The organism is Oceanobacter kriegii DSM 6294 (assembly GCF_000422845.1).
GTDB classification, from domain to species: Bacteria; Pseudomonadota; Gammaproteobacteria; order Pseudomonadales; family Oceanobacteraceae; genus Oceanobacter; species Oceanobacter kriegii.
In genome coordinates, this window is sequence record NZ_AUGV01000008.1 from 115,343 (window position 1) to 172,494 (window position 57,152).

Sequence of the window (57,152 nt, forward strand, 5' to 3'; positions counted from 1 at the left end):
TTTGCGCAAGCAAAACGGCTACTTTACCCACGGGGCAAAACACTACGGCGCTGCTGCGGTGTTTGCCATTGCGGTGGTGGGCGGTTTTTGGGGCATGTTCCTGCCGCATGGTCAGCACAACTTTGTTGCGGATACGGGCTCGGTGAAAGTAACGCCAGCCACCGAACAGAAAAACTGGGACGCTTACGGCGGTACGTCGGAAGGTCAGCGTTTTGCGGCGCTGGACGACATTAACCGCGACACCGTTAAAGACCTGCAGGTGGCCTGGACCTACCGCACCGGTGACATCGCCGAGAGCACTGGCAACGGTTCTGAAGATCAGGAGACCCCGCTGCAAGTGGGCAATACCCTGTTCGTTTGTACTCCGCACAACAACGTCATTGCGTTGAACGCCGCCACCGGTGAAGAGAAGTGGAAAACCATCATCGATGCTCGCACCAAGGTGTGGATGCGTTGCCGTGGTTTGGCCTATTTCGATGCCGACCAGGCCGTTCAGCAGCCATCTACCGACAACAGCACTCCGGTCGATCTGACCAGTGTTCAGGCCTTCCTGCAGTCGGATAACAATCAGCAGTGTCGTCAGCGTGTGTACACCAACACCAATACCGGTGAGCTGATTGCACTGGACGCCAATACCGGTGAATTCTGTGAAGATTTTGGCTCCAACCCGGCCAAACCCGGCCGTGTTGATCTGAAAGCAGGCATTGGTGAAGGGGCGGATAACCTCTATTCCCTGACCTCTGCGCCTACCTTGGCGGGCACCACCATCGTTGTCGGCGGCCGTGTCGCGGATAACGTTGCGCTGGATATGCCGGGCGGCGTGGTGCGCGGTTTTGATGTCATTACCGGTGAGCTGAAATGGGCGTTTGATCCGGGGAATCCGGACGACCGTCAGGCTCCAACCGATGGCCAGACGTACACCCGTTCGACTCCGAACGTGTGGGCGGGCATGACGTATGACCCGGATTCCAACACCGTCTTTATGCCAGTGGGCAGTGCGGCGGTGGATCTGTGGGGTGTGGATCGCACCAAACTGGATGAAAAATACGGTGCCTCCGTACTGGCGGTTGACGCCACCACCGGTGATGAAAAGTGGGTGTATCAGACCGTTCATCACGACCTGTGGGACTTTGACGTGCCGATGCAGCCAACCCTGATCGACTTCCCGACAGCGAATGGAAAAGTGCCTGCCGTGGTGGTGGGTACCAAGGCGGGTCAGATTTTTGTACTGGATCGCGCCACTGGCAAGCCACTGACCGAAGTGAAAGAAATGCCGGTGAAAACCGCCACCATTCCGGGCGAAAAATACGCCACCACTCAGCCGGTGTCTGTGGGCATGCCGCAAATCGGTACCCAGCATCTGACCGAAGCGGATATGTGGGGCGCGACCGTTTTCGACCAGATGATGTGTCGTATCTCTTTCCAAAGCATGCGTTACGACGGCTTGTTTACCGCACCGGATACCGATGTATCCCTCAGCTTCCCGGGCTCGTTGGGTGGCATGAACTGGGGCGGTTTGTCGTATGACCCGGTATCTGACCTGCTGGTGGTGAACGACATGCGCCTGGGCCTGTGGGTGCAGATGGTGCAACAGCAGAAAGATGCCAAGGCGTCTGACGGCGGTGAAGCGGTGAACACAGGTATGGGTGCGGTGCCGTTGAAAGGCACGCCGTATTCCGTGAATAAAAACCGCTTCCTGTCGGCATTGGGCATTCCGTGTCAGGAGCCACCATTCGGTACTCTCACCGCCATTGATATGAAGACCCAGAAAGTGGCCTGGGAAGCGCCATTGGGCACAGTACAGGATACCGGTCCGTTTGGTATCAAGATGAAAATGCCAATCCCGATTGGCATGCCGACCATTGGTGGTTCGCTGACCACGCAAAGTGGCCTGATCTTCTTCGCTGCGACCCAGGATTACTACCTGCGTGCGTTCGACAGCGCCACTGGCGAGGAAGTATGGAAAGCCCGTTTGCCTGTGGGTAGCCAGGGCACGCCAATGACCTATCGCTCTCCTGAAGACGGCAAGCAGTATCTGGTGATTTCTGCCGGTGGTGCGCGTCAGTCGCCAGATCGTGGTGATTACGTGATTGCTTATGCTTTACCGAATTGATTGCCTAATTGATCGCCGAATTGATCGGTAACTGGAGTAATTAAACAAAGGGCGACCAGTGCAAGCGGGTCGCCCTTTTTTGAGCGTTTTGTTGTTTGTTCGTATGGCTGCACCAATCTGTTTTGCCTTATTAGGTTGTGCGCAATACAAATGACGGCGTACAGTGAACCTAACCTGTTCACCACGAGCCGTTCATGTCTCACCCAGCCCCCTCTGATACGCCAGCCCCCTCTGCTACGCCAGCCGATAGGGCTGCCAATCTGCAAACCCTTGCGCAACATGGCTTGTTGCTGGACCAGCAGATTTGCTTTCCCCTCTACGCCGCGTCCAATCTGGTGATTAAAGCCTATGGCCCGTTGTTGAAGCCGTTGGGGCTGACCTATCCGCAGTATCTGGTGATGCTGGCCCTGTGGCAGCATCAGAAAATGAACGTGGGTGAACTGGGCAAACAATTGCATCTGGATTCCGGCACCCTGACGCCGCTGCTGAAACGCATGGAAGCCAACGGACTGGTGTTGCGCCAGCGTTGTGCCACCGATGAGCGGCGGGTTAATGTGAGCCTCACCGATGCCGGTAAGGAACTTCAGCAGGCTGCTGCGGCCGTACCCCAGGCGATGGCTTGCCGCATGGCAGGAGACAGCCACTGGTTGCGGCAATTGCAAACCGATCTGAATTTATTGATTGAGCGGGTCGAGCAGTCGAACGCTTGATCGTCGATTTCGGAACCGCGAGCGGTTTCATAAACATAACAACAGGAGAGCCTGTTATGAGCATTCACGATATCGCAGTAACCACCATCGAAGGCAAAACCCAGCAGCTGGCGGACTTCAAAGGCAAAACCCTGCTGATTGTTAACGTTGCGTCCAAATGCGGCCTGACCCCGCAGTACGAAGCACTGGAAGCTCTGTACAAAGAGAAGAAAGACGCCGGTCTGGAAATTCTGGGCTTCCCTTGCAACCAGTTCCTGGGTCAGGAGCCGGGCACTGACGCTGAAGTAGCCGAGTTCTGCTCGCTGACTTACAACGTCACCTTCCCGATGTTCTCCAAGATTGAAGTGAACGGCGAAGGTCGCCACCCACTGTATCAATCCCTGATTGCCGCCCAGCCAAAACGCACGACTGCTGAAGGCTCTGGCTTCAAGGACAAGCTGGCTGGCATGAACCTGCTGTCTGACGACGAAACCGACGTGATGTGGAACTTCGAGAAGTTTCTGGTCGACGCCAATGGTCAGGTTGTCGGTCGTTTTGCACCGGATATGTCACCTGCTGACGCGGAACTGAAAGACGCGATCGAAGCTCAGCTGGCCAAGTAAGCCCAGTCTGGCGTCTGAAGTCTGAAGTAAAGCCCGATTGCTGTAAGGTGATCGGGCTTTTTGTTTTTTCATCGCGCGCATACCTTGCAAGAGCAGGTGGGAGCGAGCTTGCTCGCGATGTTTGTCACTCCTGTTTTAAATTTGCTCCCACTTTTCCCAGCAGGCTCAACAGGGTCTGGCATTCGTCGTCGGTTAATCCTGCTACCGCCTGTTCGGCCATTTGCCGGTTGAGCTGTTCAAACCCTGCTAACAAGGGGGCGCATTGGTCGGTGACCTGCAAGCGGGTAATACGACGGTCTTTTTCATCCGCTATACCCACAACCAATCCCTGTTTTTTCAAATTGCTGATGATGCGGGCGATCTGCCCCTTGTCGCGTCCGGAGCGTTCTACCAGATCTTTTTGGGTGGCACCGGGTGTCGCCGCAATAAAGCGCAGCGCCTTGAATTCCATGCCGGCGATGCCGTCGGAGTGCTCGCGGCTGAGCTGATGGTGGCGGCTACGGATGCTGCGTTGGATGTCGCCGATGGCGTCGAAGATGTGTTCCGGGAACGATCTGTTCATAAATGCGACCAATGGTTGACCTTGTCAACCTAATCTCTTGGGTGTTTAATGGATGACATTATCAACCATCTGAGGAAAACTCAATGAACAGATTACAAAGCAAGCTGGCATTGAGAGCCCGTAAAGCCGATGCCCTGCAAGCACGTTCCGGTGCTGTTACCACGCCTTCCAAACCCGCTGCCAGCCGTTCTATCCGTCGGGTACGCCATGACATCAAGGTGCGTCACGTAGCCGTGGCCAGTGTGCAGCATCCGTCGCCGGGTTTTGTGTCGATCCTTTTGCAGGGGGACGACCTGATCGATTTTCCCTCACAGTCGTTCGATGACCACATCAAGGTATTTGTGCCACAAGATGGCGCGGAAGCCATTCGACGGGATTACACCCCGCGTTGTTTTGATGCTGCAACCGGCGACCTGACCATCGAGTTTGCCTTGCACGAGGGCGGCGCTGCCAGCGACTGGGCCAGCCGTTTGCAGGCCGGCGACCGGGTTCAGGTAGCCGGGCCAAAAGGTTCGATGGTGATTCCGATGGATTACCCGTGGTACTGGCTGATTGGCGACCCAACCTCGTTGCCTGCCATCAGCCGCTTTCTGGAAGAAGCGCCTGCCGGCTGCAAGGTGACGGTGGTGTGCCAGATTGCCAACGAAGGTGATCAACGCGAATTCGCGACAGCTGCCAACGCCGATGTGCATTGGGTCAGCGATTATCAGCAGCTGCTGGCCACCGTACATGAGCTTGAATTGCCAGCGGGCGAAGGCTTTGTATGGGGTGGTCTGGAAGGTCATACCGTGGCTCGTTTGCGCACCATGGTGCTGGAGCAAAAAGGCCACCCGCGTGAGCACAGCAAGTTGTCGGCTTATTGGAAACAGGGGCTGGCGGATTTCAGTGAGAAGGGCTGAGCGATTCAGCCCCGCCGTTTTGATGATCGATCGATGCAGGTTGTGCTGGGCAGGGCCCAGCCTACGGTCCCGGGTTGATCGATCGAGAGCAAGCTCTCTCCCACAATAGTGTTCGACACCCGACACCCGACACCCGACACCCGACACCCGACACCCGACACCCGACACCCGCCCAAAAACTGTACTGATCGAATCGATCGTTTCTGTATCTGTTGCAGTACAGTTGCCTGAGTAAACTATCGTCTTTATCACCTCACTGTTTCCTCGTTCGCTGGAGCTTCCGTGTCGCTTCCTTCCCGTTTTGTACGCCAGGTATTACCTGCCCTGGCGCAAGAAATCTGGTCTGTTTACTGGACCCTGTTCAAATTGATGGTGCCTGTGATTCTGGTGGTCAAGGTGCTGGAAGAGCTGGGGGCTATTCCGGTGATCAGTCAGGTATTGGCGCCGATTATGGGGCTGGTTGGCTTGCCTGAAAGCACCGGTCTGGTGTGGGCGACGACGCTGCTGACCAATATCTACGGCGGCATGATTGTGTTCTTCGAGCTGGCGTTGCAAAACCAGCTGACGGTGGCGCAAGTGACGGTGTTGGGCGGTATGTTGCTGGTGGCGCATGGCTTGCCGGTTGAGGTGCGCATTGTGCAGAAATCTGGCGTGCGCTGGTTGGTGGCATTGGCCATCCGCATGCTCGGGGCGCTGTTGTACGGCGCTATTCTGAATCTGGTGTATGCCTCGGGCGACTGGTTGCAGCAGCCTCTGACGCTGATGTGGCAGCCGGAGCTGCATGACCCCACCCTGTTGGAGTGGGGCGTTCAGCAAATCCAGAGTTTGTTGGTGATTCTGGCGGTGGTGTCGGTCTTGATCAGCCTGTTGAAATTTTTGCGCTGGATTCATGTCGAGCGGGCGATGATCTGGCTGTTGCAGCCAGTGTTGCGACTGTTGGGCATCAGTAAACAGGCCGCCAGCCTGACCATTGTTGGTATGACGTTGGGGCTTTCGTTTGGCGGTGGCCTGCTGATTCAGGAAGCCAAAACCGGACATATCCACAAGCGCGATATTTTTGCGGCGATGTTTTTGCTGTCGCTGTGTCACAGTCTGATCGAAGACACCTTGCTGATTTTGCTGTTGGGTGCGGATATTTCCGGGGTGCTGTGGTTCCGTCTGGTGTTCTCACTGTTGGCGGTGGCGCTGGTGACTCGTTTGTTGGCGCGCTGCAGTGATGCTTTCTGGCAACGTTGGTTGGTGTATCCGGAGTCATTGTCGAATCCGGTTGCAGCGCAGGAGGCCAAGGCCAATGTCTGAAGTACGTTCTTCTGCTCCTCAGAGCAATCCGGCACAAAACCCGGCCCAGAATACGGTACAGAGCAGCAATGCCGGTATCTGGTTTGCCCTGTCGGCCTATGGCTTGTGGGGACTGTTTCCGGTCTATTTCAAATGGCTGGAAGACGTACCGGCGTTTGAAGTGCTGCTGCACCGGGTAGTGTGGTCGGTCGGCTTTTTGTTGGTATTGGTGCTGGTCACCAAGCGCTGGAAGGCGTTTGTGACTGTGATCAAACAGCCGAAGATGCTGCGTTGGCTGACACTGAGTGCGGTCACCATGGCGATCAACTGGCTGGTGTTTATCTGGGCGGTGGCCAACGAGCGGATTCTGGAAACCAGTCTGGGGTATTTCCTCAACCCGTTGATCAGTATTTTCCTCGGCATGGTGTTTTTGTCTGAGCGTTTGCGGCGAGGCCAGTGGATTGCCCTGTCGCTGGCGGCGGCGGGTGTGCTGGCTCAGGTGGTGATTTATGGCAGCTTGCCGTGGGTCGCCTTGGGGGTGTCGATCAGCTTTGGCCTGTATGGCTTGTTGCGTAAGCAGATTCCGGTGGAGTCGATTCTGGGGCTGTTTGTGGAAACCCTGATTTTGCTGCCGTTTGCCTTGGGCTACATGGTTTGGCTGGAGCAACAGGGCACCCTGACGTTTGGTCATGGTGACTGGCACACCAACGGGCTGCTGCTGGTGTCCGGCGTGGTAACCAGCATTCCGCTGCTGTTGTTTGCCGCCGGTGCTCGTCGATTACCACTGATGATGATGGGTTTCCTGCAATATCTGGTGCCGACCATTTCGTTCTCGCTGGCGGTGCTGGTGTACAACGAGCCGGTCGACGATGCCAAACTGATGACGTTTATGGCGATTTGGGTCGCGCTGGTGATTTTTACGTTGGAAGGCCTGCGTAACCGAAGAAAATCGCTTTTGAAGCCGGTGGCCTGATCGTTTATTTGGCGATGGCCTGTTTGGCGTCTATTCGACTGTTGATCTTGCGGTTTGGTGGTCGAAAGGGGCGCTGTATCTGCAATCTGGTGGGTGATTCTTGCTGGTGTTTTAGGTCAATACAGGCCATTGGGGCGGGCGATAAAATGGCTCAGGGATTTTCCCCACAAAAACTATCAAATTGGTTTAAAAAACCATGAATTTGTCGTTATTTGTGCAAATCATTTGGGTGGGTTTGAGTATGATTTGTACAGATATCGCGGTACACCTTCGACGATGTTAGCCGGGTTGGAATTGCCGCTAACCGCTCATCGAACGGACTTTCGCGATTCTTGTTCTGACACTCTGTGTCCTCGTCCTTCGATCCTGCTGATCGAATCCTGCGTCGGTCCCTTCATCCCGGCGCAGGGCTCCGTGTGTAGACACGGTACCTCTAGTCTCTTAATCGAGGTTTTTTTAGCGCAGCCATTGGCTGCGCTTTTTTTTTGCCTGCGATTTATTGCCTGTGATTTATTGCCTGTGATTGAACCGTACCATTTAACCCCGGCATTGAGCCGTGCTGTCTAGAGGGGGCGTTGAGCGGTGCTGTTGAGAGGGGCTTTTTAGAGGGGCTCGGCATGGACTGAGCAGACCTGGCCCCTTGGTAATGGTGACGGCGGCGGTGAGGTTTATTCCGTAGGCACCGCGATGAGGTGCTGGATGCCCTGATAAATCATGGCGCTGACCTGTTCTGCCAGAGTGGCCGGGTCATATGGCAGCCGCTTGTTCAGTATCTCAACAATCACCCCCATGGTGGCGCTGCTGTAGAACGTGGTGATCAGGTGCAGCTGCTCCGGGGTAACCGGTTTGGTTAGCCCTTGCTCGGCACGGCGGCGGAAAAAGTCGGTGTGCTGGTTGCGCACCATTTGCAGGGCAACGTCACCTGCACGGCCGCTCAGCGCCAGGCGCAAAATCAGATCGTTGGGGTCGATGGTCAGCAGCATGTGCTCGATCAGCGAGCGCAAACGCTCGTGGCCCGGTGGTTGGGCATCGGCCAGGTAGTCGTCAAACAGGCTCTGACGTTTGTCGATCCACTGTTTCACGTGTTCATTGATGATGTCTTGCCGGCTTTCGTAGTTGGAATAGAAAGTCGGTCGGGTTACGCCAGCTCGTTCAGTGATCTGTTCGATGCTGATTTCTTCCAGCGGCTGGTTTTGCAGCAGCTCTGACAGTGCCTCACGCAGTTTGGCGCGGCTTTTCAGGCGTCGGGCGTCCATTGAGGGTCCTGAGTTAACGGTTAACGTTCTTCGATGGGGAGCAGTGCGCTCTCTTTGACTTCTTCCATCACGATGTAGCTTTTCGAGTTTTTCACCCCTGGCAAGGTAAGCAGCAGCTCGCCCAGCAAGGCTCGGTATTCTGACATGTCGTTGATACGTGCTTTCAGCAGGTAGTCAGCGTCGCCGGATACCAGATGGCATTCGAGTACATAGGGCAGTGTAGTGACGGCCTGGTTAAAACGCTGGAAAGCATCGGGAGATTGGTAAGACAACGAAATCTCGACGAATACCAGCATGCTGTACTCCAGCATTTGTGGATTCAGGCGGGCGTAGTAGCCTTCAATGTACCCTTCTTTCTCGAGTCGCTTGACCCGTTCAATACAGGGGGTGGAGCTAAGGCCAATCCGGTCTGCAAGGTCTACATAGCTGACCCGACCATCCCGTTGCAGTTCATTCAGGATGCGTTTGTCGAGCCTGTCCAATGGACGCTTTTTTCCAGAAGTCTTCATCTTGATAATCCAGAAGTTATTCTATTTTTGGTGGAATATACCGGTTGTACAGATTTTTGCAGAAAATCCAGCCAATTAAGATGCTACTTGCGTGCAAATTCTTAATTTTTTGGACATTTTCGAGGAATTGGCGCTTTGTCGGCCAGTTTTCCGGGGTTTTTCAGGATTATTGATCTCCCGTGGCTCGTTTTGTCATGTATTAATGGCAAAATAGTTGAATTTTCACTGATTTGACGATGGCTGTTGGATATGTCCGTGGTCGCTGCCGGGTGCTTTGCGTTGGCAGGGAAAACCGGCGTTTACAAAAACCGCCATTTGCAAACAGTTTGTTGCCCGGGCTGAGCTAATAACGCGAGAACTTGCGAACCCAGTCCGGTTTCCTAGATAGCTTTATGATGGAGTTGCAGGTTTATGCGGGGCAGGCTGCTGTTGGCTGTATTGGCAGGTATGACGTTATTGGTTCAGGGCTGTACAACCTGGCCAGGCAAGGCACACCGGGACGTGACGATGGACAAGATCGAAACCGTGGTGGCTCGTCACAGCCCGCGCATTGAATTGCACTGCCCGGATATTGATACCGTCAGCGAGCAGCTGGAAGAGCAGCGCCAGATGCTGGAGCACATGAATCGCGCCATGGTGCGGCTGGAAGACCAGCATCAGCAGGAACTTGCGGCGGAGTGCGGCGTGCCTCAGCAGCAACCCCAGAACGTCTGGAACGACAAGGTGATTGTTGGCGAAACCGAATGGATTTACCTGGCACCTCCGGGCCATTTGTACCGCGCCCGGGTCGACAGTGGTGCCACCACGTCGTCGCTCAGCGCCCAGGACGTTACCCGTTTTGAACGCAATGGCGACAAGTGGGTTCGATTCAAACTGCAGCACGACGATGAAGAAGTGCCGATTGAGGTCGAACGACCGATTGTACGTAACGTGCTGATTCGTCAAGCCAGTAGCGAAGATGTGGAACGCCGCCCGGTGATTGAGCTGAATATCCACATGGGCAACGAACTGCAACAGGTGACCGAATTTACCCTCGCCGACCGTTCTCATATGGAATTCCCGATCCTGCTGGGCCGTTCATTCTTGCAAGACGTCACCCTGATCGACGTTGGCAAACAATACCTGCACGACAAGTATCAGCCTCAAACCAGTATGGTGGATGACGAGTCATCAGCCAAAGAACAGGCCGCGAAAGAGAAAGCTGCCAAAGAGAAAGCCGCGAAAGAGAAAGCCGCGAAAGAGAAAGCCGCGAAAGAGAAAGCCGCGAAAGAGAAAGCCGCGAAAGAGCAAGCTGCCAAAGAGAAAGCTTTGAAAGAGCAAGCTGCGAAAGAGAAAGCCGCAAAAGAACAAGCTGCAAAAGAGCAAGCTGCAAAAGAACAAGCTGCAAAAGAGCAAGCTGCAAAAGAACAAGCGGCCGAACAGGCAAGCGAGCAAGCCGAAAACGTTCCATCGGAGCCCACGACAGCAGAGCCCGAAACATCCCAGCCGGTGAAACCCGCTGACACTAAAGAATCCACTCCTGCGGATAGCAGCGCACAGCCGAATACGAGTACCGATAAATGATCAAACGGAATTTGCCCTACGCACTGCTGGTAGGGCTGTTGTTGTTGGCCGGGATTGCTCAAATCCTCCATCGCCACTGGGTTTACGACGTGCCACTGCTGCCTGGCGATGCCCAAACCATTTGGTCGGTGGAAGCCAAGGTCGAGTTTGATGCCAACGGTGAACCGGTCAAGGTACGACTGGCCACGCCAGACAGTCAGCCGGGCTTTATGGTACTGCGCGACAGCGGTGCATCGCCGGGTTATGGCCTGAGCTTTGTACCGGATGATCATCCGGGTGCCGAGTGGACCAAACGCTCCGCCGAAGGCAAGCAGTCGCTGTTTTACCGGGTCGATGTGCTGGAATCCGATGCCCACGACCTGATGGACGAATCGGCTCCGCCAATCATCACCTCCAGTTGGCCAGAACCCTATGCCAGTGCGGTTACCCAGGTGGTGCAACAAGCTTATTCCACTTCCGCCGATCATTTCAGCCTGACCCGTGAACTGCTCAAGGCCTTTAATTCCGACCCTCGTGATCAACACGTGCAACTGCTGGTGAGCCAGTATCGCCAGCGTTTGCCACAGTTGATTGTCGATATGCTCAACATGGCGGGTGTGCCATCGCGGGTGGTGTACGGACTGCGCTTGCAGGATGGCCGTCGTCAGCAAACCCTGCTGCCGTATATTCGGGTATGGCAGGGCGATAACAGCCAGGTGTTTGATGTGCCATTGCAGGAGCGCAACCCAACGCTGTTCGACCCAACGGCCCCGCTGTTGCTGTGGGAGCAACGCGGCGAGCCGGTGATTGAGGTGATGGGTGGCGAGAACTCGCAAGTGCGATTCTCCATGATCAAGCGTGAGGAGTCGGCCTTTGGCAATGTCGCCAACCGCTTGTCGGATGAGCATGACCTGCTGAATTTCTCGATCCACAGCTTGCCGATTGAAGAGCAGGCGATGTTCAAAACCATTCTGCTGATTCCGATCGGCGCGCTGATTGTGTGCCTGCTGCGGGTGCTGATTGGCCTGAAAACCTCGGGCACCTTTATGCCGGTGCTGATTGCTCTGGCGTTTATCCAGACCTCGCTGGTGACAGGTTTGGTGGGCTTCCTGATTATTGTCGCCACCGGGTTGGTGATTCGGGGCTATTTGTCGCACCTGAACTTGCTATTGGTGTCGCGAATATCGGCCACCATTATCACGGTGATCGCCATCATCGGGGTGTTCAGTGTGGCGTCGTACAAATTTGGCCTGACCGAAGGCCTGAAGATTACCTTCTTCCCGATGATCATTCTGTCGTGGACCATCGAACGCATGTCCATCCTGTGGGAAGAAGAGGGCTGGCGTGAGGTGATGACCCAGGGGGGCGGTTCGCTGCTGACGGCGGTCATTGCCTTCTGGGCCATGAGCAACCCGCTGGTACGCCACCTGACGTTCAATTTCATTGGCGTACAGCTGGTGATCATGGCGGTGGTGTTAATGCTGGGTACCTACACTGGCTATCGCTTGCTGGAGCTGAAACGCTTTGTGAAACTGGGTAAACACTGATGCCGTCGTTGTCTGAATCGCTCGCTGGCATCGGCGAAATGTTCGGTGCCTACCGCTCCATGAGTCGGCAAGGGGTGCTGGGTATGAATGCCCGCAATCGCCTCTATATCGGCCGTTATAATCAGCGCCGCTTGTTTCCTCTGGTTGATAACAAGCTGAAGACCAAACAGCTGGCCCAGCAATACGAAATTGCGGTGCCGGAATTGATCGGCGTGATCGACTCCCAGCATCAGGTATCGATGCTCAGCAAGCACCTGCTAGGACTCGAGTCCTTTGTGATCAAGCCGGCCAAGGGCTCAGGTGGTAAGGGCATTCTGGTGATTCAGGGACATGACGGCGATGGCTGGATCAAGGCCAGTGGCGACCGTGTAACCTTGCAGGATGTTCAGCGTCATGTGTCGAATATTCTGGCCGGGCTCTACAGTCTGGGCGGTGCCCAGGACGTTGCCATTATTGAACACTGCATCCGCTTTGATGACTCGCTGGCCAACTATTCCTTCGAGGGGGTGCCGGATATCCGGGTGATTGTGTGCCGGGGATTTCCGGTAATGGCGATGACCCGACTGGCGACTCGGGAGTCAGACGGTAAGGCCAACCTGCATCAGGGCGCGGTTGGGGTTGGGCTGTCGTTGAAAACCGGGCGGGCAATCAATGGCGTGATGCACGGTAAATTGGTGCAGGCTCACCCGGATACGCTTGAACGCCTGTCCGAACTGGTGATTCCGCAATGGGATGAACTGCTCAACCTGGCGGCGGGCTGTTACGAAATGACGGGGTTGGGGTATATCGGCACCGATGTGGTCATCGACCGCGACAAAGGCCCCATGTTGCTGGAACTGAACGCTCGTCCGGGACTGGCCATTCAAATGGCCAATGGCAAAGGGCTGTTACCGGGTTTGCGTAAAATCGATGCATTAACCGACGCCGAATTGAGGCGTCCGGCTGCGCAGCGGGTCGCACTCAGTCAGCAGTGGTTTGCTGACTAAGTGTGGATATAAATTGAGTGATAACGCCGGCAGCCTCGCCATGTGCTGCCGGATAAGACGCTCGATGTGACGTATCAGTCGCCCAGAATTTCTTCAAAGCCGGACTCCAGGTCCCGGCATTCTTCCAGTGCATTGCGAATTTCACGCAGATCCAGACCAATCTGACGGGCCGTGCGAACCGGGAATTTCTTCACCAGTTCTTCTTCGCTCATATCGGCTTCATGGGCACAGTGGAGGAATTTGGCAATGTGCAGCAAACCGCCCAGATTCGAGAATGGCTGTTCCAGCTCCGGGTTGCATTGGTCGTGAATGGCTTGTTGGATTTCGCTGGGGAATTTCCAGCGCTTGGCCAGTTCAGCACCAACTTCGGCCGAAGTGAAACCCAGTTGAGCCTGTTCGGCGGTGTGGCGTTGGCTGCCCAGTCGAACGGCGTCTTCAATGCGGCTGGCTTCTTCCGGCATCACCACATGAATCAGCATTGAGCCGATGGAATGTAACATTCCGCAGGTAAAAGCCGTCTCCTTGTCGCAGTCGGGCATGTACTTGGCCAACCATTTGGCCAGCGACGCGACGGAAAAGGAATCCCTCCAAAACGCCTTTGGATCAACACCGGCAGGCATTTTTATTGCCGATGTGACGCCAGAAGCGAGTACCATGGTGCGCAAGGTGCTAAGGCCGAGCAGTACAATCGCGTCTTGTGGAGAAGAAACCTGTCGTGATAAACCGTAATGAGCCGAGTTGGCCAACCGCAGTACTTTGGCGGTCAGCGCCTGATCCATTGCCACTTTGCGGCTGATTTCATCGGCGTTGGCGTTTTCGTCACGGAATGACTCAATCAGTTCCTGTACAACTTTCGGAATATGAGGCAGCTGTCGGGACTCAGCGAAAATAGTAGCCATGCTCATAACTGTTACTTCCTATCGGCGAGGGGGTTTTGGGAGCATCTGTTTAAGCCCGCGACCAGCGGCGCGGGCTTAAACAGATGCTTCACTAAGCATAGGTCAGCTATCCGCAAACGTCGGACAAACTTGGTTTAAAGTCAGTAACTCTTTGATATTATTGACACTTAATTCAGAACGGAGTGTTTTACACGTGAACATTGGCTTTATCGGCATGGGATTAATGGGGGTCCCGATGACCCAGCGTCTGCTGGCTGCCGGCCATTGTGTTCGTGTGTGGAATCGATCGGCCAACAAACTGGCTGCGGTGGTCGCCAACGGCGCGATTGCCTCAGACTCCATTGCCGAGCTGGTCAGCAACAGCGACGTGGTGATGCTGTGCGTGACCGACACCGTGGCGGTAGAGGCGGTGGTTTTTGCCGAACACGGGGTGGCCGCGTCGATGACCGACCGACACACTCTGGTCGACTTCTCCAGTATTGATCCCCAGGCCACCCGCGTAATGGCCGCACGCCTTAAACAGCAAACCGGTGCTGACTGGGTTGATGCGCCGGTATCTGGCGGTGTCGCCGGTGCTGAGCAAGGCACATTGGCGATCATGGTCGGCGCAGATGCCGAGGCGCTTGAGCGTGTTGCGCCTTTATTGGCGGTACTGGGCCAGCGTCATACCCATATGGGGCCGGTGGGTTCAGGGCAAGTGACCAAGGTCTGCAATCAGATGCTGGTCAGTTGCAATGTGCTGGTGATGGCGGAAGTCATGGCGTTGGCTGAAAAGTCCGGTGTGCGTGCAGATATGATTCCGACGGCTCTGCAAGGTGGCTTTGCCGACAGCATTCCGTTGCAGCTTACTGGCCCGAAAATGGCCAATCGCGAATTTGACGAGATCAAATGGCACGTGAAAACCCTGCTGAAGGACCTGGATCTGGCGCGCACATTGGCGCATGCCTCTCACAGTGCGACGCCGATGGCGGGGTTGGGTGCGGAGCTGATGCGACAACATGCCAGCCGGGGTTTTGCCGATCAGGACCCGGCCACGCTGGTGCAGCTGTACGCGGAGGCCAAGCATGAAGGCGAGCGCTAATCTGTCGCTGTTATACAGCGAATTGCCCTTTCTGAAACGCTTTACCGCAGCCCGTCGCGACGGCTTTCGGGCGGTTGAAATTCAATTCCCGTATCAATACCCCATTGCCGATATCAAGCGCCAGTTGATGGACAACGACCTCAAACTGGTGCTGATTAACCTGCCGGCCGGTGACCTGATGGAAGGCGGCGAAGGCATTGCCAGTGTGCCGGGCAAGGCAGCGGAATACGCTGCGGCTGTGGTGGAGTGCCTGTCATACGCCCGTGCCTTGAAGGTTCCTACGGTGAACGTATTGCCGGGCCGTTGTCAGCAACCGGAGCGTCGCGAGGAATACCTGCAAACCTTTCTTCGCAACCTGAAAATTACCGCCGACAGTTTTGCCCCGTTCGGGATTACTACCACGTTTGAGGCCATCAACCGGTTTGATATGCCGGATTTCATGATCTGCACCGGACGTGAAATGCTGGCCATTATGGCGCAGCTGCAACACCCGAATATCAAAGCCCAGTTCGATGTCTACCATATGGCGCGCATGGGGGTGGATGTCACCGGGTTTCTGAAACGTCATGCGACGCGGATTGGCCATATCCAGTTTGCCGATATGCCCGGGCGGCATGAGCCGGGCACTGGACGGATTGATTTCGAACAGGTGTTCAAAACCATTCAACACAGTGATTATCAGGGCTGGGTTGGCGCTGAATATCATCCTTCGATGGCGACGCCACGTACGTTGGAGTGGCTCCGTTATTTTCAGTCAGAATCGCAGGCGGCTGTTTAATCAGAACAGTCCCATCTGGCCTTGATCGTTGACGACGACAGGGCTGTCTTGAGGCTCAGCAGGTCTGGTTTTCTGGGGCTTTGATATTTGCTCTGTGTTGTTCTGAGCGGTGTTTTCCCGAGTCTTGTTTTCTTGAGCTGCTTTTTCTGGCGTTGCTTTTTCTGGCTCTGGGCCGACCGTGTTGTGGGCGTCTGGGTTTTCGGTATCGGCATCGACGACAGGGGCATCAGCGGCAAACAGTTCGGCTTGCGGTGACACTTCGTATTCCGCTTCCGGTTCCTCAATCAGGGCAGCTACCCGGCCAGCAAGAATCTTCTGGCGGCGCTTGTCGCACAAATTGATGATCAACTGCTTCTGAAACGGCGAAAACTCATACCAATGCTGGCGTTCCTTGCGATTGCGTAAACAGCCTTTGCAGTACCCTTTGTTGTTAACGGTACAAATGCCGATGCAAGGATTGGGGATATCAAACAGTTCGCCTTGATCTATCATGCCTGAAGCCCGAAAGATGGATGCGTGACTGGAAAGAAGAGGTGCAGCAGGGCTGCGAAGGGAAAAGAATCAGAGAGTGGGAACCCACCCCCTGATTGCTGAAACTGATTACAGCGGAGTAACGTTTTCAGCTTGAGGACCTTTCTGGCCCTGGCTCACTTCCATGGTCACTTTCTGACCTTCTTGCAGGGAGCGACGGCCATTGCCGTTGATGGCGCTGTAGTGTACGAAAACGTCTTTACCGGATTCCTGCTCAATGAAGCCGAAACCTTTTTCATCGTTGAACCACTTTACAGTGCCCTGAACTTGATCTGCCATTGGTATTTCCTTGGGTAGTGCTGGCCGAAGCCGATTAATGCGTTAGTGGCACTGTGGTACTGGCTTGAACCGGTAAGCAATGCCGTTATCGACCAGTTCCTGCTTACTCTGTGAGTGGTACGGTACTCGCCAATAGCGCTTACATGAAGCGCTTAGGCATAGTAGCCTACCCGCGTGGTCGTACCAAGGCTTCTTGAGCAATAGTTGCCCGCTTTGTTCAATTTGTGCGTTATGGCGCTGTATTTTGTTTTTCTCAGGCACATACACGCTAATTTTCATGGTACGCCGGAATTTTTCTTGTCTCAGCCGTATTGGCTGGTGAGTATATGTGCAGCAAATCTGATATCCCCTACGTATTACCTGTCTCAAATCAAGCCGCGCGACTGTTCCACGGCCGTGGCCATGCCTGGCCGGGACTGCATCACATCAACATCGACTGGTACGCGCCGGTGGTGTTTATCACCCTCTACGAAGCCGAAGATGCCGAGCGTTTACAGGCGTTAGCCAATGAGCTGTTCGCTGCCATTGATGAGTGCGACACCGTGATCGCCCAGTATCGCCACGAATCCATGGCACCAATGGAAGCACTGGTGGGACAATTACCGGACGCCCTTACGGTGGAAGAACATGGCCTGAAATACGGCCTGAACTTTGGCAAATTCCAGAATATTGGCTTGTTTCCCGACATGGCCAATGGCCGCTTGTGGGTGAAACAACAGGCGCAGGGCAAACGGGTATTGAACCTGTTTTCCTACACCTGTGGGTTCTCGGTTGCGGCACTGGCCGGTGGTGCCGACAAGGTGGTCAATTTCGATATGAGCAAGCGGGCACTGTCGATTGGCCGCGACAATCATCGTCTGAACGACCATGACCTGAGTCGGGTGGTGTTTGAAGGTGTGGATATTTTCCGTTCGTTCGGACGCCTTAAAAAGCACGGCCCGTACGATTTGGTGATTTCCGATCCGCCAACCTTCCAGAAGGGCAGTGTCGATATTCGCAAGGACTACCCGAGGCTGGTACGTCGACTGCGTGACTATCTGGCACCGCAGGCAGAGCTGCTGTTGTGCCTGAACGCCCCCGAACTGGGCGCCGACTTCCTGTTGGATGTGGTTGCGCAAGAGTGCCCGGACTGGCAGTTCATTGAGCGCATTGCCAACCCGGACGCCTTCGTAGAAGCCACAGAAACCAGTGGCCTGAAGGTGCTCAGGTTTCGTGCTCCCTGATGGCAGAAGCATCGCTGCTGCAGCCGGATATGAAGCTGTTGCGGTGACGGCCTTGCGGGTTGGCGGTAGCATGACCGTGATTCAGAGGTTTCTTTTCAGCTCAGGGAGTTCTTTATGCTTTACGATTTTTCAGACACATCCGCCGGACAACGCTACTTTCTGATGACGCAGTCGATCATGCCTCGGCCTATTGCCTGGATTCTGACTGAAAACCCGGATGGCTCTCACAACCTGGCGCCGTTTTCCTTCTTTACGCCGGTTTGCTCCAATCCGCCGACGCTGGTGGTGTCAGTAGGTAACAAGGAAGCGGGTATTCCGAAGGATACCTGGGCCAATATTCAGCGCACGGGTCATGCGGTTGTTCATGTGCCATCGCTGCGTCATATCGATTCGGTGAACTGTTCAGCCGCAACGCTGGATGCCGGTGTCAGTGAGGTTGTAGAGGCAGGCCTGACCACGGTGCCTTTACAGACGGTCGCCGGGGACGAATACCCGCTGCCACGCATTGATGGGGTGGATGTTGCCTACGGCTGCCGCTATCAACAGCATGTGGATTTAGGTGAAGCACCGCAGCACATTGTGTTTCTGGAAGTCGAACACCTGTACGTTGCCGATGAGGTGTTGGTTGAGGTGAAAGACCGCAAACAGATTGGCGCGGATGAGCTGAACCCGCTGTCGCGCCTGGGCGGCGCGGACTATGCCGTCATCGGTGACAAGCACAGCCGCGCCAGACCTGACTAGGTTCCCTAGCCGACGCTGGTCAGCGGAATCAGTGCAGCATCGCGTTTTTGGGCATGGCGGCGTATTTGCCATAAACAGCCGCCAATAAAGAAGCCACAGGCGAGTACCCAGATCACCGAGCTGACCGGGTGCACGCCGAGGCTGCCAATCTGATACACAATCACCGCGGTGGTGTAAGCCAAGCCGGTACTCCAGCCCGCCACAAATAACATCCAGCGCATACCGGCTTCTCGTACCATGGCTCCCAGGGTTGCCACACACGGCGTGTACAGCAGCACAAAGACCAGATAAGAGAACGCTGCCAGTTGGCTACCGAACAACTGCTCCATGGCCGTAAAGGTGCCGTTGTGAACGCCTTGCTCAACGGTCTGGTCAGCACCAACAAGGCCAAGGCCCAGCGGGTCGAGCAGGTTGTTGGAAACGTCGATCAGGTTGGCCGGAATGGTTAGTACAGCCTCTTGCAGTGAGCCCCACAAATCGTACTCACCGCCTGCTTCTGCATCTTCCGGGTTATAAAGCGCATCCAGCGTACCGACCACGGCCTCCTTGGCGAAGATACCGGTAATGATGCCCACAGTGGCAGGCCAGTTGTCTTCTTCTACGCCCAGTGGCGCCAGTACCGGGGTGGCGACACGAGCGATTTCAGACAGTACCGACTTCTCGTTGTTTTCGTTGCCAAAGCTGCCGTCGGTACCGATGGAGTTCAGGAACGACAGAATGGTCACCACCATGATGATGGTCTTACCGGCGCGGCGGATAAACGAGCGCAGGCGCTCCCAGGTTTTCAGCAGTACGCCTCGTACGGTCGGAATGTGGTAAGCCGGCAGCTCCATCACAAACGGCGTCAGTTCCGGTTTGAACAGGGTGTGCTTCAACGCCAGACCGGTGAGCAGCGCCATGGCGATGCCCAGAACATAGAGGCTGAATACCATGGTGGCACCGCTGTCCGAGAAGAAGGCGGCGGCAAACAGGGCGAATACCGACAGCCGGGCACCACAGGACATAAAAGGCGCCATGGCAATGGTCAGCAGACGATCCTTGTGGGTGTCCATGGTGCGGGCGGCCATCACCGACGGGACGTTGCAGCCGAAGCCGACGATCAAGGGCACAAAGGATTTACCGGGTAAGCCAACCGCGCGCATCAGCCGGTCCATCACAAACGCAGCGCGGGCCATATAACCGGAATCTTCGATAATGGATAAGAACAGATACAGACCACCAATAATCGGAATAAAGGTGGCGACCAGCTGAATACCACCGCCAAAACCATCGGCCAACAAGATCACCAGCCAGGCGGGCAGGGATATGGCTTCCAGCAGGTAACGGAAACCATCAACAAATATCGCCGCAGAGGCGATGTCGAAGAAATCAATAAAGGCGCCGCCAATGTTGATGGCGAAGGTGAACATCAGGTACATCACGGCAAAAAAGAACGGGATACCGATGTATCGATTGATCACAATACTATCAATCTTCTCGGTAATGGTTTTCTTGTGTTCTGTGCGATGACTGATTTGACGGGTAATACCTTGCAGGGTCTGGTAACGGGAGTTGGCCAAAATAACGTCTATCGGCTGTTCGTATTCCGCTTCCAGTGTTAATCGCCATTGCTCACCAGCCTGATGCAAATCGGCATTACCGTATTCCTGACTTTCCAATGCACTGACGGCGTGCCAGCGTGGAGAATCATCATTTGGTATTAATGCGGATAATTCATTCAGGGCTTGTTGTAGTAATCCGCTGGCCTGCCAAACAGGCGTCGGCGCAGTGGCATGTTGCAACGTGTTGCCGATAACCTGGCGTAATTCATCAATACCTTCGCCTTGCGCTGCAACAATAGGAACAACCGGTACGCCCAGCAACTTCGACATTTTGGTGGTATCGATATGCAGGCCTTCCCGCTCGGCGACATCCAGCATATTGACGGCGATAATCATGGGTACACCCATATCCAGCAACTGACTGCTGAGATACAGATTGCGCTCCAGATTACTGCCATCAACAATATTGATCACCAGATCCGATTCTTGCGACAACACAAACTCGCGGGCGATACGTTCATCCAGCGACAATTCGTGGTCATTGCTGTCGAGGGCATAGGTACCCGGCAAATCCACCAATATATGACGCTGCTGCTGAATGGATATGGCGCCTTCCTTCTTTTCCACGGTGACGCCTGGCCAGTTACCGACTTTCTGGCGGGCGCCGGTCAGCTGGTTAAAGAGGGTGGTCTTGCCGCAGTTGGGGTTGCCGATCAGGCCAATGGTTGCAGGCTTCATGCAATGCCCTCCACTAGCAGAATGGCGGCTTCTGTTTTACGCAGGCTGACAGAGCGACCTTTTAATACCAGTTGAATAGGGTCGCCCAGCGGGGCCACTCGTTTTATTTCGACTTCCGTTCCGGGAACAATACCCAGAGCCAGTAATTTGCGGCGGAATTGCGCGTCCGTATGGGTAAACCCGGTTACCGTTACGGATGAGCCTATCGCGGCTTGATCCAGAGTCTTGGTCATGAGGGGGCGCCTGTGTAGACGGGAGGGGTAATTTTGGCGATGGTAATGTGTATCATTTTGACGAACAAGGAGACCTGTCAGGATTTGGGTCTTTGCAACAATGCGTTGCTGAAAGGTTAATCTCACGGCGGTTTTTTCTGACGTGCAAGTCAGGAAACATCTGGGATTGAAAAGGCCTTGATTACAAACCACTGATTTCATGGCTGTTTTTTTCGGTGGCCCGGGATGTCTGAATCGACCACTTTGTGAACTCTTATATGCGGTTTGGGTAATTGTGTTTATTTTATGGATATCGCCTTGACGCCAACGAATCATTGTATAAATTTATATTATCAGTTTATTATATGCGGAAATTTCAGGTAGGCTTCTCCTGAAAGCATGATTTGATAATAATACCTGTTGCATCTGGCCCATGGATTGGTCTGCACAGGAAACTATGGCTTAAAACTGAAAGTTGTAGAGGTGAATATGAGCATCCTGGATACCGATATTGAAAAGCAAATTCAGCAGCACCAGCAGAAGATTATGGAGCTGGAGCAGCTGAAAAAAGATCACGAGAAAAAACTCGAAGGCCTGAAGCAGTTCGACGCTGAAATCAAACGCCTGTGTGAAGAGCGTTCTCTGACTGAAGACGAGCTGTATGTATCCCGCTCCGAGCAAATCGAGAAGTGGATTACCGATATGGCCAAGCAGGAAGCTCCTTCTGCTATTTATAACAGCCTGCGCAAGCATTTCGAAAAAGCAGCTAACCGTGCAGCCAAAGGCGGCAAGAAAGCGGTTGCGGCTAACAAGCCAAAACTGGAAGTGGGTGAATACACCAACCCAAATACCGGTGAAACGGTTGAGAAGATCAAGCGTAACCCACGTCAATTGGATCAGTGGATTGCAGAACACGGTATTGAAACCGTAAAAGGCTGGAAATCCTGATCGTCGGAATATCCGAATCTCTGTTCACTCGCCTGATCAGCAAAAAAGCCCGCACTGTTTAACAGAGCGGGCTTTTTTTGTGGTTTGCGTTTGGGCGCTATCTTGCGGTGGACGCAGAATATCAGACGAACATTACCATAGGGCTATACAGGGCTTTTACAAAGCCTGTGTAGCCCATGGCAATTTATACTTACTTAACTAACGCCAGTTTCAATTCGCGGTTTTGCGGATTCAGGCTTTCCACTTTCACCCGAACCATCTGGCCGATATCAAAACGCTCTTCGCCTTTAACGTGGCTGAGGGTTTTGCTCTGGAAGCTCCAGTCCTTGGCTTTGCGGCGATCAATCTGACCATCAATACCAAAGTCTTCCAGCCGCACGGTAATGCTGCTCTGATTGGCGTAGTGGATGGTGGCGTCGAATTCCGCTTCCGCTGGCAGGGTTTGCAACCATTGCAGCTTGAGCCATTGCTCAGACTGATTGGCGGCGACGCGGGCACGGGTCTGCTTGTCCTGAATATCAGTGAGGACTTCCTGCGCTGGCGCGTCAGCGGCTTGTTCCTGCAGCAGGGTGGCAATCAGGCGGTGCACCAGCAGGTCGTTGTACTTGCGCAGTGGCGACGTCATGGTGGTGTATCGCTGGAAGCCCAGACCCATGTGCGGGGTACGCTCAGTGGTCAGGGTGCTGCGGTCAAGCTGGCGGCTGATGATGTCACGCAGCGCCAGTGGGCCTTCGTGAGCGTTGGCTTGTTGCATATAGCCAACATAATCTTCCAGCGTCTTGAACTTTGGCTTGCTCTCCAGCGCCAGTGATTCTTTCAGCATGCTGGCAACGTCGCCGATGCGTTCGGTGCGAATGCCGTTGTGCTGTACAAAGATGCCTGTCTCACGGGCGTCCAGCCACTCGGCGCAGAGGCGGTTGCAGACCAGCATGCACTCTTCCACCAGCTTTTGGGCATCGTTGCGATCCTGACGCAGGATCTCCTGCACCTTGCCGTGTTCGTCCATCACCAGACGGTAGTCCGGACGGTCGTCCATGGTCAGTGCCGTTTGATGACGGTGGCTGGCCAGGGCCTTGAAGCAGTCGCCCAGCGCTTGCAGGGAGTCGGTGACATTGGCAGGGATCTGGCCGTTGCTGTTGTCGGCCAGGAACTCCGCGACCTGAACGTAGCTCAGCTTGGCTTTGTTGGTGATCACGGCCTGACGCAATTGCAGCAGCTCGCTGGCACCGTCGTTGGAAACCTGAATATCCGCTACCAACGCCATGCGTGGCTGATCCTGTTGCAGCGAGCACAGCTGTTCAGACAGCACGGCTGGCAGCATTGGCAACACCTGACCCGGGAAGTAGGCAGAAGTCGCACGAGCTTGAGCGGCCAGGTCGAGTTCCGAACCCGGTGCAATCACAGCAGCCGGATCGGCGATGGCCACTTGCAGCAGCCAGCCGCTGTCGTTGGCGGTTGCACTCAGGGCGTCATCCAGATCACGGGTCGAAGCGGAATCGATGGTTACGAAGGCAACGTCATTGAGGTCGGCGCGGCCAGCCTGGGCAGCTTCCAGCCCCTGTTCAACCAGAGCGTTGGCAGCGTTCAATTCGGCTTCGCTGAACTCACCCTGCAGTTCCCACTTGGCTTGCATAAAACGATTTTCGATGCCGCTTTCGTCGGCCTTGCCAATCAGTTCGGTAACCTGAGCCTGGGCCTTGCCGCTTGGGTACGGGTGTTGGCTCAGTTTGCCGGACACCAGCATGCCGTCTTCGGCCTTATTGCGCAGCTTGGGCGGCACAAAGATCCAGCGATTCAGAGCCGGGTGGTCTGGCTGAATAAAATGGCCTTTGCCTTTGACGATGTACTGGCCACAGAAACGGTCAAGCTCGGTGGAAATCAGCTTTTCGATCAGCGCCTGGGATTTCTTTTCATCCACTTGCTCAACGCGGAACGCGACGCGGTCGCCGGGCAGCACTTTTTCCATCTCTTCAGGAGACAGGTAGTACTGTTGGTTATCGTCTGTCACTACAAAACCAAAGCGTCCGGCCGTCGAGCGAACCTTGCCTTCGAATCGAGGAATGCTGTTATGAATTTCTTGCTTGAGGTTTTTCAGTTGTGACAGTGCGCTTTGATCTAGCATTCCACCGGTCCTGGCCGTTCTAAAAAGGCCGTAGAGTGTAAAGTAGCGGCCCGCTTCAGGCTAGTGCGCGAATTCAAACGACTGTCTTAAATTCTTAACAGTGATTCCACACTATGGCCCCTCCAATAAAGGGGCATGGTCCAGGAGCATTGTCGCGCCGCCGGTTCCCTTGGGACCCTCTGAATAACTCTGCACAGCTCTGCGCGAGTCCTGCAGGGTGTCAGAACAAGGCGGCGAATGCAGCGTAATGGCTGGCCCTTTCCAAATTCGCCAACGCTGTTCTGGCGGCATGCAGGCCGCGCCCTACGGGGATGGCAGGGCATTGCTGACTCTATGTCGCTGATTTTTGACTTGATCCGTCAGGCCTGCAAATCAGCTTCGTGATTCAGCTTCGCCCTGTCATCCAGAGCGGGCACCGAGTTATTCAGAGGGTCCCTTGTCTGTAATAAGATGAGAGAGACATCACTATGTCAGGTAAACCTGAATTCAGCCGTCGTCGTTTTCTGAAAGCCTCTGCCGGAACCGCCGGTGCCATTACCGTTCCTGCGGTGCTCAGTGGTTGTTTTGGTGACGATGACAACGACGACCGCAGTACCGACACCCTGGAGCCGATTACCCGTTACGCCTCGTTTGTATTTGGTCACGGTGTTGCCTCTGGTGACCCGTTGGCCGATGCGGTGATTCTCTGGACCCGGGTAACCCCTTATGACGACGGCAGTGGCACAAGCCTTGATCAGGCGGAAGTGTTTTACGAAGTGGCGACCGACGCAGCCATGACCAATGTGGTGTCGGCGGGCTCTGTAGTCACTGATGCAGAACGCGACTACACGGTCAAAATCGATGTCACCGGTTTGGCCGCCAACACCACCTACTATTACCGGTTCAACGGCAGCGATGGCGAAGCCTCCGTGGTTGGCACCACTAAAACCCTGCCGGAAGGTTCGGTAGACAGCGTTGCTCTGGCGGTGTGCTCCTGCGCCAACTTTGCCGCTGGCCGGTTCAACGTGTATCAGGAAATTGCCAACAGCGCCGCCGATGCGGTGATTCATCTTGGCGATTACATTTACGAATACGGCTCCAATGAATACCCGACCGAAGACGCCGAAGGGCGTCAGCCAGAACCGACGGCGGAAATCCTGACCCTGAGCCAATACCGCCACCGTTACGCGCAATACCGCACCGATGCCCAGTTGCAGGCGGCCCATGCCGCGAAGCCATTTATTTGTGTCTGGGATGACCATGAGCTGGCCAATGACACCTGGCTGAATGGTGCCGAAAACCACGATGACACTACCGAAGGCAGTTTTTCCGAGCGTCGTGCGGCGGCTTTGCAGGCCTATCATGAATGGCTGCCGATTCGTACCGGGGCGGATAACTCGATCATTTACCGGAACTTCGACTTCGGTGAATTGGTGCGCTTGCACATGCTGGACACCCGTATCGTTGCTCGTAGCGAACAACTCAGCTACAACGATTACGTCACCGCAGAAGGCATTGATAGCGCGGCGTTTACCGCTGCCATGTCGGACACCTCCCGTACTTTGCTGGGCAGTGCCCAGTCGGCCTGGCTTAATAACAGCCTGGCATCTTCCGGTGCCCGTTGGGATGTTTTGGGGCAGCAGGTTTTGATGGGCCGCATGTACATTCCACAGGAATTACTGCTGTTGTTGGGGCAGCTGCAAGCCACCAGCGACAGCGCCACCGCAGCGGCATTGCAGCAACAGCTGCTGACTTCCCTGAGTGAGCTGGCAACCATCAAGGGCACTATTGCTGCGGGTTACGAAGCGACGTTAACGGCCGAACAGATTGCTCGGGTAACCACGGTTGCACCATATAACCTGGACGCCTGGGATGGCTACGAAGTGGCCCGGACCGCGATGTTCAGTCTGATCAAGGCCGCTGCTGCCAGCCGGGGTGATGTCAATCTGGTATCGCTGGCGGGAGATACCCACAACGCCTGGTCGAGCTACTTGTACCCGGTGAATTTGCTTATAGGGGAAACCGATGCCAGCCCATTGGGGGTTGAGTTTGCGACGCCTTCGGTGACGTCGCCGGGGCTGGAGGTGTACGCCGGTTTTGGCGCTGATACCACCGGTACGCTGCAAGCCAGCTTTGAGCAAGTGATTTCACTGCTGGTGGATCACCTTGAATACCTCAATGCCGGTAATCGCGGTTATATGCTGGTGACCTTCACTCAGGAAAGCGCCACCTGTGAATGGAACTTCGTCGACACCATTTCCAGCACCGACTACGGAGTCTTGTCGGCGCAAGCCAAAACCTTGCAGGTGATGGCCGGTAGCGTGACCTTGAGCGAGCCCAACCTTCGATAACGCATCTTATAAGGTGCTCTAAAAAGTATCTTAAAAGATGCTAACCGACCCGGCGGTGATAAAGCTGTACCCGCTGATAAAAGTCGGTTTGTTGAATGTCTGGTTCGGTGGGGAAGTCGGCGCTGGCTAACAGCGAATAGTCGGCATGCTGAATGTCCCCGGCGCGGGACTCGGCCAGCCAAATGTCCTTGGCCTGACGTTGAAAGGCGTCCAGCAAGGCTTGATTACTGTCGTCGTACAGCAGGTCGGCGGCGGTGATCAAATCCACCTCGCCCGCTTGTTGAAAGTCTTGCAGTAACTCCAGCTCGATACCGTTCAAGGCCGCATTGGCAGCACAAGCATGCAGAGCGATGGGGTCGAGATCGCAGGCAATCACTCGTCGGGCGCCCGCCAGTGCGGCGGCGATGGCGACAATGCCGGAGCCCGCGCCAATATCCATCACCGACTTGCCAGCGACACGAGTCGGGTTATCCAGCAGATAGCGCGCCAGCGCCAGACCGCCGGGCCAACACACGCTCCAATAGGCCGGATCGTTGGCAATCGCCAGTTGTTCGGCCTCGCTGAAACGGCGGCTCAGGCAGTCGGGGGCCGCCAGCCACAGACGGATTTCCGGGCAGGCGCGGGAGTGTGTGACGGTCACATTGGCACCGGCAAACAGCTGAGCAAAGTGGTGTTGCAAGGTAGCCAAATGCTCGCCGGGGTTGCTGTCCTGCTGTGTGTCTGATGTGTGCTCAGCCTGATTGGTCATTGCCTTCAGCCTGGAATATCGAAACGCTGTTGTGGCGAGGCTACCTGATAGCCGGCGTCACGCAGGGCGTCGCCAGCTTGCTGGTTGGCGTAGTGGTACAGCACCAGTCGCTGACGCAAGGCGGGTGGGTATTCCCGTTGCAGGTCGTCGAGGCCGGTATGGGACGGGTTGGCCATCAGGCCGCAGTCATGAAACACCACCTCGTTGCCAGTCAGGCAATGATTCAACACCTCCGGGATGGGTCGAGTGTCGCCACTATAAAAGAAGCGGCCGGGCAAATGCAGGCTCCAGGCCGAGCCGGGCGCATGATGGCGGGCAGCATAGAGCGAGAAATTCAAACCTGCCCAATGAAAGCTGTCGGTCACCGGAATCAACTGGAAGGACTGCCAGAAGTTGTGGTCACCCTCCGCCATGCTGCCGGGGTAGGTCGCCAGTCGCTGGTGCAGGGTCGCAATGATTTCCAGCGGCACAAAGATCGGAATGGGAACCTGATTTTGCAGTCTGGCGCGCACCGTCAGAATTTCCAGATCGGCAATGTGATCCATGTGAGCGTGGGTCATGAAGATGGCGTGGGGCAGTTTGCCATGGGCCTGTTGATAACTGGCCAGCGTTCCCGGGCCACAGTCGATCAGCAGCGCCGCGTCGCCATCGATTTCCAGCGTCGCCGCCGCACTGCCAAGAGCCAGATGGCCACCGCTGCCAGTGCCATGAAAGTACAGGGATAGTCGGGAGGCGTTTAATGTCATAACCTGCTCATAATGAATCCGTGATCCCTCACTATACCCGACCCGGCAGGAGAACCCGACCATGTGGCGTCCCAAGTTAATGGCCATCCCATCCGCTGACGAAGCCTTGCCTGGCCGCAGCGAACCGCTGCAAACGTCGACGCACCACTTTGTATCGGGACATCGTATTGCCGGAGCTTGCCCCAGTGGCATGCGCGAACTGACGGTGGGGATGGGCTGTTTCTGGGGTGCCGAACGGGCCTTCTGGAATCTGGATGGCGTGTATTCCACCTCGGTTGGCTATGGCGCTGGCCATACCCCCAACCCGACATACGATGAAGTGTGCACCGGCATGACCGGCCACAATGAGCTGGTTCGGATCTGGTATGACCCGCGTCAGGTATCGCTGGAAGCTTTGTTGGGCGTTTTCTGGGAGCGTCATGATCCGACTCAGGGCATGCGTCAGGGCAATGATATTGGTACCCAGTATCGCAGTGGTATCTACCTGTCGGACGAGCAGGAACTGGACGCGGTGATGGCCAGCAAAGCGGCCTACCAGCGGGCACTGACCGCGGCCGGACAGCCCGACATTACCACCGAAATTCTCACCGGCATCACCTACTACATGGCCGAGTCTTATCATCAGCAATATTTGGCCAAGAACCCCAACGGTTATTGCGGCCTGGGTGGTTGTGGCATCCGTTTTCCGGCTCAGGATTAACAGGCGGGGCTGGGATTGCTCTATAAAACAGGTGATTTATTGACCGGATTGACAGTAAGACGCTTGTAAAATTTCGATGATAGACTGATCGATTAAACAGAAAAGGATGACCAGATTGAGAGCGTTAGCGGTATTCCAGTTGAAGGGTGGGGTTGGTAAAACCACCACTGCCGTCAACCTTGCAGCCATGGCCGCCAGAAGCTCTGTTCGTACCCTGGTTTGGGATCTTGACCCTCAAGGCGCAGCCACCTGGTTGCTGGGTGTGGAGTCGGATCGTAAACAGGACAAGGTCTGGAGCGAAGGAAAGCCAATAGGACGATTTATTCATAAAACGCCCTACGACAAACTCGACGTTTTGGCAGCGGATATCTCGCTGCGCAAGTTTCATCAAAGCGTCGCCGACAAGAAAACCGCGCGGGATTCTGCCGCCAGTGCCATTGATCGGCTGGGCGAGGATTACGAGCTGGTGATCTTTGATTGCCCGCCCATTCTCAGCCCCCAGATAGAAGGCATTTTGCAGGCTTGCGATCGCATACTGGTGCCCATTGAGCCGTCGGTGTTGTCGATTCGTGCCTACGAGCAAAGCAAGGAGCATCTGGACTGGGTGAAGAAAAAGCAGTGGTTGCCATTTGTTACCCAGATCGATCGCCGTAAAGCGGCCCATGTGCAATGGGCCAAAGAACAAGCGCCAAAACTGGACGAGCTGCTGCCGATTTATATTGGCCACTCAGCCAGTGCCGAGCGCATGCTGGAGATGCAGGCTCCGATTGTGGAATGTTTGCCGCACGTACCGTTTGCGAAAAACTACAGCGCGCTTTGGGAGGCGGTAAAAGACCACTTGAAGCTATGACCTGAAACACGTGCCGGGTTATTCACAGGATCATTAAGTGCCCGGCACGGTTTGGCGGGAATTCGGATAGGCAACGTAGGAAGCCCAGGCGATGGCGGTTGCATAAGCCAGGTTGGTGGTCAGCTCGGTGTCCGGGTCGACCAGAAACTGGCGCTGCGATGCCAGTCCACGAATCAGGCTGGCACGGTCCGGGTCGTAGGCCAGATGCTGATCCCACACCACCCGGTGCATGGCACTGTCGATGGGGTACAACGGGCACACGTTGTCGTCGGTGTGCTGCTGTTGTCGCATTTGTGCGAGGGCCATCAGAAAGTTTTCGACGCCAACGGATTCTGAATCCAGATACTTCAAGGTTGGGCGAATGATGGTGTCTCTCAGCTCTTGAGGTGTGAGTTTCATCACATACCTCCTGTAATCATCGTGTTGATAGGAATAGCACACTGGCAGCAAATGACTAGTTTTTTCTGTTAATACCCAGAGGCTCCCTGAGCCATTCCTAATCCTGATACTAGTCGATTCTTACCTTGCCATGGATGTTCCCTGCGTGCTCCTGCTCCCTTGGTCTTAGCTAGCAATGGCTTTGCCAAATCCGCATTTTGTCGGTTTTGGCAAACTGCAGTGGCCAATCTCAGACAATTAAAGCTCTTTTCTGAGCTTTTATTGATTGATGACAGTATTCGGTTCGAATATGACCAAATAAGCCACCAATAAATTGACGCCTGAAATCCGTTATCGGCGACAAGCCTTGCCGCTGGCGGTCAGAATAGAGCACGTTGATGGCCATTTTTTATAACCCAATGCACTGTAAGCGAGTTGCGAAATGAAGAAAAAATCCAAGGCAGTGCTGGAATCCGCTGGCTGGATCGATTCGCACTGCCATTTTGACTTCCCGGACTTTGACCTAGACCGCGATCAGGAGTGGCAACTGGCTCAGCAACAGGGCATTTGCGGCTTAATCATTCCCGGAATTAGCCGCCAGCAAGGGCAGGGTTTGGCCGCTCTGTGTCAGCCGCGGCCCTGGCTATATGCCTTGGGATTACACCCGTATTTTCTGTCGCAGCACCAGCAAACCGATCTCGACTGGTTGGATGCGGCGCTCCATCAAGCTCGCGGCAGCGATGACGGGCTGGTGGCGGTGGGGGAGTTTGGGCTGGATTTTCGCAAGCACACCAGCGATGCCGAACGGCGTGCGCAGTTAGAGCTGTTCGATGCACAACTGCAGCTGGCCAAACAGCACCGCTTGCCGGTGATTCTGCACGGCGTGGGAGCCCATGATCAGATTGCCGCGGCGATTCGACGTACAGGCTTTGCCCATGGTGGGGTGGTGCATGCGTTCAATGGCAGTGAACAGCAAGCCCGGCGCTATCTGGATTTGGGGTTCAAACTGGGGCTGGGCGGTTTGTATCTGTCTGATCGAGCACTCAAGTTACAGCGTACGGTGGATGCGTTGCCTGTCGACAGTTGGCTACTGGAAACCGACGCGCCCGATATGACGCCACGGATGTGGCCGCAGCGGCGCAATTCACCCAGGCTGATTCCTCTACTGGCCGACCATCTGGCGCAGGCGAAAGGTATCTCTACCGCCGAACTGCAATCCCTACAACGGGATTCGCTGACTTCGCTATTGATACTTTGATGCAAAAAGATTGTTTTTTCTGGCAGTTTTTCGGTAGTTTCGGCCTCTTTTATGTACTGATCACTCGAAAGTATGAGTTGGCTCCATCGGTTCGATCAGCCTCAGGATTGAGTTGTTATCTTTGTGTAACATCAAATTGATTGGGGTTGAGGCTCTGTTTAATCTCGTTGTTCTGATAACAACAATAACAAGCACGGCAGCCACTCTCTTGCGAGGGATGCGAGACCGGGCACCAGAGTAGGCTGAACCATGAGAACACTCCCAAACCATCGTCATGGCCGAATATCGCGGCCTGCTTCCCGCGCCACGTTGGCGTCATTCGTGACTGCGCCGATATTCGCAACGGCGGCCCTGTGGCTGTCGCTGGTGGCCCCATCGCAGGCGCAAATCGCTGACATTGACCGCTTGCAGCAAGACCTGACCCCGGTTGGCGCTGAACGAGCCGGTAACGGCAGTGATATCCCTGCCTGGAATGGCGGTCTGGCGGAAGACAGTGGCCCTTGGCCAACGCCGTATCATCCCGATCCGTTCGCCAACGAAACGCCAGTGCTGCTGATTAATTCAGGCAACATGGCTGACCACCTTGAGCGTTTGACGGCGGGGCAGCAAAAAATGCTGCAGCGATTCCCGGACTACCAGATGCAGGTGTATCCGTCGCACCGAACGGCGTCTTATCCACAATACGTTTACGACGCCATTGCCACCAATGCGCAGCGTGCCACGCTGCTGGAATATGGCTCGGGGGTATCCGGGGCGACCATGAGTTCGCCGTTTCCGATTCCGGAAAATGGCCTTGAAGTTCTGTGGAACCACACCCTGCGCTTTCGTGGCCACACCGTCTCTTACGAAGCCGCCAGCTCGCTGATTACCGAAAACGGTGGCCGCATGGATACCGTGCGGGAATACAACTACTTCTTTAAATACAGCCAGCCTGGCCTCGAGCCGCAAGACCTGGACAACAAGGTGTTCTTGCTGACGCGGGAGACCATTTCGCCGTCCCATCAGGCAGGCTCATTGACCTTGGTGCACGAAACGCTGGATCAGGTGCGTTCGCCGCGTAAGTCGTGGATTTACACCGCCGGTTCCCGCCGCTTGCGTCGAACGCCGGATTTGGCCTACGACACCCCGGACCCCAACACCCAGTCGCTGCGTACCATTGATCAGGTCGATATGTTCAACGGCGCGCCGGACTATTACGACTGGACCCTGATCGGCAAACAGGAAGTCTATATTCCTTACAACGCTTATCGGGTGCATCAGGGCGACCTGACACTGGACCAGATTCTGGGCGAGCATCACGTTAACTCGTCGTTGTTGCGCTACGAGCCGCACCGGGTGTGGGTGATCGAAGCCAACTTGCGGGTGGGCTTCAACCACAAGTACACCAAGCGCCGCTACTATCTGGATGAAGACTCCTGGTCGATTGTGTACGCCGAAGAATACGACCGCCACGGCGAGCTGGTGCAGGTAACCGAAGGCCATCTGATTAACTATTATGATCAGCAAATGGTGTTCACCACTCTTGAGGTAACCTATGACTTCCCGTCGCGCCGTTACTACGTTGAAGGCATGGATAACGAACGCGGTGAGACCTTCCGCTTCTTTGATACCGGACTGGGTGAGAAAGACTTTTCGACCAGTGCGGTACGCCGCAAAGCGCGTCGTTGATCTGTCGTTTGGTCAGAAACAGGCAACAGATCGCCAGAAAAAAGCTGAGCTTGCCTGACCACTGACAAGCCCACAACAGGCCGCTACACTGCGGCCTGTTGTGTTAATGGCGAATGATGGCTGAATGGTTGTGCGGTTACTGTCTCTACTGAAAAATCGATACCGGGCCAGCCAGTCTGTGGCGAACGTCAGTCTGTGGCGAAGTGCTATGGTTTGTGCTGCGTTTTGCTCTGCGGTTTGTATTAGCGCCCTGTGGACAAACGCGGCGGTAGCCAATAACAACGGCCCCGAGTTGCCGGAAAACTTCGCCGAACTGTCGAGCGATGTGCAGTCGGTCATTCTGGAATTCATGTTCTTCCCGGAACAAGCCAACCGCATGTGGGGCGACGACCTCGCGGTTTCCAGCGTGTACTCGCTGGTGAAATACCTCGACGATTACCACACTCAGGTACAAATCAATTTCGACCGCGGTAACATCCGGGTAGAAACCCGTGCCAGCCAAACCCCACTGCAAACCCTCAAACACGCCATCGAAGCCACCTTGCTGACCCCGGCCGATCCTAATGCGGTCGACCTGTTTACGGCAGCGGATTTTGGCCTGACGGGCAAACCTTTTCTGGCAGGCAAGGTGACCGACCACGAGGGCAAGGCGATTGAATTCCCCTGGCGAGCCAAACGCTATGCTGAGTATCTGGTGCGTCATCAACTGCATCGTTCCGGCAATCGCTACTGGGTCGACTTCAACATGGTGCAGCAATTCAAGCGCATCAGTGCGCGCCAATACAGCGACCTGATCAACCGGGCGGCCAACAAGTACCGGGTTGAACCAACCTTGATTCTGGCGGTGATTGAAACCGAAAGCAGCTTTAACCCCTTTGCGGTGTCCCCGGTGGGAGCGTTCGGCTTGATGCAGGTAATGCGTAATACGGCGGGCCGCGATGTGTATGAAAAAGTGTACCAGCGCGCCGGTAAACCGAGCCGCGATGAACTGTTCCGACCGGCCAATAACATCGACATTGGCACCGCTTACCTGTCGATTCTGCGGGATCGCTATTTGCGCGATGTTCGAGACCCGCTGACGCGACTCTACTGTGTGATTGCTTCCTACAATGGTGGTGCTGGCAACCTGTTCAAAACGTTCGACAGCAATCGTAAACGGGCCCTGCAACGCATTAATGCCTTGTCAGCCGAGCAGGTGTACCGCCGCATTGTGTCGTCGCACCCGAGTCAGGAATCCCGCAATTATCTGAAAAAGGTACACGCCGCCAAACAGCGTTACGAGGCGGGGTTATGAGTCTGCAGCGGCTGCAAGGTCATTTGAGCCACAACCCCGGCTGGCATCACGCCGAATTGGCAATCACCCTGCTGCAGCCTGAGCAGCTGCGGTTGGCACTGTTGCAAGTGGACGACCAGCAATGCTTTGCCGCTGACCAGATTGCCGATATCTGGCAACGGCTGCCGTTCTGGGCGTTTGCCTGGGCTGGTGGTCGGGCCATGAGCCAATGGCTGGCGGCCAATCCACAGCCGGTACAGGGCAAGCAGGTGCTGGACTTCGGCTGCGGCTCTGGCATGGCTGCGGTGCAGGCGTTAAAAGCAGGGGCTGAACGCGTTTGGGTGATGGATATTGATCCTCATGCGCTGGAGGCGGCGCAATACAATGCGCAATTGAACGGCGTCACGATCGATGTGTGGCAGCAGGACAGCTTTCCTCCGGCGGATGTGTTTCTGGCGGGGGATATTCTTTACGACCCCGGTTGTCGCCCGCTGCTGCGGCAGCTGTTGGACGCCATTCCCGCGGGGTATCTGGCAGAGCCCACTGAAGCCTTACGGCTTTATGCGGGAGCGTCGCCAGAGAACGGTGGTCAGAAGGCGGCTTTTAATAATGCGACGTTTAACAATGACGTTGCCGCAGTAATCCGGCATATTGCCTCTTTTGACAGTTCGACCCTACCGGTTATCGGCGATTTTGACGAGCACGTCGGGATCGACATTGTCGGCGTCGAACCGGGCGCTGCAGAGTGAATCAAAGGCGTTGATATTGAACAGACATCCTGGTCTGCCCGCTCAGGCCAGCTTAACCTCATGGAGACAGAATATGCGCGCTATCCTGGCAATGGCAGCCTTGCTGACCACTACGTCGGCCATGGCACTGACCCAGCAAGAACTGGACAACTGGATTGAGGTAATGCCTCACGTCAACCAGTGGATGGATGAGCACGATGATGCCATGCCTGAAGAGCAGCCGTCGCCGCAAGCCAGTATGGAAGAGGTGTTTGCCCAGGGCATTCAGAACCTCAAGGACGCCAACCTGTACGATGATTTTGGCGGCGTTGTAGCGCAGTCCGGTTTTTCATCCGTGGAAGCCTGGAGCGAGGCGACTGCTGATATCTCATTGGCCATGATGGCGATTCAGGTGCGCGGAGAAGGTGGCATTCGTGCCCAGCTGGAAAAGCAACTGGCGCAGCTGCAACAAATGCGTGAAACCAGCTCCATGTCGGACGAGCGTATCGATTCCATGGAATCCATGCTGCAAGCCAGCCTGAAAATGATTCAGCAAGCCGATGAGGTAGACGACGCCACCATCGAACTGGTGAAAAGCCGTCAGAACACACTGGAAAAACTGATGCAGTAATCTGATGCATCTGTGTGACAACCAAAAACGGCGCGCTGTGATATATAGCGCGCCGTTTTTATTTGAGCCTGAATAAACGCAGGCTCACATAAAGGCAGGTTCAGTAGTAACTCATATTGGCTTCCAGCGCATGGCTGGTCACCGCAGAACCCTGATTGCGCCACTGGCGACGGAAGGCGGCTGGGGTCTGGCCGGTCCACTGCTTAAAGGCACGTTCAAACCCGCGACGATCCGAAAAGCCCAGCTCATTGGCCAGCTGTTGTACGTCCTTACTGGTGCGCTTCAGCGCAGCGGCCGCACGAACCAGACGGCAATGCTTGCTCAGTTCAGAAAACTGACTGCCTTCTTCCTGCAAGCGGCGGGTCAGCGTACGGGCACTGGTGCCCAGCAAATCGGCCACTGCCTCTTTGGTCATTGGCAAACAGGTTGGCCAGTAATAAAGAATATGACGCAGCTTACGGCTGAATGGACGCTCAGTGTCTTCCGTTTTCCACGGCACTTCGGCACCTTCCAGCATGCTTTCCAGGAACGGCGCAGCCTTCTTCATCGATTTGTCGAGGTGCTCGCTGGAGAAACTGATCCAGTTACACGCTTCGCCAAACCGAACCGGCACACCAAAGTAACGATCCAGCTGATCCCGGTAGGCCGGTGCACTCTGCTGAAAACCGATACCGGTAATCTTGTAAAAACTGTCACCCAAACGGGAACCCACATCATGAATGCCGGCGGCTACTAACTCGGCACGCGTCTGACGGTTCTGCAAACTGCCATCGCTGACGTAAAACACCACCTTCACCGACTGCTGGCCGATAAACACATCCGGTGGATTACTTTCACTGATCAGCGGGTAGTAGCGGCGCAACTGCGACAAGGCATCCCGACCTGTACGGCATTCGCTGAGCAAATACGCCAGCAAACGAAAACGACGCCAGTCAAGATGGCTACCCAGTTGCACGCCAATGGCCGGCAACTTGAGTGCGCTAGCCGCTTGCTCAAGAATTCGATCAAAAACAGGAACCGGAAATTGCAGTTGGTTATTGCCCCAGTCGCTGGCCAATTCAGGCAGCTCGTCCGGGTTGAGACCGCGATCGCGCATCAGCGAAAACAAAGGATGCAAGGCGGCCGACGTCAGAGTCGGAGTAAGATAAGTGCTCATAGGCATTGTCATGTTGTTATTTTTGTTTGACTAAACCTAACATCATGGTCAAACACAGGCCACCCCCAAAGACGAGTTTTTGAGAGCTGGCACCTGTCAGACCCATTAATTTCAAAGTGATGACAAATAAAGGTTGACGCTGTCTCGGAAAGCCGTATTATACGCAGCCTCTGACGCGGGATGGAGCAGCCTGGTAGCTCGTCGGGCTCATAACCCGAAGGTCGTCGGTTCGAATCCGGCTCCCGCAACCACTTCAGTTTCCTCTTTAAAAGACGAAACTTCGAACGTAAAAATAAGGTCAGAGATTACGATGTCGCGGGATGGAGCAGCCTGGTAGCTCGTCGGGCTCATAACCCGAAGGTCGTCGGTTCGAATCCGGCTCCCGCAACCATTTATAAGAACATCGTACGTAGTGAATCAAAGAAACCAGCCATCGAGCTGGTTTTTTTGTGCCTGAAATTTGTGGGACATTAATCTTCCACCCGCCGACCTACGGCCGTCGAGCTGGACGCCCCCGTTGAATCCGGCTCCCGTAACCATTTATAAGCACATCGTACGTAGTGAATCAAAAGAACCAGCCACCGAGCTGGTTTTTTTGTGCCTGAAATTCAGGAAGCGGTCTTTATGAACAAACCGCCGACCTACGGCCGTCGAGCTGGGCGCCCCGTTGAATCCGGCTCCCGCAACCATTTATAAGAACATCATACGTAGTGAATCAAAGAAACCAGCCATCGAGCTGGTTTTTTGTGCCTGAAATTCAGGAAGCGGTCTTTATCAGATTCGTAGGATGTATTAGCCGCAGGCGTAATACATCAGATGGCACTGTGCAGTCACATAAAAGGCCAGATTACTTCCTTTGCCTCACATACCCCCATTGATTGTTTCTTAGAAATCACCAGTCACCAGCGTTATACGCACTATAAACCGCATCGGCTTTTTATTTGAAAACGCTCTGGTACCCTGTCGCGGTTCACTTTGGAGAGGTCCGTTCATGTCGCGCAGAATTCTGATTACCGGTGGTGCTCGTCGTCTTGGTAAAACCCTGACGGAACATTATCTGGAGCAAGGTTGTGAGGTGGTTGCTCACTACAACACTCGCAATGAGTTGGCGCCGCATCCGTCTTTGAAGGTAATTCAGGGCAATCTGGGCGATAACGCCGATACCTTGCGTTTGTGTCAGGAGCTGGCGAAAGAGCAGCCGTTCGATGTGGTTATCCACAATGCTTCCTGTTTTGCTCCGGACGCTTCCGCCGGTTTTACGCCAGCTGAGCAGGCGGCGCACATTAACAAGCATTTGAATGTGCATGTGACGGCACCCATGCTGATTACCCAGGCGTTGGCGAACAGCTGGAACGAAGATGCCTCGATGGTGGTTATTTCAGATATTTACGTGGATATCCCCAACCACCGCTTTGCAGCCTACTGTGCCAGTAAGGCGGCGTTGCATAACTGGGCCTTGAGCATGGCTCAGCGTTTGGCCGGTAAGGTGCGGGTGAATATCTTGCAGCCGGGTCCGATTCAGTTCTTGCCGGATCATACCGAGGAATACCGCAATCAGGTGTTGTCGCAGTCGTTGATTCGTCGTGAGCTGGGTTACGGCGCGATCGTGAAGGCGTGTGATTACCTGATTGATAACGACGCGGTGACGGGGTCTACCATGCGGGTAGACGGCGGCCGTTTTGTGGCCAACCGCTACGATCAAACCTTTGCTGATTGATCTTCAAGGCCTGAAATCAGCCCTGTGATGACTAATGCCCATTCATCCTGAGTGGGCGTTTGCTGGTTTTTGCTAGTTTAGATACGTGTTCGCTATTTGAAATTCTTCAACAGGCCGTTAGCCAGGCCCGTTGCACGCTGGCGTAGTAACTCTCTTCCAGTTCTTCTTTTAAACACTGTCGCTCATCGATGCCACTGGCCAGAATGTCGATGTCGATGTCGATGGGCCGGTCGCGGTACTGGCGCGATGGTGTTTTCGGTTCCCTTCCCATGTGTTCTTCCAACGCCAGCAGTTGCTGTTTGAGCGCCTGATCGTCCAGTTCGGTACGGATGATCACCAACTGGTTTTTAAACGGGTAATTAAAGGTGTCTCCCACCGGCGTGGTGTCGACCATCGGGGACACATCCAGCACATCGAACATATGCTGTAGCAGGCGCGCGGCCTTTGGCAGGTTGTTGTCCGGTTCCAGATTGCTCCCCAGACCCAGCAGATAAGTTGGCATACAGGCTCCGGTCAGAAAACCAAAATCTTATACAAGCATGAAAAACTTATACGCGAAGGTCAAGGATGTCCACTTTTTAAGCGCGTAGGTGAATCGCTACGCCGCCATCCATGCCAAATTGGAACGAATGTGTGATTTGTCGCAGTAAAAGTTGAATTTTGCTCTTTAAACAGCAGACATTCTGGTTACAGTAGCTGTGGTGAACCGGAGTTGTTCGCATTTCTTGTCTTGGCATGGAGAAGGCTAATGGATCTGGCGTTCGTAATTGCACTCTTTTTGTTGTTGGGCTCTCTGTCGATGCCAATTTGGGCTGTCGGCACCACAGAACCTCCCATCATGCTGGCGAAAAGCTGGCAAACTTCTCTTGATCCAACGGGCTTTCTGGTCAGTGAAAAGCTGGACGGCGTTCGCGCCTATTGGGATGGCAAACATCTGTATAGCCGTGGCGGTCTGGTCATTAATGCTCCGGCATGGTTTACCGGCCAATTGCCGGACACTCCTCTGGATGGCGAATTGTGGGCGGGCTATGGCTCGTTTGCTCGCATCAGTGGGCTGGTGCGCAAGATCGATCTTCCCAATGACGAGGACTGGCAAGGGGTGAAATTCATGGTGTTCGACCTGCCTCACAGCCCGGCCATGTTTGAAGACCGTTACTGGGTGCTGAAAACCCTGGTCGCCGAGCTGCGTTCCGATGTGGTGGATGTGGTGCGCCAGCGCAGTGTTGATGGCAATGCCGCGCTCGATGCGATGCTGGCGGATGTGGTTGGCCGCGGTGGTGAAGGGTTGATCCTGAAGCAACGTCGCTCGGTGTATCAGGCGTCGCGCAGCAACGACATGTTGAAGTACAAGATGGCGGACGATGCCGAGGCCGTGGTGATTGGCCATTTGCCAGGCAAGGGTAAATATCAGGGCATGGTCGGAGCATTGCGGGTGGCGCTGGCGGATGGCCGGGAAATCAGTCTGGGGTCTGGTCTTAGTGACGCCGAGCGCCGGAACCCGCCGGCTGAAGGTACGGTCGTGACCTACTCCTACAATGGCTATACCTCCACTGGGCTGCCGCGTTTTGCCCGGTTTTTACGCGTCCGTGATGTCGAATAATGTAGGCGTCCCTTGCCTGCAGTTAACGGGCCTGAATCTGAAGGGCGGTAACGGTACACTAACGGTTCTCACAGGAGGCCGACTTTGACTATTTCCGCCAGCCCAGCCAGTCCCAATATCGTACAACGCCCGTTACCCGCCGAATGGCAGCTCAGTGGTATTCCTGCCACCTTGCAGCGTATTTATGCAGCCCGTGGTGTGACCCGTGACGACGAATTGCAACTGACGCTGAAATCGCTGCTGCCGTATCACGCCATGAAAGGGTTGGATGCCGCGCTTACGTTGCTGGTGGATGCGATGCAGCAACAGCAGCGGGTGCTGGTGGTGGGGGATTTTGACGCCGATGGCGCAACCAGCACTGCCGTGGCCATTCGTGCCCTACGCATGATGGGGCTGCAACAGATCGATTATCTGGTGCCCAACCGCTTCGATTTTGGCTATGGCCTGACGCCGGAGCTGGTGGACGTTGCCGTGCAGCAGCGGCCCGACCTGATTCTGACGGTCGATAACGGCATTGCTGCCAACGCTGGCGTTGCCGCAGCGCAGGCTCATGGCATCAAGGTACTGGTGACGGACCATCACTTGCCGGGCGACGAGTTGCCTGACGCCGAAGCCATTGTGAACCCCAATCAGCCGGGCTGTGCGTTTGAGAGCAAGGCCGCCTGTGGCTGTGCGGTGGTGTTCTATCTGATGCTGGCATTAAAAACCCGACTGGCGAGCATTGGCTTTTTTGCCAAACAACAAATAAGCGAGCCAAACCTGCTCGACTTGCTGGATCTGGTGGCGTTGGCCACCGTTGCCGACGTGGTACCGCTGGATTACAACAACCGGATTCTGGTTGAACAGGGCTTGCGCCGCATTCGCGCTGGTCGCTGTCAGCCTGGTATTCGGGCGTTGCTGGAAGTGGCTGGCCGTGATCCACTGCGAGTCGTCTCTACCGATTTTGGTTTTGTAGTCGGTCCTCGTCTGAACGCGGCGGGACGACTCGACGATATGTCGATGGGTATTGAGTGTTTGTTAACCGACAACCCGTCCATTGCCGTACAAATTGCCACCGAACTGGATGGCATGAACCGCGACCGACGTCAGATTGAAGCCGGCATGGCCCAGGACGCTGAACGTACCCTGAAGTCGCTGACCAGTGCTCTTGATCAAACCACCGATTACCCGGCCGGGGTGTGTTTGTATCAGGCCGACTGGCATCAGGGAGTGATTGGCATTCTGGCGTCCCGGGTGAAAGAGAAAATTTATCGGCCGGTGATCGCTTTTGCACAGGCCGATAACGGTGAATTAAAAGGCTCTGCCCGTTCCATTCCCGGTTTGCACATGCGCGATGCGCTGGATCTGGTGTTCAAGCGCCAGCCGGGGCTGATCAAAAAGTTCGGTGGCCATGCGATGGCGGCGGGACTAACGCTGGTTGAAGACGGTTTTGACACCTTCCGTCAGGCCTTTGCGGAAGTGTGCGAAGAATTGCTGGAGCCGGGCAGCCTGCAAGAGCAAATCGAAGTGGACGGCGAGTTGGCGAGCGAGGATTACACCCTCGAATTGGCTGAAACGCTGCGCTGGGCCAGCCCCTGGGGGCAAGGCTTTCCGGAGCCTTGCTTCAGCGGGGAATTCGAGCTGGTGCAGCAACGCATTGTTGGCGAGAAACACCTGAAGCTGGTGGTGCAACCGAAAGGCACCGGGCTATTGCTGGATGCAATTTGCTTTAACGTCGACCCGGCGTTGTGGCCGTCGCCAAAAACCGCGGCGCAATTGGTATTCCAGTTGGATGTGAATGAGTTTCGGGGCAATCGCTCGGTGCAATTGCTGGTAAGGAAGATTTTCATCATGGGTTGATGTCGTCAGCCCACCGACTCGCTGGACGGAGGAAACCATGGATGGTGCTCTGACTTTTATAAACGATCACGGCTCGGCTGACGGTGCTGTTTTTTATGACCAGCAAGGCTACAAGCAGCAAGGTTATGAACCGCAAAGCGCACGGAAGTACTCGCATAACAGGTCGCAGAGCAAGGTACACAAAACAGGCGGCTTGCTGAGCTGTGGGCGGCGCTTCTGTTATCCGGTGTTGTTATGGTTGTTGGCACCGGTGGTGTTTGGCGAGATTTACCAGTGGCGGGATGCCGAGGGGAATCTTCACTTTTCGGATCGCCCGCCAGCGGCGTTGGCTGGTTCTTCTTCTACTCCTGCTCCTACTTCTTCTGTTTCTGCCTCTTCTGTTTCTGCTTCCACTAACTCTACTGCCTCGAACTCTGACTCTTCTGAGAATCTGGATCAAACCGACAATGGCAGGGTGAAAGACGCCAGGGTTCAAACCGTGCAATTGACGCCAATGTCCTTCTACGAGGTGCCTTCGGCCCACAAGCAGCCGTTGCCGCTTCGCTACAGCACCGACGAAGCCATCGAGCAACGGCGTCAGGCCAATCGACAAAAAGCCACCGCACGGATAGCCGCCAAGGCCCAGCGAGACAAACAGCAGCAACGTTGTCAGGCCCTGCGTAGCCGCTATCGCAAGGCCAGCCAGTCGTTGGCGGGCAGCATCGATTCGGCGCTACGGGCAAGGGATCGCAAGAACCAGCTTCGTAAGCAAATCGATGCAACATGCAAGTGAACTGATCGATCCACTTATGGAACGGGGAAGGTGGTATTTTCTCAGTTATGCCAACAATTCATTCCGCTGGTGCGACCTAGTTTTCACTGCATGGCTGCACCAGAATTGCTCCCCAATAAAAGAAATATGAATGAATCTGCGTACGGTTTCGGCGGTGCGCGGGTTCATGGCACATCAACTGCCATGTCGGAACTGCGTAAGTCGGCTTCTGCCTGGCTGTTGTTGGTGCCCCTGAATTTAATTTATCAGCTGCGTTCAGCAGCGATTTAACGTCTTGTGAAAGAGGAAGGTATGGCGAATAAGCTCGCAGGTTCGGGTTACCTCAAACTCCCGCTTTTGGCTGCTCTGGTTGTGGCGCTGAGCGCCTGTCAGGAAGAGCAGGCACAACAGGCTGCTGCTGCCCCGCAGATGCCGCCTGCTGCTGTGGATGTGGTGGAGGTCACGCCGCAGTCCTATCAGGTTACCGAAACCCTGTCAGGCCGAGTGTCGGCTTACCGGGTGGCTGAGATTCGTCCGCAGGTCAGCGGCATCATTCTCAAGCGTTATTTCGAGGAAGGCACCCGGGTGAAAGCGGGCGACAAGCTGTACCAGATTGATCCGACCCTGTATCAGGCCAACCTGGAAAGCGCCAAAGCCAATCTGGCGGTTGCCGAAGCCAATGCCTACAGCGCTCGTTTGCGTGCCGACCGTTACGCCGAACTGTCGAAGAAATCGGCCATCAGCCGTCAGGACGTAGACGACTCTGCAGCACAGGCCAAGCAGGCCGAAGCGCAGATCAAGGCTGCTCGCGCGGCGGTACAAACGGCGCAGGTCAACCTGGGTTACACCGAAATCACCGCGCCAATTTCCGGCGTGATCTCTCGCTCCAATATTACCGAAGGTGCGCTGGTATCGGCCCAACAGGCCACGCCACTGACTGTGATCCGTCAGGTATCACCGGTATATGTCGACGTGCAGGCTCCGGCCATCAAGGTCATGGGCATGAAGAAAGACGATGTCTCGCCTGACGTAACGCTGGAGCTGCAAGACGGCAGCAAGTTTGACGAAACCGGCACCATTCAGTTTGCCGATGTGGGCGTCGACGAAGGCACCGGTACCGTCAACGTCCGTAGCCTGTTTGCCAATCAGGACGGCCTGCTGCTGCCGGGTATGTTTGTCCGTGCTCGTATTGCCAGCGACCAGATCGATGACGCCATTCTGATTCCACAAAAAGCCGTGACCCGTAACCCGGATGGTAGCACCACGGTATTGGTCGTAGATGACACCGACACCGTGCAACTGCGTCCGGTGGTCGTGACCCGTGCGGTTGATAACCAGTGGGTAGTGACGTCTGGCCTCAGTGAAGGTCAGCGGGTGATTGTTGCAGGCCTGCAAAAGGTTCAGCCAGGTGCCAAGGCAGCACCTAATACGGTTGCTGCCCACAGCGAAGCCCAGCACTAAGGAGTCGCGTTTCAATGGCCAAGTTTTTTATTGATCGACCCATTTTTGCGTGGGTCATCGCCATCATGATCATGGTGGCGGGCGGTCTGAGTCTGCTGAGCCTGCCGGTGCAGCAGTATCCGACCATTGCGCCGCCCAGCGTGCAAATTCAGGCGACTTACCCGGGTGCATCGGCGCAAACACTGCAAGACAGTGTGACCCAGGTTATCGAGCAGAACATGACGGGTCTGGATGGCATGTTGTACATGTCGTCGAACAGCTCCAGTTCTGGTCGCGCCAGCATCACGGTGACCTTTGCTGCGGGCACCGACCCGGACATTGCCCAGGTGCAGGTTCAGAATAAACTGGCGCAGGCGGAAGCCTTGTTGCCAGAAGAAGTGCAGCGTCAGGGTATCTCGGTCAGCAAGGGCCGTGATGGCTTCCTGATGGTGATTGGTCTGGTTTCCGGCGACGGCTCGCTGTCCAAAGGCGACCTGGCCGACTTTGGTATCAGTCAGCTGAAAGAGCCGCTGTCGCGGGTTCCGGGTGTGGGTAACATCACGGTGTTTGGTGCTCAGTACGCCATGCGCATCTGGTTGCAGCCTGAAAAACTGGCAGCTTATAACCTCACGCCACTGGAAGTCAGTCAGGCGGTATCCGAGCAGAACACCCAGTTCCCGGCTGGTGAGCTGGGCGGTCTGCCAGCGATTTCTGGCCAGCAGATGAACGCGACGATTATGGCGCAAACTCGGATGTCGAACGTTGATGAGTTCGAGAACATCCTGCTGACGGTAAACCCGGACGGCTCCCAGGTGCGTCTGAAGGACGTTGCCCGTATTGAGCTGGGCGCTGAAAGCTACGCCATCGACAGTAAGTACAACGGCAAACCGGCTACCGGTCTGGGCATTCAGCTGGCATCCGGTGCCAACGCGCTGGATACCTCGGAAGCGGTGCGCAAGCGTCTGGATGAACTGAAGAGCTTCTTCCCGTCGGGCGTTGAGATTGTTTACCCGTACGACACCACGCCGTTTGTTGAAATCTCCATTGCCGAAGTAGAGCACACCCTGATCGAAGCCATTGTGTTGGTGTTCCTGGTGATGTTCCTGTTCCTTGGCAAATTCCGCGCGACCCTGATTCCGACCCTGGCCGTGCCTGTGGTACTGCTGGGTACCTTCGGCATCATGGCCTCGTTTGGTTATTCCATTAACACCCTGACCATGTTCGGTCTGGTGCTGGCCATTGGTCTGCTGGTGGATGACGCCATCGTGGTGGTGGAAAACGTTGAGCGGGTAATGGAAGAAGAAGGCTTGCCGCCGAAAGAAGCGACCAAGCGTTCGATGGAACAAATCACCAGCGCCCTGATTGGTATTGCGTTGGTGCTGTCGGCGGTATTTGTACCGATGGCCTTTATGTCTGGCTCGACCGGTGCCATTTACCGTCAGTTCTCGTTGACCATTGTGTCGGCGATGGCGCTGTCGGTACTGGTGGCTCTGACCCTGACGCCAGCGCTGTGTGCCACCTTGCTGCGTCCGCACAAGGATGATCATGGCGACAAGGGCCTGTTTGGCCTGTTCAACCGTCTGTTCGGCAAAGCCACTGACAAGTATCAGGGCGGCGTTAGTCGTACCCTGCGTGCGCCCATCCGTATGGTGCTGGTGTACGCCGGTTTGCTGGCGATTCTGGCGGTGGTGTATGTGCGTCTGCCAGCGTCGTTCCTGCCGGAAGAAGATCAGGGTGTATTCCTGAACCTGGTGATGCTGCCAGCGGGATCAACCATGGAGCAGAACCACGAGGTGATGGATCGGGTAACCGATTACTTCCTCAGTGATCCGGCGGTTGAATCCGTGTTCACCGTGTCCGGCTTCAGTTTTGCCGGTCAGGGCCAGAACCAGGCGATGGCGTTTGTGAAGCTGAAGCACTGGGACGAGCGGGGGCCGCAGGACGCGGTTGGCGCTGTGATTGGTCGGGCTTGGGGTGCACTCAGCCAGATCAAGGAAGCGGTGATCTACCCGATCAACCTGCCACCAATTGTGTCGCTGGGTACCGCCACCGGTTTCGACATGATGCTGCAGGACCGTGCCAACATCGGCCACGACAAGCTGATTCAGGCGCGTAACATGATGCTGGGCATGGCGGCACAAGACCCTCGTCTGGTGCGGGTGCGTCCAAACGGCATGGAAGACGTACCGCTGTTCCGTCTCGACATCGACTACGAAAAAGTGAAGTCACTGGGCCTGGATATCGCCACCGTAAACAGCACCATCAGCACCGCCTGGGGTTCTGCCTACGTTAACGACTTCATCGACCGTGGTCGGGTGAAGAAGGTGTACATTCAGGCGGACTCTCCAGCGCGGATGCTGCCGGAAGACTTCAACAAATGGTATGTGCGTAACAATCAGGGCGAAATGGTGCCGTTCAGCTCCTTTGCCACGACTCACTGGGATTACGGCTCGCCGCGTCTGGAGCGTTACAACGGCGTCCCATCCGTGAACATTCAGGGTGAAGCTGCGCCGGGTCTGAGTACCGGTGATGCCATGGCCGCGATGGAAGAAATTGTTGCCAAGCTGCCGCCGGGTGTGGGCATTGAGTGGACTGGTATGTCCTATCAGGAACGTATGGCTGGCTCGCAAGCGCCGCTGCTGTATGCGCTGTCGTTGCTGGTGGTCTTCCTCTGTCTGGCCGCCCTGTACGAGAGCTGGTCGGTACCGTTTGCGGTCATTCTGGTGGTACCGCTGGGTATTCTGGGCGCACTGCTGGCGACCTACGGTCGTGGTCTGGCCAACGACGTGTACTTCCAGGTGGGTCTGTTGACGACGATTGGTTTGTCGGCCAAGAACGCCATCCTGATCGTTGAATTTGCCAAGGCCGAGTACGAAGCCGGCAAGAGTCTGGTTGATGCTGCGGTGGAAGCTGCGCGACTGCGTTTGCGTCCGATCATCATGACCTCCATGGCCTTTATGCTGGGCGTACTGCCACTGGCTCTGAGCTCCGGTGCTGGCGCTGGCAGCCGTCATGCCATTGGTACGGGTGTGATCGGCGGTATGCTGAGTGCAACCTTCCTGGCCATTTTCTTCGTACCAGTGTTCTATCTGCTGGTGATGAAGCTGGCGCACCTGATCTCAGGTGACAAGCGTCAGACCAACTGACCCATTCAGGCTGAACTCATTCGAATTCAGCCGCTCCCATGAATGAGTACCGATACGCCGGGCGGTGGATTTATCCACCGCCCGGTTTTATATTGGCGTCCATTCAGCTCTTGTTTGCAGCCGCTGCTCAGCGGCCAGTGCAAACGTCCGATGCGCCCAACGAAACAGCCATAGTTCAAGGACCCAACCTATGCTCAGCTCGCTGGCCAAGTTACTCAACGCCCTTAATTCCGAAGTCGCCCCCTGGCAAATTGCGCTGGCCCTGTGCTTTGCCTTGCCGGTTGCCCTGACGCCTTTCTGGGGCTTGCACAACCTGCTGATCTTGCTGGTGGTGCTGCTGGTGCGCTGCAACATCAGCGCGTTTCTGTTTGGTCTGGCGGTGTTTTCGCTATTGGCGATGCTGATTGATCCGGTATCGGTGCGACTGGGCGAATCGCTGCTGAGCAACCCCGGGTTGCAGGACTTCTGGACGGGTCTGTACCAGAACGATTTCTGGCGTCTGATGGGCTTTAACCACACCCTGACACTGGGTGGATTTGTGATTGCAGCGATGGCGTTTGCGCCCCTGTTTGTGTTGTTGCGGGTGCTGATTCTGCAATACCGCGTCAAGGTCATGGCGTGGGTAAACAAGCTGAAAATTGTGCAGGCCCTGAAAGCCAGCAAGTTTTACAACATCTATCAGTCGCTGGCGGGGTAAGGGATTATGTTCAAGTGGATTCGCTGGTCTGGACTGATTGGCTTTGTGGTTGTTGTGGGGCTGCTGGCCGCCTTTCTGATATTTGCCGCCGGGCCACTGGCACGAATGGCCATCGAAAGCGTCGGCAGCTCCGTTGCCGGGGCCAAGGTGGAAGTCGACGATGTCGATTTCACCCTGTCGCCAGTGGGTTTTGAACTGGGTCGATTGACCGTCGCCAACTCCGATAAACCGATGGAAAACCTGCTCGAATTTGAATCGGCAGCGGCCACGGTGGATCTGGCGCCGTTGTTGATGGGCAAGGGCATCATCCGTGATCTCAGCATCAATGGCCTGCAGTTCAGCACCGCCCGCACCGAATCCGGTGCGCTGGCCTCAGACAGCGGCAACGATCAGCAAGATGCTGCTGACGACGCCACGGAAGAGAACTCACTGGCCGACCAACTGAGCGGTAACCTGCCATCGGCAGAAGAGATTCTGGCCCGTGAGAACCTCTATACCCAGGCCGCTGGCGAAGCCTTCAAGGAAACCTTCGACCGTCGCCAGCAGCAACTGGATGACGCGCTGGCCGCGGTGCCGGATCAGCAACGTCTGGATGAGTACCAGCAGCAGGTGAAGGCGATTACGTCTGGCAAAATCACCTCGCTGGAAGACTTCAATCAGCGCAAACAGCAGTTGCAGGCCCTGCGCGACCAGTTCAAGGCCGACAAGAAAGCCGTCAATACCGCCAAGGATTTGATTGGCGAAACCCGCGTGGAAGTCACCGGCCGTTTGCAGGATCTCAAGGATGCACCGGCCAAGGACATTGCCAGCATCAAGGACAAATACCAGCTCAACGCCACAGGTGCGGCGAATCTGTCCGGTCTGCTGTTTGGCGACGAAGCCGGTGAATGGGCAACCCAGGCGCTGTTCTGGTACGAAAAGATCAAACCTTATCTGGCTTCCGGTAGCGATGAGGCGGAAGAAGAGGAATACCTGCGCCCTGACGGCCGTTATGTGCATTTCCCGACCGACGACCCATGGCCTGAATTCCTGATTCGCCATACCGCCATGAGCGCCTCAACCAGCGCCGGTGATCTGGCCATTACCGGCACCGACCTGACCCATCAGCAACGGGTGTTGGGCCGTCCGGCACGCATTGATATTGATGGACAGGGTCTGCGCACCGTCGATGCCCTGAACGCCAACATCACCCTTGACCACACCCGCTCACCGAGCCGCGATACCATGACTCTGGATGCCACCGGCTGGCAGCTCGACAGCGTTAATCTGGGATTGGGCGATACCCAGCTGGAGCGCGCCAGTGCCGATATGCAAGGCATGGCACAAGTGGTGACCAACAGTGACGGTGACCAGCTGACAGCACGACTGGAAGGCCAGTTTGGCAACACCGAATTCAGCAGCACAGGCAACACCACCTTTGCCAAAGAGCTGACGGCAGCGCTGCAAACCATTAACAGCTTTGATATTGATGCCCGCGCCAACGGCGCACTGCAAAGCCCATCGATTGAATTCGGCTCCAACCTCGACAGCCAACTCAGCAGTGCCTTCAACCAGCGCCTGAAAGCCCAGCAAGACAAGCTGGAAGCGCGTCTGCAAGGCAAACTGGACGACAAGATCAATGAGTTTGCAGGCCCTTACGCCGATCAGCTCAAGGCGCTGAACAACGACGATCAGAAGCTGACCGACAAGCTGGCGCAGCTGGAAGACATGGGCCGTGCCGAACTGGACAACTACGTTGACCAGCAAAAGCAGCAAGCCAAGGAAAAAGCCGCCGAAAAAGCCAAAGACAAACTCAAGAGCCTGTTTTAATGACTGAGCGTGACCACACATACACACACGCCTCCAACGGCACCCGCACCCCACAGGTGACACAGTCCATCGATTGGCTCGACAGCGACCGCTTGTGGGCGCCGGACATTGTGGACATCGTCGAACTGCCGTCCTTCACTATGGTGGTGAAGGACCATCGCGGCCCAATTGAACTGCTGCCGGCGACGATTCAGGAGTTTGTTGCCCAACGTCAGGCCTGGCACCTGCACCCGAGCATCAGCCGTACCTTTAATCTGAATTATCGCCGCACACCGGACGCCGAAGGCAACTGGCACATTGGTGTTGCCATGGAAGTGCCGAATGAACTGAAAGCAGAAATCACTGCGGTGAAAATGCCCGAAGGCTTCCGCTTACACCTGTTCGGTTCCGGCGAATACGCCCGTATCCGCGTGCAGGGCGGAGAAGCCGGTTTGATGTTTGCGGCCAAGTGGCTGATAGAACAATGGCTGCCGCATTCTCGCTACGACATGGCCGAAGGCATCACGCTGTTTGAACGGGTGCAGTTTCCACCGCTGGTCGAACCGACCGAAGCGCTGGTGGACATTCTGGTGCCGGTTGAATTGGCGCTTATTTAGATAGCCTTCTAGCTAATAGGCTCTATCTCTATGTCGCCAAATACATTGTGCTTTGCTTTGGCAAAGGATAAATGTGCCAGTTTGGGATTCGTTTGTGCTACCTGCACTATCTTTTCTATGGTGCTGTCAGTTGTGGCATAGCCGAATATCAGCCTTTGAAAAGCTTCAAACGGAATCTTTTTAAGGTATGTTTCTCGGTAGGTTAGCCCTAGGTTTTTAATGATTTCACGTTTGTCGAAATTAAAAGAAACTACATGCTCATTACCGCAAGATTTGTCTGCTTCGGAAAGGGGGATGACAACTCTTGCCTCATCTTCGATACTCCACGACTCCTTCTTTGAATATAAAAGTCGATCGGACAGATCAGCCATATCTACCCCTGACTTGGGGAATTCATTCCAAAGCATTAAAGCATCGGTGGGGTGTTCAGCACTGGAGAGTTTAACATGCACCCCGTTTAATCTGATTTGCCCTTTGTAATATGTTAAAGATGCTCTGTCTTGCGGTTGGTAGCTTATGTCTTTGGGTTTGTAGTGTTGGAAGAAAGCATGCGAGTCATCAAATTCTATCGCTATTCCTTGCCCTTCATTGGCATAGTGCACCCACATATGTTCGTTTGTAGATGACTTTGCCAGGCTAAATACACCCAGAGAAAGGCTGGAAAACTGTGTGATTACATCATTCAGCTGTGCAACAAGGTTTTCGAATGTATGTCTGTCATATTCAGTCATATTCGAAAAGCCATACTGAGACTGAACTAGATGGGGTAAAGAATCCCCAAATCTCTCGCCGTGAGGCTTTAGAAATAAACTCTTTAGTTCGCTCTTTGATGGTTCATAGCCGAATTGACGTTGAAATTTTCGCTCTTCTTTCCTTGCCCAGTCATAGTCTACTTCCGAGAACTCATTGAAATACGGGAGGATTTTAGACTCGCTTCCCTTATCGTTGAGAAATATAGGCTGCGTTATTCGGAATAGCCCATCCTCTAAAAAAGAGATTCTGGGAAAAGATGTTTCACGTATGAGGCCAAAATATTTCGTCAGCATTGTATCTTCCTTGATGGTAATGCAATTTACGAAGAGCAACTCAGCATGGTCAGTTGTTTGCTATCCGGTGCCCAGCGCAGCTCGTCAGCGATGCCGTGATGCTGCTCAAACGGGTTTTGCAGCACTTGCAGCCAGTCCTGCACCGGTTGGAAGTTGCCTTTTTCAGCCTCGCTGATCAGTTGGTCGGTAACCCGGGTGCGCAGAATGTACACCGGGTTGACCGCCAGCATGGCTGCCTGGCGTTTGGCCGCGTTGCGGCTTTCCAGTGTAAGTCGGGCTTCGTAGTCTTTCAGCCAGCTGTCGAGCCAGAGGCTTTGGCTCGGTTCGCCGAGCTGGTCACGGAAGGCTTGCAGGGCCGCACGGTCAATAACCGGTTGGCCATCCTGTTCGCTCTGACCTTCAGCTAACGCTCGGTAGAGCGGGTTGAAATCGACTTCGTTCATGTTCAGCAGTGCGCGCCAGCGGCGCAGCAGTTCACTGTCCCCTTCGTCTTCAAACGCCAGTCCCAGCCGTTCGCGCATACGCTTCAGATACGCCTGTTGGTAATAGTCCGGGAAGTTCTCCAGTTCGGCTTTTAGGTCTTCCACGTCGATGATGGGTGTCAGCGCTTGTGCCAGCGCCGACAGGTTCCAGTGCATTACGTCCGGTTGTTTGTCGAAGGCGTAGCGGCCTTCGCGGTCGGTGTGGTTGTACACCGCGTTTTCTTTCCAGCGGTCGATAAAGGCAAACGGGCCGTGGTCGAAGGTTTCGCCCAGAATCGACATGTTGTCGGTGTTCATAACGCCATGCAAAAAGCCGTAGGCAATCCAGCCCGCTACGGTATGGGCGCTGGCCTGGCTGATGGCCTTGAACATGGCCAGATACGGTTTTTCTGCGTCGCGGCACTGTGGGTACCAGCGCTCCAGACAGTAGTCGGCCAGCACTTTCAAATCGTCGTGCTGGCGGCTGTAGTACAGGTGTTCGAAGTGGCCAAAGCGTACATGGCTGCGGCTAACGCGGATAATGGTTGCACCGGGCTCCAATCGTTCCCGCACCACCTGCTGGCTGTTCACGCACAGGGCCAGTGCCCGTGTAGACGGGATGTTCAGGTAAGTAAGTGCTTCCCCAATCAGGTATTCCCGCAGGCTGGATCGCAACACCGCTCGGCCATCCCCCATCCGTGAGTAGGGAGTTTGGCCTGCGCCTTTCAGGTGCAGGTCCCACAGTTGTTCACTGCCATCGGCTTGCGGTACGGCCAGTTCTCCCAGCAGCAGTCCGCGGCCATCACCCAGTTGCGGGTTGTACACACCAAACTGGTGGCCGGCGTATTTCATCGCCAGCGGTGCCGCCTGCTCGGGCAGTTCGTGTCCGCCCATCAGCGATGCCAGCAAGTCCGGTTGCAGTGAGCAGGGGTCAATGCCCAGTTGCTCTGCCACCTTGACGTTGGCGCTCACTAACCGTGGGTCTGGCAGTGGCGTGGGTTCCATGCGGGTGTACAAGTGGCCTGGCAGCTGGGCAAAGTGCGATTGCAATTGCAGGGTCGGCAAGCTGGTCCAGCAGGAGGCGGAGTGGTTGCTCATGGGATGGGTAACCTCAGACAGGCGCTGACGGATGGCAGCGGACGATGGGGTATGGCGTGTGTGACGGGCGCGGTGGTGACACCGGCCCGTCGGGTTTAGCAGTGGCTTTTTACCGTAGCTTTTTACAGCGGTACGTCGAACTGTGGCTGCTGGGAGCGAATCACGTCGTCCAGTGGCTTCCAGTCGCTGACGGCTTCACCCTGGGTAAACATCAGCCACGGCACCTCGGCGTCCAGCACCATGCGTTGGAACAGCTGCTGAACCTCTTCCAGCGTCACCTTGCGCACTTCGGCGGCAATGGACTCGTTGGTGTCGAAGCTGTCACGGCCAACGCCAATATCACGCCAGAAGCGTTCGGCTTTTTCGGACATATTACGCGCCGGTTCCAGTAGTTTGCTGACCAGACCTTCCTGGAAGGTGGCGAATTCCTCGGGGCTCATGTCGGCGAGAGTTTGCTGGTACTGCTGCCAGAAGATTTCGCTGTGCTCCAGCAACTGGGTCGGCTGGGCGTCCGGAGACTGCACAATAAACAACAGGCCGGGTACGGTGCGCTGCGGGAAAACCGTGCCAAAGACGATGTAGCCTAACTGCTGTTCGGTTCGCATGTACTGGTAGTACGGCGAGCTGATCATCTGACCCAGCAAGGCAATGCGGGCGCGATTGTGGTCGCTGGTGTCCTGACCTTGCAGGTACAGCACCATGGCCTTGTCGGCATGGTCCATGTTGAGGTCTTTGGCGTATTTGCCTGCGGGGGCCCGAATGATGTCGTTGGCTGGCATCGCATCGGCATTGCCCGGGTAGGCGGTGTTGAGCTGGGCCGACAGTTGTTTGGCGGCGTCAGCGCTCATGCTGCCATGAATAAAGATGCGATTGGCGGTATCGCCCTTGAGCATGATGGCAAACGCTTCCACATCGGCGCGGCTGACCATGCCAACGGCTTCCAGCAGGTCGGCTTCGTTGAAGCTTGGGGTATGAATCCAGCGCTTCAGTTCGGCAATACCACGCTCATAAGGCTTGGCTTTAAGGGCGTTTTCCAGCCGGCGCTTGAGGGACGCCTGATAGCGCTGGAACTGGTCGTCCGTGAGGCTGACCTGTTGCATGGTGTCGACCACCCGATCGAGCAACTCGGGCAGTTTGTCCTGATAACCGGACAACACCAGTTGCAGGCCTTCAGTGGTGGCGCTGAGGCGGTAGCCAAGACCGGCCAGTGTCGCCGGGTAGCTGTAGGTATTCAGCGCTTCGTTGACCGCGCGAACGTACAGCTGGGCCGTGGCCATGGTGCGGGCGTCGGCCATGCGCTGGTTGCGCATTTCAATGTTGACGCGGGACTTTGGCTGCTTGAACTGCTTTTCCGGGTAATACCACAGTATCTGACCGGCTTCGTCGATCAGCTTGGCCGGGGTGGCTTGCTCTGGTTCGTCATTGAGATCGAATTGCTGTGGAATAAATGGGTTCGGCGCTGGCAATTGCAGGCGTTCCAGACCTTCGGTGTGGAGGTCGGCGGTGCTGTATTCCATCGGGCGGATACGCATTGGGGTGTTGTACCAGGGATCGGCCATCTCGGTGGTGATGTTCGGGGCGATCAGGGTACGCAGCACGTTGTTCATGTTGAGTGCGTCGAGGTATGGCTTGAGCGTGGCCGCATCCGCTGGTAGTGCCAGATAATCACCGTGAATGATCTGGGCAGCCGGGTAAACCTGCATGTTGCTGCTCAGGCGCACCGCGTAGTCCGATAGTGAGCCGTGCTCCATAAAGCGGAACGCCATTTCGTTAAGCTGCTGTTGCTCTTGCATCAGGTACTGCGGGAAAGGTGTTTGCTTGATGCGGTCGAAGTAGGTCTCGAGTATCTGGGTGATGTTATCCACATGCAGCAGACCGGCTTTGGTCAGGGCGATTTGAATCACCAGATTGGATTCGTAGCGGGTGCCCAGGCTGCGACCGGCGCTCAGGCCTTCGGCCCAGCCTTTTTCTTTCAGCAGTGCCAGAATGCTGCCTTCGCCTTCATGGCCAATCAGACTGGCCAGCAGTTGCAGCGGCTTGTGTTGGTACAGCGACAGGGTTTCCGGCATCGGGAAGGTGAACTGCAAACGGCGGATTTCTTTCACCGGTTCGATGTTCATGTCCATTGGCAGCTGGCCCGGCAGGAACAGCGGTGGGCGGCTGTCGGCGATCTGTACATCACGCTTGGGTACGGCGCTGAAGTGGCTGTTGGCCCATTGTTGCAGTTGCTCCAGCGGGTAGTTGCCCGCCATCACCAGCGTCATGCGGTCGGCGCTGTAGTGTTGTTGATAAAAGCTCAGCAGCTCGTCGCGGATTTTGCTGTCGGGGCGGTCGGCCAGGGTATCGAGGTTGCCAACCGAAAAGTGAGCGTACGGGTGATCCGGGTTATAAGCCTGTTTTTCGGCAGAATTGATGCGGCGAAAATCGTCTTTGATCTTGGCGGTGTACTCGGCGTTAACGGCGTTTTTTTCGCGGTCGACGTAGGCTGGATCAAAGGTGGGCGAGATAAAGAACGGCGCAAAGCGGTCAAGGGCACCGGCCATGGCGTCGTTGTCGATCGAAAAGAAATAGGTGGTTTGCTGGTGGGCGGTAAAGGCGTTGTGGCTGCCGCCATGGCGGCTTATAAAGGCCTGATATTCACCGGCATCCGGGTACGGCTCGGTGCCCAGAAACAGCATGTGTTCGAGAAAGTGCGCCAGTCCCTGACGGTCGTCCGGGTCATCACCACTGCCAACGCCAACGGTCATGGCGGCGGCGGCCTTGTCGGCTTCCGGGGTGGATACCAGCAACACCTGCAAGCCGTTTTCCAGCGTGGTGTACTGGTATTGGTAGTGGTCGGCAGGGCTGACAATCAGGCTGTTATCGTCGCTGTCGCGACAATTCCAAGGGGCGGCATCGTCGCAGCCCGGTTGCGAGGCGCTGGCCGCAGGTGATGAGCCGTTAGGCTCTTCTGGCGCGGTGTTTTCTGGCTCTGATTTGGGCTTCAACATGGAATATCCAATGGCTGCGAGTACGATAACAAGAAAGGTCCAGTAGCGCGGCGATAGCATTTCAGCTCCTGACAGGGTCGCGTGGTTCCGTTCACGGTGGGTGGTGTGTGGGCAAATCCGGCTGGGACTCGCCCGTGGCGGTCAGCGATTAGTGCGCTGTACCGCGAATTTCAGCAATGGCCTGGGCGTCGGCCAGGGTGCAGCTGTTGGGGTCGAGTTCGCAGATGCGGTTGAGACGCTCGCGGTTCTCTTCCAGTTCCGTAATCAGCAAGGCAAATTGGCCCTGAAACGCTTCATCGATGGCGCTGTACAGCTCTGCCACGGCATCATCGCTGCTGGCATTGGTGTTACGCAGGGTTTTCAGGCAGGCCAGGGCAATCTGGTGGTAGGCTTGGTCTTTGTTCACGTTCGGTCCTCCGGTTTAGCCCTTAATGATACATGAGTTGTTACGGCTTGAACTGTATCAATATTGCTATCGATTGCTATTGAGAGTGCCCGGCAAGGTTACCCGTCAGCTTTGCGGAGTTATCAATGACTGGCAAACCAGTGAATCTGTTGGGCGCCGATGGGGCGGGACAAGGCGTTGCCTTCCAGCCAGATCGAACTGCTCTGATGGGCGGTAGCCAGGGCTTCGGTGGATTCGATGCCGTGACAGTAGATGCGCTTGCCCTGTTCCAGCAAGGGTTGAAAGATACTGTAGTCGGCATCGCCACTGGCGCGCCAGCGATTGATTTCGTTGGCGGCAATGCTGATGCCGTCAATATCGCAGCGGGCCAGCTGTCGCAATACCGGCAAGGGCGCCCCCGGCAGGCCTGCCACTTCAATGATCAAACCGATGCCCTCAGGCAACATCAGCGACGTTCGCTCAAGCTGCGCCATGTCGGCCTGCCACGGCAGAATCAACTGCCAGAGTGGGCTCTGCCCTGTCTGTTGCCACTGGCTTATGCACTGTCGCATGGCCATCCAGACCGGGTTATTGATGCTGTCGAGACGCACGAAAATATTGGGCAGCTCCTGAATGTGTTGCTGCCAGGTGTGCTGCATGTTTTCCAGCCACAGGTGGCACACCTCCGGGTCTTGAATGTACTCCGGCAGCAGCTCCAGCCCACTGAGCCCCCCGAGCTTGTTAAACACTGGTCGTGCCCGGTAATCGTTGAAGGCCTGCTGGCTGCTGGTGACTGCCGGTTGTTCTGAGGTTTCTTGTGCTACCAGTGCCCGGCTGCGGCTGATGGGGCTGTCGAGCATCTCGCGCAAGGTATCCAGAGGGTCGCGCTGATGTTCTTCGTGCAACGGCAGGCAACGCATTTCGGGGGTCAGGGTAATGGCGTCACCGGCACTGATCAGCGGGCTTTGAAAGCGCTGTTTGATCGAGCGTTTGTGATCGTCCGGGCATTGCCTGTGGTCGGTGGCCATCAACGGCAGCACA

General features: G+C 55.5%; 51 protein-coding genes and 2 tRNA genes (2 of these 53 running past the window's edge). 34 read left to right on the top strand and 19 right to left on the bottom strand.

The annotated features are described in order from the left end of the window. The 3 genes from G516_RS0106920 to G516_RS0106930 form a co-directional block, all read left to right on the top strand. A protein-coding gene (locus G516_RS0106920; protein ID WP_028293030.1) for a membrane-bound PQQ-dependent dehydrogenase, glucose/quinate/shikimate family crosses the window boundary here: on the top strand, positions 1-2,113 show its 3' portion. It extends 332 nt beyond the left edge of the window; 2,113 of the gene's 2,445 nt are visible here — the last part of the coding sequence; its start codon lies beyond the left edge, outside the window; the stop codon is at positions 2,111-2,113. A 194-nt stretch (positions 2,114-2,307) separates the two neighbouring features. Continuing rightward, positions 2,308-2,823, top strand: coding sequence for a MarR family winged helix-turn-helix transcriptional regulator (locus G516_RS0106925; protein ID WP_084644921.1), 516 nt, complete (start codon positions 2,308-2,310; stop codon positions 2,821-2,823). A gap of 56 nt (positions 2,824-2,879) precedes the next feature. Further along, positions 2,880-3,425, top strand: coding sequence for a glutathione peroxidase (locus tag G516_RS0106930; RefSeq protein ID WP_028293032.1), 546 nt, complete (start codon positions 2,880-2,882; stop codon positions 3,423-3,425). Positions 3,426-3,549: 124 nt separating this feature from the next. On the opposite strand, the gene G516_RS0106935 is transcribed toward G516_RS0106930, so the two are convergent. Continuing rightward, positions 3,550-3,987, bottom strand: a complete 438-nt coding sequence (locus G516_RS0106935) for a MarR family winged helix-turn-helix transcriptional regulator (protein ID WP_028293033.1) — start codon at positions 3,985-3,987, stop codon at positions 3,550-3,552. 83 nt (positions 3,988-4,070) lie between these two features. Here G516_RS0106935 and G516_RS0106940 point away from each other — a divergent pair, with 83 nt between their 5' ends. From G516_RS0106940 to rarD, 3 genes are all read left to right on the top strand, one after another. Continuing rightward, a complete protein-coding gene (locus G516_RS0106940; RefSeq protein ID WP_084644922.1) occupies positions 4,071-4,886 on the top strand; it encodes a siderophore-interacting protein in 816 nt (271 codons plus the stop codon). A 282-nt stretch (positions 4,887-5,168) separates the two neighbouring features. Then, entirely contained in the window at positions 5,169-6,185 is a 1,017-nt protein-coding gene (locus G516_RS21430; RefSeq protein ID WP_051219029.1) for a hypothetical protein, read from the top strand. Further along, positions 6,178-7,137, top strand: a complete 960-nt coding sequence (gene rarD / locus G516_RS0106950; RefSeq protein WP_084644923.1) for an EamA family transporter RarD — start codon at positions 6,178-6,180, stop codon at positions 7,135-7,137. Before G516_RS21430 ends, rarD begins: the two co-directional genes overlap by 8 nt. A 668-nt stretch (positions 7,138-7,805) precedes the next feature. Here the strand turns inward: rarD and G516_RS23785 are convergent. Then, positions 7,806-8,393 carry a TetR/AcrR family transcriptional regulator gene (locus tag G516_RS23785; RefSeq protein WP_028293036.1) on the bottom strand — a complete coding sequence of 196 codons (588 nt, stop codon included), beginning with the start codon at positions 8,391-8,393 and terminating at the stop codon, positions 7,806-7,808. A gap of 20 nt (positions 8,394-8,413) precedes the next feature. Beyond that, positions 8,414-8,902 carry an Lrp/AsnC ligand binding domain-containing protein gene (locus G516_RS0106960; RefSeq protein WP_028293037.1) on the bottom strand — a complete coding sequence of 163 codons (489 nt, stop codon included), beginning with the start codon at positions 8,900-8,902 and terminating at the stop codon, positions 8,414-8,416. A 507-nt stretch (positions 8,903-9,409) separates the two neighbouring features. On the opposite strand from G516_RS0106960, the gene G516_RS23790 reads away from it, so the two are divergent. The 3 genes from G516_RS23790 to G516_RS0106975 are packed head-to-tail and all read left to right on the top strand — an operon-like array spanning position 9,410 to position 12,977. Further along, entirely contained in the window at positions 9,410-10,465 is a 1,056-nt protein-coding gene (locus G516_RS23790) for an ATP-dependent zinc protease family protein (RefSeq protein ID WP_169449507.1), read from the top strand. Continuing rightward, the gene (locus G516_RS0106970; protein ID WP_028293038.1) at positions 10,462-11,991 is read left to right on the top strand and encodes an inactive transglutaminase family protein; all 1,530 of its coding nucleotides are present in this window, start codon (positions 10,462-10,464) and stop codon (positions 11,989-11,991) included. The genes G516_RS23790 and G516_RS0106970 overlap by 4 nt, the downstream gene beginning before the upstream one ends. 38 nt (positions 11,992-12,029) lie before the next feature. Further along, positions 12,030-12,977, top strand: a complete 948-nt coding sequence (locus tag G516_RS0106975; protein ID WP_028293039.1) for an alpha-L-glutamate ligase-like protein — start codon at positions 12,030-12,032, stop codon at positions 12,975-12,977. A 74-nt stretch (positions 12,978-13,051) separates the two neighbouring features. Here the strand turns inward: G516_RS0106975 and G516_RS21450 are convergent, their stop codons facing one another. Continuing rightward, positions 13,052-13,882, bottom strand: coding sequence for an HDOD domain-containing protein (locus G516_RS21450; protein ID WP_051219031.1), 831 nt, complete (start codon positions 13,880-13,882; stop codon positions 13,052-13,054). Between the two features lie 187 nt (positions 13,883-14,069). On the opposite strand from G516_RS21450, the gene G516_RS0106985 reads away from it, so the two are divergent. Both G516_RS0106985 and G516_RS0106990 read left to right on the top strand, forming a co-directional pair. Continuing rightward, positions 14,070-14,957, top strand: coding sequence for an NAD(P)-dependent oxidoreductase (locus G516_RS0106985; RefSeq protein ID WP_028293040.1), 888 nt, complete (start codon positions 14,070-14,072; stop codon positions 14,955-14,957). Next, positions 14,941-15,735, top strand: a complete 795-nt coding sequence (locus G516_RS0106990) for a hydroxypyruvate isomerase family protein (protein WP_028293041.1) — start codon at positions 14,941-14,943, stop codon at positions 15,733-15,735. The genes G516_RS0106985 and G516_RS0106990 overlap by 17 nt, the downstream gene beginning before the upstream one ends. Here the strand turns inward: G516_RS0106990 and G516_RS24305 are convergent, their stop codons facing one another. Next, positions 15,736-16,227 (bottom strand): DUF1289 domain-containing protein, encoded by a 492-nt coding sequence (locus G516_RS24305; protein ID WP_211225076.1) that lies wholly within the window; start codon positions 16,225-16,227, stop codon positions 15,736-15,738. A 108-nt stretch (positions 16,228-16,335) separates the two neighbouring features. After that, positions 16,336-16,545, bottom strand: a complete 210-nt coding sequence (locus G516_RS0107000; RefSeq protein WP_028293042.1) for a cold-shock protein — start codon at positions 16,543-16,545, stop codon at positions 16,336-16,338. 326 nt (positions 16,546-16,871) lie between these two features. Here G516_RS0107000 and G516_RS0107005 point away from each other — a divergent pair, with 326 nt between their 5' ends. Next, complete coding sequence (locus G516_RS0107005; RefSeq protein ID WP_028293043.1) at positions 16,872-17,768, top strand: class I SAM-dependent methyltransferase; 897 nt, start codon at positions 16,872-16,874, stop codon at positions 17,766-17,768. Between the two features lie 114 nt (positions 17,769-17,882). Further along, positions 17,883-18,509 (top strand): flavin reductase family protein, encoded by a 627-nt coding sequence (locus G516_RS0107010; RefSeq protein WP_028293044.1) that lies wholly within the window; start codon positions 17,883-17,885, stop codon positions 18,507-18,509. Positions 18,510-18,514: 5 nt separating this feature from the next. Here G516_RS0107010 and feoB read toward each other — a convergent pair whose 3' ends face one another. Both feoB and G516_RS0107020 read right to left on the bottom strand, forming a co-directional pair. Continuing rightward, positions 18,515-20,788, bottom strand: coding sequence for a Fe(2+) transporter permease subunit FeoB (gene feoB, locus G516_RS0107015; protein WP_028293045.1), 2,274 nt, complete (start codon positions 20,786-20,788; stop codon positions 18,515-18,517). Beyond that, on the bottom strand, positions 20,785-21,021 hold the full coding sequence (locus G516_RS0107020) for a FeoA family protein (RefSeq protein ID WP_028293046.1): 237 nt from the start codon (positions 21,019-21,021) through the stop codon (positions 20,785-20,787). The genes feoB and G516_RS0107020 overlap by 4 nt, the downstream gene beginning before the upstream one ends. A 468-nt stretch (positions 21,022-21,489) precedes the next feature. On the opposite strand from G516_RS0107020, the gene G516_RS0107025 reads away from it, so the two are divergent. After that, positions 21,490-21,948 (top strand): DNA binding protein, encoded by a 459-nt coding sequence (locus G516_RS0107025; RefSeq protein WP_036535063.1) that lies wholly within the window; start codon positions 21,490-21,492, stop codon positions 21,946-21,948. Between the two features lie 190 nt (positions 21,949-22,138). On the opposite strand, the gene G516_RS0107030 is transcribed toward G516_RS0107025, so the two are convergent. Beyond that, the gene (locus G516_RS0107030; protein ID WP_028293048.1) at positions 22,139-24,070 is read right to left on the bottom strand and encodes a VacB/RNase II family 3'-5' exoribonuclease; all 1,932 of its coding nucleotides are present in this window, start codon (positions 24,068-24,070) and stop codon (positions 22,139-22,141) included. A gap of 467 nt (positions 24,071-24,537) precedes the next feature. Here G516_RS0107030 and G516_RS0107035 point away from each other — a divergent pair, with 467 nt between their 5' ends. Further along, on the top strand, positions 24,538-26,400 hold the full coding sequence (locus G516_RS0107035; RefSeq protein WP_028293049.1) for an alkaline phosphatase D family protein: 1,863 nt from the start codon (positions 24,538-24,540) through the stop codon (positions 26,398-26,400). A gap of 40 nt (positions 26,401-26,440) precedes the next feature. Here the strand turns inward: G516_RS0107035 and G516_RS21460 are convergent, their stop codons facing one another. Then, a complete protein-coding gene (locus tag G516_RS21460) occupies positions 26,441-27,148 on the bottom strand; it encodes a 50S ribosomal protein L11 methyltransferase (RefSeq protein WP_051219032.1) in 708 nt (235 codons plus the stop codon). A 5-nt stretch (positions 27,149-27,153) separates the two neighbouring features. Further along, a complete protein-coding gene (locus G516_RS0107045) occupies positions 27,154-27,894 on the bottom strand; it encodes an MBL fold metallo-hydrolase (protein ID WP_028293050.1) in 741 nt (246 codons plus the stop codon). Positions 27,895-27,955: 61 nt separating this feature from the next. Here G516_RS0107045 and msrA point away from each other — a divergent pair, with 61 nt between their 5' ends. Both msrA and G516_RS0107055 read left to right on the top strand, forming a co-directional pair. Then, complete coding sequence (gene msrA / locus G516_RS0107050; protein ID WP_028293051.1) at positions 27,956-28,594, top strand: peptide-methionine (S)-S-oxide reductase MsrA; 639 nt, start codon at positions 27,956-27,958, stop codon at positions 28,592-28,594. A gap of 106 nt (positions 28,595-28,700) precedes the next feature. Further along, positions 28,701-29,444, top strand: a complete 744-nt coding sequence (locus tag G516_RS0107055; RefSeq protein WP_028293052.1) for a ParA family protein — start codon at positions 28,701-28,703, stop codon at positions 29,442-29,444. A gap of 33 nt (positions 29,445-29,477) precedes the next feature. Here the strand turns inward: G516_RS0107055 and G516_RS21465 are convergent, their stop codons facing one another. Next, the gene (locus G516_RS21465) at positions 29,478-29,843 is read right to left on the bottom strand and encodes a hypothetical protein (RefSeq protein ID WP_051219034.1); all 366 of its coding nucleotides are present in this window, start codon (positions 29,841-29,843) and stop codon (positions 29,478-29,480) included. A 421-nt stretch (positions 29,844-30,264) separates the two neighbouring features. Between G516_RS21465 and G516_RS21470 the strand changes: the two genes are divergently transcribed. The 5 genes from G516_RS21470 (at position 30,265) to G516_RS0107085 (ending at position 35,380) form a co-directional block, all read left to right on the top strand. Further along, positions 30,265-31,080, top strand: coding sequence for a TatD family hydrolase (locus tag G516_RS21470; RefSeq protein ID WP_051219035.1), 816 nt, complete (start codon positions 30,265-30,267; stop codon positions 31,078-31,080). 249 nt (positions 31,081-31,329) lie between these two features. Beyond that, positions 31,330-32,748 carry a DUF1329 domain-containing protein gene (locus tag G516_RS0107070; protein WP_084644925.1) on the top strand — a complete coding sequence of 473 codons (1,419 nt, stop codon included), beginning with the start codon at positions 31,330-31,332 and terminating at the stop codon, positions 32,746-32,748. A 208-nt stretch (positions 32,749-32,956) separates the two neighbouring features. Further along, positions 32,957-34,042 (top strand): murein transglycosylase domain-containing protein, encoded by a 1,086-nt coding sequence (locus G516_RS21475; protein ID WP_051219036.1) that lies wholly within the window; start codon positions 32,957-32,959, stop codon positions 34,040-34,042. Beyond that, positions 34,039-34,770 (top strand): class I SAM-dependent methyltransferase, encoded by a 732-nt coding sequence (locus tag G516_RS21480; protein ID WP_051219037.1) that lies wholly within the window; start codon positions 34,039-34,041, stop codon positions 34,768-34,770. Before G516_RS21475 ends, G516_RS21480 begins: the two co-directional genes overlap by 4 nt. A gap of 73 nt (positions 34,771-34,843) precedes the next feature. Further along, on the top strand, positions 34,844-35,380 hold the full coding sequence (locus G516_RS0107085) for a hypothetical protein (protein ID WP_028293054.1): 537 nt from the start codon (positions 34,844-34,846) through the stop codon (positions 35,378-35,380). Between the two features lie 100 nt (positions 35,381-35,480). Here G516_RS0107085 and G516_RS0107090 read toward each other — a convergent pair whose 3' ends face one another. Next, a complete protein-coding gene (locus G516_RS0107090; RefSeq protein WP_028293055.1) occupies positions 35,481-36,536 on the bottom strand; it encodes an AraC family transcriptional regulator in 1,056 nt (351 codons plus the stop codon). A 174-nt stretch (positions 36,537-36,710) separates the two neighbouring features. On the opposite strand from G516_RS0107090, the gene G516_RS0107095 reads away from it, so the two are divergent. The 3 genes from G516_RS0107095 (at position 36,711) to G516_RS0107105 (ending at position 38,253) form a co-directional block, all read left to right on the top strand. Continuing rightward, a tRNA-Met gene (locus tag G516_RS0107095) sits at positions 36,711-36,787 on the top strand. Between the two features lie 63 nt (positions 36,788-36,850). Beyond that, positions 36,851-36,927, top strand: a tRNA-Met gene (locus G516_RS0107100). A gap of 600 nt (positions 36,928-37,527) precedes the next feature. Beyond that, complete coding sequence (locus G516_RS0107105) at positions 37,528-38,253, top strand: SDR family oxidoreductase (RefSeq protein ID WP_028293056.1); 726 nt, start codon at positions 37,528-37,530, stop codon at positions 38,251-38,253. A gap of 106 nt (positions 38,254-38,359) precedes the next feature. Here the strand turns inward: G516_RS0107105 and folK are convergent, their stop codons facing one another. Further along, complete coding sequence (gene folK, locus G516_RS21485) at positions 38,360-38,755, bottom strand: 2-amino-4-hydroxy-6-hydroxymethyldihydropteridine diphosphokinase (RefSeq protein WP_051219038.1); 396 nt, start codon at positions 38,753-38,755, stop codon at positions 38,360-38,362. 246 nt (positions 38,756-39,001) lie between these two features. On the opposite strand from folK, the gene G516_RS0107115 reads away from it, so the two are divergent. The 9 genes from G516_RS0107115 to G516_RS0107155 all read left to right on the top strand — a co-directional run bounded on the left by G516_RS0107115 (position 39,002) and on the right by G516_RS0107155 (position 50,131). After that, entirely contained in the window at positions 39,002-39,853 is an 852-nt protein-coding gene (locus tag G516_RS0107115; protein WP_028293057.1) for a DNA ligase, read from the top strand. An 84-nt stretch (positions 39,854-39,937) separates the two neighbouring features. Next, positions 39,938-41,692: a single-stranded-DNA-specific exonuclease RecJ gene (gene recJ / locus G516_RS0107120; protein ID WP_322785985.1), complete on the top strand. Its 1,755-nt coding sequence runs from the start codon at positions 39,938-39,940 to the stop codon at positions 41,690-41,692. A 37-nt stretch (positions 41,693-41,729) separates the two neighbouring features. Next, positions 41,730-42,464: a DUF4124 domain-containing protein gene (locus G516_RS0107125; protein ID WP_028293059.1), complete on the top strand. Its 735-nt coding sequence runs from the start codon at positions 41,730-41,732 to the stop codon at positions 42,462-42,464. Positions 42,465-42,554: 90 nt separating this feature from the next. Then, positions 42,555-42,734, top strand: coding sequence for a hypothetical protein (locus G516_RS24640; RefSeq protein WP_156878979.1), 180 nt, complete (start codon positions 42,555-42,557; stop codon positions 42,732-42,734). Between the two features lie 21 nt (positions 42,735-42,755). Continuing rightward, the gene (locus tag G516_RS0107135; protein WP_028293060.1) at positions 42,756-43,904 is read left to right on the top strand and encodes an efflux RND transporter periplasmic adaptor subunit; all 1,149 of its coding nucleotides are present in this window, start codon (positions 42,756-42,758) and stop codon (positions 43,902-43,904) included. Between the two features lie 14 nt (positions 43,905-43,918). Next, positions 43,919-47,029 carry an efflux RND transporter permease subunit gene (locus tag G516_RS0107140; RefSeq protein ID WP_028293061.1) on the top strand — a complete coding sequence of 1,037 codons (3,111 nt, stop codon included), beginning with the start codon at positions 43,919-43,921 and terminating at the stop codon, positions 47,027-47,029. A 190-nt stretch (positions 47,030-47,219) separates the two neighbouring features. Then, positions 47,220-47,726: a TIGR03546 family protein gene (locus G516_RS0107145; RefSeq protein ID WP_028293062.1), complete on the top strand. Its 507-nt coding sequence runs from the start codon at positions 47,220-47,222 to the stop codon at positions 47,724-47,726. Between the two features lie 6 nt (positions 47,727-47,732). Then, positions 47,733-49,535: a TIGR03545 family protein gene (locus G516_RS0107150; protein WP_028293063.1), complete on the top strand. Its 1,803-nt coding sequence runs from the start codon at positions 47,733-47,735 to the stop codon at positions 49,533-49,535. Beyond that, entirely contained in the window at positions 49,535-50,131 is a 597-nt protein-coding gene (locus tag G516_RS0107155; protein ID WP_028293064.1) for an AraC family transcriptional regulator, read from the top strand. Before G516_RS0107150 ends, G516_RS0107155 begins: the two co-directional genes overlap by 1 nt. A gap of 8 nt (positions 50,132-50,139) precedes the next feature. Here the strand turns inward: G516_RS0107155 and G516_RS0107160 are convergent, their stop codons facing one another. From G516_RS0107160 to G516_RS0107180, 5 genes are all read right to left on the bottom strand, one after another. Then, entirely contained in the window at positions 50,140-51,177 is a 1,038-nt protein-coding gene (locus G516_RS0107160; protein ID WP_028293065.1) for a DUF2971 domain-containing protein, read from the bottom strand. A 26-nt stretch (positions 51,178-51,203) separates the two neighbouring features. Continuing rightward, positions 51,204-52,736 (bottom strand): protein adenylyltransferase SelO, encoded by a 1,533-nt coding sequence (locus tag G516_RS0107165; RefSeq protein WP_051219039.1) that lies wholly within the window; start codon positions 52,734-52,736, stop codon positions 51,204-51,206. 122 nt (positions 52,737-52,858) lie between these two features. Next, positions 52,859-55,726 (bottom strand): insulinase family protein, encoded by a 2,868-nt coding sequence (locus G516_RS0107170; RefSeq protein ID WP_169449508.1) that lies wholly within the window; start codon positions 55,724-55,726, stop codon positions 52,859-52,861. A gap of 148 nt (positions 55,727-55,874) precedes the next feature. Next, positions 55,875-56,132 carry a hypothetical protein gene (locus tag G516_RS0107175; protein ID WP_028293068.1) on the bottom strand — a complete coding sequence of 86 codons (258 nt, stop codon included), beginning with the start codon at positions 56,130-56,132 and terminating at the stop codon, positions 55,875-55,877. Positions 56,133-56,254: 122 nt separating this feature from the next. Beyond that, positions 56,255-57,152: the 3' portion of a hypothetical protein gene (locus tag G516_RS0107180; RefSeq protein WP_156878980.1), read on the bottom strand. Its footprint extends 938 nt past the window's final position; only the last 898 of its 1,836 coding nucleotides appear in the window; the start codon falls outside the window, past its right edge; it ends in the stop codon at positions 56,255-56,257.

What these genes read in the sequence shown, in the direction of transcription:
- G516_RS0107055 (WP_028293052.1), top strand. Translation starts at nt 28,701, where the DNA reads ATGACCAGATTGAGAGCGTTAGCGGTATTCCAGTTGAAGGGTGGGGTT.
- G516_RS0107035 (WP_028293049.1), top strand. Translation starts at nt 24,538, where the DNA reads ATGTCAGGTAAACCTGAATTCAGCCGTCGTCGTTTTCTGAAAGCCTCT.
- G516_RS0107030 (WP_028293048.1), bottom strand. Translation starts at nt 24,070, where the DNA reads ATGCTAGATCAAAGCGCACTGTCACAACTGAAAAACCTCAAGCAAGAA.
- G516_RS0107020 (WP_028293046.1), bottom strand. Translation starts at nt 21,021, where the DNA reads ATGACCAAGACTCTGGATCAAGCCGCGATAGGCTCATCCGTAACGGTA.
- G516_RS0107105 (WP_028293056.1), top strand. Translation starts at nt 37,528, where the DNA reads ATGTCGCGCAGAATTCTGATTACCGGTGGTGCTCGTCGTCTTGGTAAA.
- G516_RS21480 (WP_051219037.1), top strand. Translation starts at nt 34,039, where the DNA reads ATGAGTCTGCAGCGGCTGCAAGGTCATTTGAGCCACAACCCCGGCTGG.
- G516_RS0107165 (WP_051219039.1), bottom strand. Translation starts at nt 52,736, where the DNA reads ATGAGCAACCACTCCGCCTCCTGCTGGACCAGCTTGCCGACCCTGCAA.
- G516_RS0107025 (WP_036535063.1), top strand. Translation starts at nt 21,490, where the DNA reads ATGAGCATCCTGGATACCGATATTGAAAAGCAAATTCAGCAGCACCAG.
- rarD (WP_084644923.1), top strand. Translation starts at nt 6,178, where the DNA reads ATGTCTGAAGTACGTTCTTCTGCTCCTCAGAGCAATCCGGCACAAAAC.
- G516_RS0106935 (WP_028293033.1), bottom strand. Translation starts at nt 3,987, where the DNA reads ATGAACAGATCGTTCCCGGAACACATCTTCGACGCCATCGGCGACATC.
- G516_RS0107145 (WP_028293062.1), top strand. Translation starts at nt 47,220, where the DNA reads ATGCTCAGCTCGCTGGCCAAGTTACTCAACGCCCTTAATTCCGAAGTC.
- G516_RS0107090 (WP_028293055.1), bottom strand. Translation starts at nt 36,536, where the DNA reads ATGAGCACTTATCTTACTCCGACTCTGACGTCGGCCGCCTTGCATCCT.
- G516_RS0106990 (WP_028293041.1), top strand. Translation starts at nt 14,941, where the DNA reads ATGAAGGCGAGCGCTAATCTGTCGCTGTTATACAGCGAATTGCCCTTT.
- G516_RS0107135 (WP_028293060.1), top strand. Translation starts at nt 42,756, where the DNA reads ATGGCGAATAAGCTCGCAGGTTCGGGTTACCTCAAACTCCCGCTTTTG.
- G516_RS21470 (WP_051219035.1), top strand. Translation starts at nt 30,265, where the DNA reads ATGAAGAAAAAATCCAAGGCAGTGCTGGAATCCGCTGGCTGGATCGAT.
- G516_RS23790 (WP_169449507.1), top strand. Translation starts at nt 9,410, where the DNA reads ATGGACAAGATCGAAACCGTGGTGGCTCGTCACAGCCCGCGCATTGAA.
- G516_RS0106970 (WP_028293038.1), top strand. Translation starts at nt 10,462, where the DNA reads ATGATCAAACGGAATTTGCCCTACGCACTGCTGGTAGGGCTGTTGTTG.
- G516_RS0107005 (WP_028293043.1), top strand. Translation starts at nt 16,872, where the DNA reads ATGTGCAGCAAATCTGATATCCCCTACGTATTACCTGTCTCAAATCAA.
- G516_RS0106925 (WP_084644921.1), top strand. Translation starts at nt 2,308, where the DNA reads ATGTCTCACCCAGCCCCCTCTGATACGCCAGCCCCCTCTGCTACGCCA.
- msrA (WP_028293051.1), top strand. Translation starts at nt 27,956, where the DNA reads ATGTGGCGTCCCAAGTTAATGGCCATCCCATCCGCTGACGAAGCCTTG.
- G516_RS21475 (WP_051219036.1), top strand. Translation starts at nt 32,957, where the DNA reads ATGGTTTGTGCTGCGTTTTGCTCTGCGGTTTGTATTAGCGCCCTGTGG.
- G516_RS0107070 (WP_084644925.1), top strand. Translation starts at nt 31,330, where the DNA reads ATGAGAACACTCCCAAACCATCGTCATGGCCGAATATCGCGGCCTGCT.
- feoB (WP_028293045.1), bottom strand. Translation starts at nt 20,788, where the DNA reads ATGAAGCCTGCAACCATTGGCCTGATCGGCAACCCCAACTGCGGCAAG.
- G516_RS0107000 (WP_028293042.1), bottom strand. Translation starts at nt 16,545, where the DNA reads ATGGCAGATCAAGTTCAGGGCACTGTAAAGTGGTTCAACGATGAAAAA.
- G516_RS0107125 (WP_028293059.1), top strand. Translation starts at nt 41,730, where the DNA reads ATGGATGGTGCTCTGACTTTTATAAACGATCACGGCTCGGCTGACGGT.
- G516_RS0106975 (WP_028293039.1), top strand. Translation starts at nt 12,030, where the DNA reads ATGTTCGGTGCCTACCGCTCCATGAGTCGGCAAGGGGTGCTGGGTATG.
- G516_RS24640 (WP_156878979.1), top strand. Translation starts at nt 42,555, where the DNA reads ATGGCTGCACCAGAATTGCTCCCCAATAAAAGAAATATGAATGAATCT.
- G516_RS0107085 (WP_028293054.1), top strand. Translation starts at nt 34,844, where the DNA reads ATGCGCGCTATCCTGGCAATGGCAGCCTTGCTGACCACTACGTCGGCC.
- G516_RS0107045 (WP_028293050.1), bottom strand. Translation starts at nt 27,894, where the DNA reads ATGACATTAAACGCCTCCCGACTATCCCTGTACTTTCATGGCACTGGC.
- G516_RS0107150 (WP_028293063.1), top strand. Translation starts at nt 47,733, where the DNA reads ATGTTCAAGTGGATTCGCTGGTCTGGACTGATTGGCTTTGTGGTTGTT.
- G516_RS0107010 (WP_028293044.1), top strand. Translation starts at nt 17,883, where the DNA reads ATGCTTTACGATTTTTCAGACACATCCGCCGGACAACGCTACTTTCTG.
- G516_RS21460 (WP_051219032.1), bottom strand. Translation starts at nt 27,148, where the DNA reads ATGACCAATCAGGCTGAGCACACATCAGACACACAGCAGGACAGCAAC.
- G516_RS21465 (WP_051219034.1), bottom strand. Translation starts at nt 29,843, where the DNA reads ATGAAACTCACACCTCAAGAGCTGAGAGACACCATCATTCGCCCAACC.
- G516_RS0107115 (WP_028293057.1), top strand. Translation starts at nt 39,002, where the DNA reads ATGGATCTGGCGTTCGTAATTGCACTCTTTTTGTTGTTGGGCTCTCTG.
- G516_RS23785 (WP_028293036.1), bottom strand. Translation starts at nt 8,393, where the DNA reads ATGGACGCCCGACGCCTGAAAAGCCGCGCCAAACTGCGTGAGGCACTG.
- G516_RS21450 (WP_051219031.1), bottom strand. Translation starts at nt 13,882, where the DNA reads ATGAGCATGGCTACTATTTTCGCTGAGTCCCGACAGCTGCCTCATATT.
- G516_RS0107170 (WP_169449508.1), bottom strand. Translation starts at nt 55,726, where the DNA reads ATGTTGAAGCCCAAATCAGAGCCAGAAAACACCGCGCCAGAAGAGCCT.
- G516_RS0106940 (WP_084644922.1), top strand. Translation starts at nt 4,071, where the DNA reads ATGAACAGATTACAAAGCAAGCTGGCATTGAGAGCCCGTAAAGCCGAT.
- G516_RS0107140 (WP_028293061.1), top strand. Translation starts at nt 43,919, where the DNA reads ATGGCCAAGTTTTTTATTGATCGACCCATTTTTGCGTGGGTCATCGCC.
- G516_RS0106930 (WP_028293032.1), top strand. Translation starts at nt 2,880, where the DNA reads ATGAGCATTCACGATATCGCAGTAACCACCATCGAAGGCAAAACCCAG.
- G516_RS24305 (WP_211225076.1), bottom strand. Translation starts at nt 16,227, where the DNA reads ATGATAGATCAAGGCGAACTGTTTGATATCCCCAATCCTTGCATCGGC.
- G516_RS0106960 (WP_028293037.1), bottom strand. Translation starts at nt 8,902, where the DNA reads ATGAAGACTTCTGGAAAAAAGCGTCCATTGGACAGGCTCGACAAACGC.
- G516_RS0107155 (WP_028293064.1), top strand. Translation starts at nt 49,535, where the DNA reads ATGACTGAGCGTGACCACACATACACACACGCCTCCAACGGCACCCGC.
- G516_RS0107160 (WP_028293065.1), bottom strand. Translation starts at nt 51,177, where the DNA reads ATGCTGACGAAATATTTTGGCCTCATACGTGAAACATCTTTTCCCAGA.
- folK (WP_051219038.1), bottom strand. Translation starts at nt 38,755, where the DNA reads ATGCCAACTTATCTGCTGGGTCTGGGGAGCAATCTGGAACCGGACAAC.